Source organism: Symmachiella dynata (genome assembly GCF_007747995.1).
GTDB lineage: Bacteria > Planctomycetota > Planctomycetia > Planctomycetales > Planctomycetaceae > Symmachiella > Symmachiella dynata.
Genome location: NZ_CP036276.1, coordinates 5,081,194 through 5,138,864 on the forward strand (window position 1 = coordinate 5,081,194; position 57,671 = coordinate 5,138,864).

General features: G+C 55.1%; 47 protein-coding genes, 1 tRNA gene and 1 pseudogene (2 of these 49 only partly in view). 26 read left to right on the plus strand and 23 right to left on the minus strand.

The annotated features are described in order from the left end of the window. The 6 genes from Mal52_RS19270 to Mal52_RS19295 form a co-directional block, all read right to left on the minus strand. A protein-coding gene (locus tag Mal52_RS19270; RefSeq protein ID WP_145378070.1) for a 3-keto-disaccharide hydrolase crosses the window boundary here: on the minus strand, positions 1–866 show its 5' portion. Its footprint begins 199 nt before the window's first position; 866 of the gene's 1,065 nt are visible here — the first part of the coding sequence; the start codon lies at positions 864–866; its stop codon lies off the left edge, out of view. Between the two features lie 182 nt (positions 867–1,048). Further along, positions 1,049–1,936: a glycerophosphodiester phosphodiesterase gene (locus tag Mal52_RS19275; protein ID WP_145378071.1), complete on the minus strand. Its 888-nt coding sequence runs from the start codon at positions 1,934–1,936 to the stop codon at positions 1,049–1,051. Between the two features lie 90 nt (positions 1,937–2,026). Continuing rightward, positions 2,027–4,852 carry a VWA domain-containing protein gene (locus Mal52_RS19280; protein WP_145378073.1) on the minus strand — a complete coding sequence of 942 codons (2,826 nt, stop codon included), beginning with the start codon at positions 4,850–4,852 and terminating at the stop codon, positions 2,027–2,029. A 200-nt stretch (positions 4,853–5,052) separates the two neighbouring features. Next, positions 5,053–5,814 (minus strand): hypothetical protein, encoded by a 762-nt coding sequence (locus Mal52_RS19285; RefSeq protein ID WP_145378075.1) that lies wholly within the window; start codon positions 5,812–5,814, stop codon positions 5,053–5,055. After that, a complete protein-coding gene (locus tag Mal52_RS19290; RefSeq protein ID WP_145378077.1) occupies positions 5,811–6,677 on the minus strand; it encodes a hypothetical protein in 867 nt (288 codons plus the stop codon). Before Mal52_RS19290 ends, Mal52_RS19285 begins: the two co-directional genes overlap by 4 nt. A gap of 92 nt (positions 6,678–6,769) precedes the next feature. Beyond that, positions 6,770–7,591 (minus strand): hypothetical protein, encoded by an 822-nt coding sequence (locus tag Mal52_RS19295; RefSeq protein WP_145378078.1) that lies wholly within the window; start codon positions 7,589–7,591, stop codon positions 6,770–6,772. Between the two features lie 264 nt (positions 7,592–7,855). Between Mal52_RS19295 and Mal52_RS19300 the strand changes: the two genes are divergently transcribed. The 3 genes and pseudogenes from Mal52_RS19300 to Mal52_RS19310 all read left to right on the plus strand — a co-directional run bounded on the left by Mal52_RS19300 (position 7,856) and on the right by Mal52_RS19310 (position 11,285). Continuing rightward, positions 7,856–9,466, plus strand: a complete 1,611-nt coding sequence (locus Mal52_RS19300; protein ID WP_145378080.1) for an FAD-dependent monooxygenase — start codon at positions 7,856–7,858, stop codon at positions 9,464–9,466. Between the two features lie 181 nt (positions 9,467–9,647). Continuing rightward, positions 9,648–10,103, plus strand: a pseudogene (locus Mal52_RS19305) (VIT1/CCC1 transporter family protein); the annotation flags it as partial. Between the two features lie 99 nt (positions 10,104–10,202). Beyond that, positions 10,203–11,285, plus strand: a complete 1,083-nt coding sequence (locus tag Mal52_RS19310) for a hypothetical protein (protein WP_145378082.1) — start codon at positions 10,203–10,205, stop codon at positions 11,283–11,285. Here the strand turns inward: Mal52_RS19310 and Mal52_RS19315 are convergent. After that, complete coding sequence (locus tag Mal52_RS19315) at positions 11,282–12,661, minus strand: phenylacetate--CoA ligase family protein (RefSeq protein ID WP_145378085.1); 1,380 nt, start codon at positions 12,659–12,661, stop codon at positions 11,282–11,284. The two genes, Mal52_RS19310 and Mal52_RS19315, sit on opposite strands and share 4 nt — an antisense overlap. A gap of 335 nt (positions 12,662–12,996) precedes the next feature. Between Mal52_RS19315 and Mal52_RS19320 the strand changes: the two genes are divergently transcribed. After that, positions 12,997–14,553, plus strand: coding sequence for a class I adenylate-forming enzyme family protein (locus Mal52_RS19320; RefSeq protein ID WP_145378086.1), 1,557 nt, complete (start codon positions 12,997–12,999; stop codon positions 14,551–14,553). A gap of 51 nt (positions 14,554–14,604) precedes the next feature. Here Mal52_RS19320 and Mal52_RS19325 read toward each other — a convergent pair whose 3' ends face one another. The 3 genes from Mal52_RS19325 to Mal52_RS19335 all read right to left on the minus strand — a co-directional run bounded on the left by Mal52_RS19325 (position 14,605) and on the right by Mal52_RS19335 (position 18,477). Next, positions 14,605–15,819, minus strand: coding sequence for an outer membrane protein assembly factor BamB family protein (locus Mal52_RS19325; protein ID WP_145378088.1), 1,215 nt, complete (start codon positions 15,817–15,819; stop codon positions 14,605–14,607). Further along, entirely contained in the window at positions 15,816–17,000 is a 1,185-nt protein-coding gene (locus tag Mal52_RS19330; protein ID WP_145378090.1) for a hypothetical protein, read from the minus strand. The genes Mal52_RS19325 and Mal52_RS19330 overlap by 4 nt, the downstream gene beginning before the upstream one ends. Positions 17,001–17,484: 484 nt before the next feature. After that, positions 17,485–18,477, minus strand: a complete 993-nt coding sequence (locus Mal52_RS19335) for a zinc-dependent alcohol dehydrogenase (protein WP_231962397.1) — start codon at positions 18,475–18,477, stop codon at positions 17,485–17,487. A 397-nt stretch (positions 18,478–18,874) separates the two neighbouring features. Here Mal52_RS19335 and Mal52_RS19340 point away from each other — a divergent pair, with 397 nt between their 5' ends. Continuing rightward, positions 18,875–19,786: an HDOD domain-containing protein gene (locus Mal52_RS19340; RefSeq protein WP_145378092.1), complete on the plus strand. Its 912-nt coding sequence runs from the start codon at positions 18,875–18,877 to the stop codon at positions 19,784–19,786. Between the two features lie 16 nt (positions 19,787–19,802). Here the strand turns inward: Mal52_RS19340 and Mal52_RS19345 are convergent, their stop codons facing one another. Both Mal52_RS19345 and Mal52_RS19350 read right to left on the minus strand, forming a co-directional pair. Beyond that, positions 19,803–20,324: a class I SAM-dependent methyltransferase gene (locus Mal52_RS19345; RefSeq protein WP_145378094.1), complete on the minus strand. Its 522-nt coding sequence runs from the start codon at positions 20,322–20,324 to the stop codon at positions 19,803–19,805. Positions 20,325–20,836: 512 nt separating this feature from the next. Beyond that, the gene (locus Mal52_RS19350; protein WP_197534330.1) at positions 20,837–21,232 is read right to left on the minus strand and encodes a DUF5684 domain-containing protein; all 396 of its coding nucleotides are present in this window, start codon (positions 21,230–21,232) and stop codon (positions 20,837–20,839) included. A 284-nt stretch (positions 21,233–21,516) separates the two neighbouring features. Between Mal52_RS19350 and Mal52_RS19355 the strand changes: the two genes are divergently transcribed. Then, positions 21,517–22,761 (plus strand): FG-GAP repeat domain-containing protein, encoded by a 1,245-nt coding sequence (locus Mal52_RS19355; protein WP_145378095.1) that lies wholly within the window; start codon positions 21,517–21,519, stop codon positions 22,759–22,761. A gap of 176 nt (positions 22,762–22,937) precedes the next feature. Here Mal52_RS19355 and Mal52_RS19360 read toward each other — a convergent pair whose 3' ends face one another. Continuing rightward, positions 22,938–25,931: a hypothetical protein gene (locus Mal52_RS19360; protein WP_145378097.1), complete on the minus strand. Its 2,994-nt coding sequence runs from the start codon at positions 25,929–25,931 to the stop codon at positions 22,938–22,940. Positions 25,932–26,298: 367 nt separating this feature from the next. Between Mal52_RS19360 and Mal52_RS19365 the strand changes: the two genes are divergently transcribed. Beyond that, positions 26,299–26,580 (plus strand): transcriptional regulator, encoded by a 282-nt coding sequence (locus Mal52_RS19365; RefSeq protein ID WP_145378099.1) that lies wholly within the window; start codon positions 26,299–26,301, stop codon positions 26,578–26,580. Positions 26,581–26,698: 118 nt separating this feature from the next. Here Mal52_RS19365 and Mal52_RS19370 read toward each other — a convergent pair whose 3' ends face one another. From Mal52_RS19370 to rpmB, 4 genes are all read right to left on the minus strand, one after another. After that, complete coding sequence (locus Mal52_RS19370) at positions 26,699–27,670, minus strand: bile acid:sodium symporter family protein (RefSeq protein ID WP_145378101.1); 972 nt, start codon at positions 27,668–27,670, stop codon at positions 26,699–26,701. 177 nt (positions 27,671–27,847) lie between these two features. Then, positions 27,848–29,323: an Asp-tRNA(Asn)/Glu-tRNA(Gln) amidotransferase subunit GatA gene (gene gatA / locus Mal52_RS19375; protein ID WP_145378103.1), complete on the minus strand. Its 1,476-nt coding sequence runs from the start codon at positions 29,321–29,323 to the stop codon at positions 27,848–27,850. A 91-nt stretch (positions 29,324–29,414) separates the two neighbouring features. Beyond that, complete coding sequence (gene gatC / locus Mal52_RS19380; protein ID WP_145378105.1) at positions 29,415–29,714, minus strand: Asp-tRNA(Asn)/Glu-tRNA(Gln) amidotransferase subunit GatC; 300 nt, start codon at positions 29,712–29,714, stop codon at positions 29,415–29,417. A 78-nt stretch (positions 29,715–29,792) separates the two neighbouring features. Beyond that, a complete protein-coding gene (rpmB, locus tag Mal52_RS19385) occupies positions 29,793–30,053 on the minus strand; it encodes a 50S ribosomal protein L28 (protein WP_145378107.1) in 261 nt (86 codons plus the stop codon). Positions 30,054–30,764: 711 nt separating this feature from the next. Here rpmB and csrA point away from each other — a divergent pair. Further along, positions 30,765–30,968 carry a carbon storage regulator CsrA gene (gene csrA / locus Mal52_RS19390; RefSeq protein WP_145378109.1) on the plus strand — a complete coding sequence of 68 codons (204 nt, stop codon included), beginning with the start codon at positions 30,765–30,767 and terminating at the stop codon, positions 30,966–30,968. Positions 30,969–31,281: 313 nt separating this feature from the next. On the opposite strand, the gene Mal52_RS19395 is transcribed toward csrA, so the two are convergent. Next, positions 31,282–31,491, minus strand: coding sequence for a hypothetical protein (locus Mal52_RS19395; protein WP_145378111.1), 210 nt, complete (start codon positions 31,489–31,491; stop codon positions 31,282–31,284). Positions 31,492–32,188: 697 nt separating this feature from the next. Here Mal52_RS19395 and Mal52_RS19400 point away from each other — a divergent pair. Then, entirely contained in the window at positions 32,189–33,211 is a 1,023-nt protein-coding gene (locus Mal52_RS19400; protein WP_231962398.1) for a DUF1573 domain-containing protein, read from the plus strand. Positions 33,212–33,396: 185 nt separating this feature from the next. Here Mal52_RS19400 and Mal52_RS19405 read toward each other — a convergent pair whose 3' ends face one another. Then, positions 33,397–34,146: an RNA polymerase sigma factor gene (locus Mal52_RS19405; RefSeq protein WP_197534331.1), complete on the minus strand. Its 750-nt coding sequence runs from the start codon at positions 34,144–34,146 to the stop codon at positions 33,397–33,399. Positions 34,147–34,316: 170 nt separating this feature from the next. Here Mal52_RS19405 and Mal52_RS19410 point away from each other — a divergent pair, with 170 nt between their 5' ends. Continuing rightward, positions 34,317–35,174 (plus strand): hypothetical protein, encoded by an 858-nt coding sequence (locus tag Mal52_RS19410; RefSeq protein ID WP_145378114.1) that lies wholly within the window; start codon positions 34,317–34,319, stop codon positions 35,172–35,174. 49 nt (positions 35,175–35,223) lie between these two features. On the opposite strand, the gene Mal52_RS19415 is transcribed toward Mal52_RS19410, so the two are convergent. After that, on the minus strand, positions 35,224–36,984 hold the full coding sequence (locus tag Mal52_RS19415; RefSeq protein ID WP_145378116.1) for an ArnT family glycosyltransferase: 1,761 nt from the start codon (positions 36,982–36,984) through the stop codon (positions 35,224–35,226). Between the two features lie 272 nt (positions 36,985–37,256). On the opposite strand from Mal52_RS19415, the gene Mal52_RS19420 reads away from it, so the two are divergent. The 10 genes from Mal52_RS19420 (at position 37,257) to Mal52_RS19465 (ending at position 44,768) form a co-directional block, all read left to right on the plus strand. Continuing rightward, positions 37,257–38,288: a class I SAM-dependent methyltransferase gene (locus Mal52_RS19420; RefSeq protein WP_145378118.1), complete on the plus strand. Its 1,032-nt coding sequence runs from the start codon at positions 37,257–37,259 to the stop codon at positions 38,286–38,288. Positions 38,289–38,575: 287 nt separating this feature from the next. Continuing rightward, a complete protein-coding gene (locus tag Mal52_RS19425; protein WP_145378120.1) occupies positions 38,576–39,466 on the plus strand; it encodes a hypothetical protein in 891 nt (296 codons plus the stop codon). Positions 39,467–39,526: 60 nt separating this feature from the next. Continuing rightward, positions 39,527–39,600 (plus strand) — tRNA-Arg (locus tag Mal52_RS19430). A gap of 407 nt (positions 39,601–40,007) precedes the next feature. After that, complete coding sequence (locus Mal52_RS19435) at positions 40,008–40,436, plus strand: RrF2 family transcriptional regulator (protein WP_145378123.1); 429 nt, start codon at positions 40,008–40,010, stop codon at positions 40,434–40,436. Between the two features lie 79 nt (positions 40,437–40,515). Next, complete coding sequence (locus Mal52_RS19440) at positions 40,516–41,160, plus strand: c-type heme family protein (protein WP_145378124.1); 645 nt, start codon at positions 40,516–40,518, stop codon at positions 41,158–41,160. A gap of 104 nt (positions 41,161–41,264) precedes the next feature. Next, complete coding sequence (locus tag Mal52_RS19445; RefSeq protein WP_197534332.1) at positions 41,265–41,810, plus strand: c-type heme family protein; 546 nt, start codon at positions 41,265–41,267, stop codon at positions 41,808–41,810. Positions 41,811–41,840: 30 nt separating this feature from the next. Further along, on the plus strand, positions 41,841–42,299 hold the full coding sequence (locus Mal52_RS19450; RefSeq protein WP_145378128.1) for a PAS domain-containing protein: 459 nt from the start codon (positions 41,841–41,843) through the stop codon (positions 42,297–42,299). After that, positions 42,296–42,868, plus strand: coding sequence for a c-type heme family protein (locus Mal52_RS19455; protein WP_197534333.1), 573 nt, complete (start codon positions 42,296–42,298; stop codon positions 42,866–42,868). The genes Mal52_RS19450 and Mal52_RS19455 overlap by 4 nt, the downstream gene beginning before the upstream one ends. A 10-nt stretch (positions 42,869–42,878) precedes the next feature. After that, a complete protein-coding gene (locus tag Mal52_RS19460; RefSeq protein ID WP_145378132.1) occupies positions 42,879–43,346 on the plus strand; it encodes a DinB family protein in 468 nt (155 codons plus the stop codon). A gap of 117 nt (positions 43,347–43,463) precedes the next feature. Beyond that, complete coding sequence (locus tag Mal52_RS19465; protein WP_197534334.1) at positions 43,464–44,768, plus strand: hypothetical protein; 1,305 nt, start codon at positions 43,464–43,466, stop codon at positions 44,766–44,768. Between the two features lie 48 nt (positions 44,769–44,816). Here the strand turns inward: Mal52_RS19465 and Mal52_RS19470 are convergent, their stop codons facing one another. From Mal52_RS19470 to Mal52_RS19480, 3 genes are all read right to left on the minus strand, one after another. Beyond that, on the minus strand, positions 44,817–45,035 hold the full coding sequence (locus tag Mal52_RS19470) for a DUF542 domain-containing protein (protein ID WP_145378134.1): 219 nt from the start codon (positions 45,033–45,035) through the stop codon (positions 44,817–44,819). Positions 45,036–45,200: 165 nt separating this feature from the next. Next, a complete protein-coding gene (locus tag Mal52_RS19475) occupies positions 45,201–46,067 on the minus strand; it encodes a hypothetical protein (protein WP_145378136.1) in 867 nt (288 codons plus the stop codon). Next, positions 46,064–47,185 (minus strand): prenyltransferase/squalene oxidase repeat-containing protein, encoded by a 1,122-nt coding sequence (locus Mal52_RS19480; RefSeq protein ID WP_197534335.1) that lies wholly within the window; start codon positions 47,183–47,185, stop codon positions 46,064–46,066. The genes Mal52_RS19475 and Mal52_RS19480 overlap by 4 nt, the downstream gene beginning before the upstream one ends. Before the next feature lie 536 nt (positions 47,186–47,721). On the opposite strand from Mal52_RS19480, the gene lepA reads away from it, so the two are divergent. The 6 genes from lepA to Mal52_RS19510 form a co-directional block, all read left to right on the plus strand. Next, positions 47,722–49,518, plus strand: a complete 1,797-nt coding sequence (gene lepA, locus Mal52_RS19485; protein ID WP_145378138.1) for a translation elongation factor 4 — start codon at positions 47,722–47,724, stop codon at positions 49,516–49,518. A 479-nt stretch (positions 49,519–49,997) separates the two neighbouring features. Beyond that, on the plus strand, positions 49,998–52,493 hold the full coding sequence (locus Mal52_RS19490; protein WP_197534336.1) for a DUF1559 family PulG-like putative transporter: 2,496 nt from the start codon (positions 49,998–50,000) through the stop codon (positions 52,491–52,493). A 53-nt stretch (positions 52,494–52,546) separates the two neighbouring features. Next, positions 52,547–54,037, plus strand: coding sequence for a DUF1570 domain-containing protein (locus tag Mal52_RS19495; protein ID WP_197534337.1), 1,491 nt, complete (start codon positions 52,547–52,549; stop codon positions 54,035–54,037). 238 nt (positions 54,038–54,275) lie between these two features. Next, entirely contained in the window at positions 54,276–54,803 is a 528-nt protein-coding gene (locus Mal52_RS19500; protein ID WP_145378143.1) for a SecDF P1 head subdomain-containing protein, read from the plus strand. Then, positions 54,800–57,064 carry a GH92 family glycosyl hydrolase gene (locus Mal52_RS19505; protein WP_145378144.1) on the plus strand — a complete coding sequence of 755 codons (2,265 nt, stop codon included), beginning with the start codon at positions 54,800–54,802 and terminating at the stop codon, positions 57,062–57,064. Before Mal52_RS19500 ends, Mal52_RS19505 begins: the two co-directional genes overlap by 4 nt. Before the next feature lie 56 nt (positions 57,065–57,120). Next, positions 57,121–57,671, plus strand: the 5' portion of a protein-coding gene (locus tag Mal52_RS19510) for a glycoside hydrolase family protein (RefSeq protein ID WP_145378146.1). The gene runs 1,240 nt beyond the window's last position; only the first 551 of its 1,791 coding nucleotides appear in the window; it begins with the start codon at positions 57,121–57,123; its stop codon lies off the right edge, out of view.

Sequence of the window (57,671 nt, forward strand, 5' to 3'; positions counted from 1 at the left end):
ACATCGTTATGCACCGGCACGCCGTTGAGTCGGACGGTGATCCGCGCGTTTTGAATCTTTTTGCCGTGGGCGTCAAACTTGGGAGCGGCGAAGTCGATGTCATACGTCTGCCACGTCAGTGGCGGCAGGCACATGTTCAAATCAGCCGGACGCTGTTTATATAGCGCGCCGCAATTGTTGTAGACCGGATCGAGTCCAAAGGAGTCGAGAATCTGAACCTCGTAACGACTCTGGAGGTAAAGTCCGCTATTGGCCCGTGCTTGGTCTCGTGCGGAGGGCATATAGGGCAAACGAAACTCCGCATGCAGTTTGAAATTCTTGTAGCGGTCCTTCAGTTGCGTCCCTTCGATCAGCAAGCCGTCATCAGTCATCCGGCCCCCATCGAAATGATCGGTATTTGTGCCGTCAAACAGGACCGTGGCGTTATACGGCGCGGGGGCCCCCATCGTAGGGCTGCAGCGGTAGGTCTTCGCCAATTGCCCTTGCTCAAAGGAGGGATAGCGATCATCAGTGATCACCGCTTGACTACCGTTGACGGCGATCCGCGTGGGATAGGAGGAGAAGACGACCTGATTGCCTTCCAGACCGCCGGTGTATTTGGGATGTTCGCGACGGTCCCAGCCGGCACCCGGCAACCCGCCCGAATACAGCATGGCGGAGAATTGCCCGTCCCCCAAAGCAACGACCTGTAGCCCGACCGACTCCCATTGCGAAGGTCCCGTCGTGATAGTTCCGGTGTACTCCCCTTGAAAGGCGAAGTCCGCATCCACTTGACTGAGGTCGGTCATCGTCGGAAATTTGTCGGCTGCCATCGAAGTCGCCGGAAAAACGATCAAAAACGCCGAGACCCATAGGACAGATCGCACCACAGCAGACTCCTCAATTCGTAACTCAGATAACAGTCAAAGTTTCGCCAATCAATGCGGTTTTACATTGTGGCCGACCTGCGGACCCGACGCAAGCGGAGCGGTGGCCCAATTGCCTGATTTGTGAAATCGAGCAGCCCCTAAGCAGTTCGGACGCGGATATCTACGGCCGGTTGTGGCGATTAAGGCGCATTTCCCGAAGGAACCGGCTGTGGGAGCTTGCTCAACTCCTCGCGCAAGAAGGCCGGGCGATCCGTCGTGATCGAATCGACCCCCAGCTCGCGAAATCGGGCAGCAACGGCCGGATCGTTCACCGTCCAGGTGTGGAACTCCATGCCGGCGTCGCGAAGCATTTTCACAAACTCGGCATCAATGACCTGCTCATTGGCATGCGTGTCCAATCCGTCGGCGCCAATCCGCTTGAGCGTTGCCATGACCTTTGCGGGAGATGGCTTGAACCCGCGTCCCAGCTTCTTCTTTTTAAAACCGGTCAGCCAATACGCCTTGATGCCGGGAATCTGCTGCTTCGTGGCGGCCACCACTTTGTCGTCGAACGCGATCACGATCGTCTGTTCGGGCTTGAGTGGCGAAGCAGCCAGCGCGGCTTTGAGCTGGGGCACGATCTCCGGACCGCATTTCACCTCAATGAGAATCGCCTTGCCCTCCGGGACGATGGACAGGACTTCTTCGATGGTGGGAATCCGCTCACCGGCAAATCGCTCATCCTTCCAACGGCCGACATCCAATTGGCGCAATTCCGCGAGCGTGGACTTTGCAACGTCGAGTTCAACACCCGCGGTCTTTTTAGTCGTGCCATCATGAATACAGACGATGTGCCCGTCGGAGGTGAGGTAAAAATCCCCCTCAATGACATCGGCTCCTTTTTCCCATGCCAGCCGAAATGCAGCTAGTGTGTTTTCCGGTGCATCGTGTGAAGCGCCGCGATGCGCAACGATCAGCGGCCGTGACTGCACACGGTCTTCTGCGTCGGACGGAGGTGCTAGGATCGTGGAGACCACGGCAAGAACCGTTAGTGAAGCGATGTAGCGAAACCGAGGCATCATGGGCATGACCGTTCCTAAGTCAGGAGTGGCAAGTAAGTTTAGCTTGCGATTGTTAATAAATAGTAAAATGCGTCAGAATTTTGGCGTGATTTCGCCTCAATCGTTGTGGCGGCGTTTGGCTCGGTTTTTGGCTTGGCGGAAAATATCATCCGAGGCCGGACTCGAGACCGGTTTTTGTGCTGCCGGGGAGGGCGCAGTCGTTTGCGGCGCTGTTTGTTGTCTTTGTGGAGCCGCAGATTTTCGCTTGGGCTTCGCCGCCCGTGCCGGCAACTTCGGCAACCAGGACCGCCAGCCTCCTGCTCCCCCGGCGGTGGCTTCCTCCGCCCAGGCCAGCTTGGACCACAACGATAACCGCCGACCGGCAATCTCCACAAGCAACAGGACAATTCCGAGCGCCAACAACCAAATCGCCAACGGATGCATGCCGGCCGTGCGGGGGGGATTGTTGAAGATCTCCAGCGCATCAATCCGCTCGGTCCCGCCGGTCATCTCCGCCACGTTGCTCAAAATCCGCTCACCGCTTTCTGACACAGAACGCGGCGCATGTTCGGGCGAATAGGGCAAAGTCACAACCGGGCCCCGCACAAAATTCTGCGGTCCCAATTTAACGATCGTATGATACGTCCCCGTTCGCGTGAGCATGAACCGCGCCTCGAGCGTGTGCGCCCCCCGCCAAACAAAGGGGATCTCCAACGGCTCTTCACGATCATCCCCAGGCAGCACAGCACTGAGCGTGGGCGATTCAAACGTGCGAGTATCCACACGTTCCGGATCGAGTTCGAGCGTCACCACCGCTTCTTGCCCCTGACGATCAACGGTCAAATAGACATCGTCTGGATCCGCCCCACCCAACAGCCACCGCGCGTGGGTGATCAGAAAATCGTTGTATTCCTCCCACGTGCCGAACTGCCCAGAGAATTTGCCATCCACCTCGATCGTAATCGCCGCCGAGCGACCAATGCCGCGATACCAAAACGCCGACCAGGGTGCCACATACTCATCTTGCGAAACCACCGCCGCCGTCGCCTCGGGTCGCAGGTAGCACAGGTTGTATCCCTCGACAGTGGGGAACGCGCCGGCGGTCAGATCCCCCATCAACCGGGCATCGGACAACATCCGCGCGGGAATCCCGGCTGGCTGCGTCTCTGGGTCCTTTTCGATAAAACTGCTCCGCGCCACCGACATGGTGTCCTCGGTGAAGAGCCGCGGCAATTCTTCGGGATCGGTCGTAAACATCACGTTCCCGCTGCCCCGCTTGGCGATGTCCTCCAGCAGTTTCGCGTCAGGATCGCTCTTGTTTCCCAAACCAATCACACTGACCGTGATCCCCGCTGATTCGAATTTCTTCAACAGGTTCTTGTAATCGCCCGGTTGCTCGCTGTCTTGTGCGTCTGAAAACAAAATGATGTGCTTGGTGACCTGTTCGGCCTTCATCAATTCATCCCCGGCGGCGACGAGTGCGTCGTAGACATAAATCCCGCCCCCCATACTCTCGATTTTGCGAATACGGGCCTGGATGGCTTCGGTATTATCCACATCAGTGAGCGGTTGAATCACATGCGGCGAGCTGTCGACGGCGATCACGGCAACACTATCGCCGGCTGAGAGCAGTTTCACGCATTCGGCCGTTCCCAAATTGGCCAAATCCATTTTGGTTTTGCCCCCCTTGACCGGCACCGACATACTGCCGCTGCGATCCAAGGCAATCGCGATCGCAACCCGCGTTTTGCGATGCTCGTCGCGGAGTTCCATCGAGACCGGCAAGGTTTCATCCAACGGACTATTGAAGTAACCGCCGACACCGAAGCTCCGCTGCCCCCCCGTGACGAGCAATCCGCCCCCCAAGTCCTCGACAAACTGCGCCAAGTGCTCCATTTTGAGCCGACCAAGCTGCGAAGCAGGCACGTTTTCCAACACGACAGCGCGGTATTGGTCGAGCGAGTCGAGCGTCAACGGATGCGTTTCGGCAGCCATGACATCAACGTCAATTTTGCCGCTTTGAAAGGCGCGAACCAGATTGTCCGGCATGCCGTCGGCATTGAGCACCAAAAGCTTATGCCCGGCATCGACCCGCACCACGCCGGTCCCCAGATTGTTTTGCGGCAAGGGATCGCCCGGGGTAGCAATTTTGACGTCATAACGATACAGCCCGCCTCCATCCAACAGATCGCGAAACAACAGCCGCGTCATCCCCGACGGAAACTCGCGCTGTTGTGACGATATCAATTGGCCATCGCGATACAGTTCCACCGTTCCAGCTGAATCCCGGTCGGCGAAAACCAATGCGGAGAATTGAAACGGTTCACGCGGCGCGACCACTTCGGGAAGAGAGATACTGTCGACCGCCACATCACCGTCGCGCATCACGGAAAATTCACGATAATCGACTGGAATGCCCAACTCCCGCGCGCGGCGGGCGGCGGAGGTTGGGGAAGGCCCGTTTGCCTCGCCATCAGAAAAAACCAGAATCCGCGCCGGTCGCCGCTGCTGGGCTTGCGGGTCGATCATTTCTAAGGCCGCATCGATCCCCGCATTCAAATCCGAGCCGTCGATGAGCACCTGTTGCGAAAACGATGCGTCGACCTCATTCTGGGTGAGGATCTGCTCGACAGCCGCACGGTTCCCCACCGTCACGATCCCTAACCGGTCGTTGACGCCTCTGCCGCTGTCGAGGTTTCCAATCAATTCGCGGATATTCGCATCCGCGCCGGGCGGCATCGAACGGGAGCGGTCAATCACGACCACCACATCCAACCCCTTGCCCCCCAAATTGAACTCCGGCCCAGCCAATGCCGTGAGCAACAGCACAAGCAATGCGACGCGAAACGCCCCGGTCAGCCCTGGCGCACGGGCCCACCGCCAATAGACGAATCCCACCGGAATGGCCAGCAGGAACAGTTCCGGGAACAGAAAATGGATCATCGGCAAAATCACCAGGCTTGAGGCTTGAGCAGTGAGGAGCAAGTCAACCAGGCACAGTTATCCTTCAGGCCTGTCACCTCGAGCCTCACGCCTAGACCTACAGCCTATCAACCTAACCGGCGGCAATTCAACACCGGAACGTTGCGGCCATCAGCAATCGCACGAGATTTTACACCGAAATATTTCCGGTCAGATTTTAGTCACTCCATGAAATCCGGAGTAATTTCGCGAGCTTTTGTAAAAGGTTCCCATTTGGCATGGGGAACAGAACCATCGCGCGTCCATACGGTGCGCCAATCGCCTCTTGGATTCGGGCGAGGATGCGACGCAGCCTCTGCAGTGTGTCCCCGCTCAAATGCCCAGCGTTTTGAATTGTTCAATTTATCCCTGTAGTAGTAATAGTCCTTGTCCGAATGATCAAACTCGATTGCGGTTAGCACTCCACGCGGTTTTCCTGGAGGGCAATAATACGCGGTGCCGTCCATCCGAGCCAAGTGAAACTGTCCTTGTCTACTGTGATAAACCAACTGCGGGGGGCCCTCTACAGGCACCGGTCTGGAGCGAACTTTCATTACTATTGAAACTGTATGATTGGCTCCGCCAGACAGGTTTTCCAAAACCACTGTTTCCAAACTGGTGTCCACTGGATCGAATCGGACAAAAACTCGGTTGTTCCGCACGGCCTTGTAAGCGTCAATGGGAATCACCGTGAGAAGTCCGTCTTTATTCGTTCTAAACCGTTGATTCTCCATTAGAACGCGTTCGACGTTTCCCGTATCGACGTCACGTACTTCGATTCGACATTCCACGTCTTCAGATCTTCGCCCAATCCCATTGAGGTCTGTAATCGTCACATTCAAAGTTCCTCCCCCGGAGTCAGGGTCGACACAATTACCAATCTGCGGCAGCAAGTGCGTGATCAAGACGGCGATGACGATTGCAGAGATGTGATGTCTACTCATTTGCGAACTCCGATTTCTTTGCTGGGTATAATTTGTTCATTGCCAGGAAACTTCTCGCCTTTTTTGGGTTCCAACCTCAGAAATAGAACGAGGCGATCGCCCGGATTCGGGCAACTCACGATGAAATTTGCTGATTCCTTCGATTGCTGCTCAACATTCAGATACATTTGACGCCAAGCCGGTTTGGACCAGCGCGTCATACTAGACTCCTGCATGACTCCCGGTACTGGATCCATCAGGAAGGCAACTCCTTCAACGATCTGTAAAGTGTGATGCACTTTTACGAATGCGTTGATGTCGGTGTAACGATCTTCAAATGGCTCCGATTCGATAAAATACAAGTCCTGCTTGGCGCTATATGTGTCACCATTTTTATCTGAGACTTGCACTTCACGCTCTGCACCTTCGTACATCCATCGAACCCACGTTGACATTGCATCGAATTCCGCTGCCTGTTGCGTTTTTGATGCGGCACCTGATTCTGGGCCAAACACCCGACGCGCAGTATCAACTTTCGCCAGCGCAATGTGATCATGATTTAGCGTGTACTGTCGGCGGAACATTCGCAGTTCTGCGACTCCCCAAATCCAACAGATCAGTGCTGCAAGCAGACTGATCATCGCGAGGATTAATAACACTCGATTGGCAAGATCGTCCCTGTTGAAATGTGAAGCCAGGCAACGGTACCACCGCCAATTGGGCCGGAATCGACCTTGTCGTAGCGATCGAAATAAAAATGAAAAGAATAGAAACGCGCTGAGGATCAACTGGCCTCCAAGACCGCCAAATCGATCGAATACGAAAAAGAATGCCCCAATCGCGCCTAATAAGACAAAAAACACATCAAAAAAAGCGTTCCACAAACCTGTCTCCGACGGTTCTGACCTAGAATCTCCCACCGGCCACCCCATGTTCATTATCTCCGGATTGCACTATTGCCAATTGGTCCTCAGTTTCATTTCACTGCAAATCGCACCTCAACCACGCCATCGTCGACACCAAACACGCGGACCCCTTTGACCGCCGTCGCATCAAAATTGGGCCAGCGATTGGTCGCCTTGACCTTAGAGACGGCGGACGGTGGGTTGCCGGCTGGAGGCGTGGCGAATAGGTCGTATTCCCAGATTCCATCCGCCGGCGGTTGCACATAGACCCGTCGCGTCAGCTTAGCCTCCGTCCAGCCAGCGGTATTGACCTGTCCGGTGACGGTCACGACCAGTGTCGGGGGATTTGACTTCAGGAGTGCATGCTCGATTTTCAAAATGCGGGGAACGCGCACGTTCGGCGGCGCAGGTTCGGCCATGTCCTCCAAAGAAATCACACGGCGATCCTCCCCCGGCTGATCGATGATCAGGCGATAATCTCCAGTCTTTTTTGAAGGCGAAACCAGGTAATACCGCGCTTTGGCGGGCTGCAACGCGCCGAGAATTTCATAGACCTTGCGTCGCTTACCGGCCGGGTCGGGCATGTCGACATATGCAAACCTTACAGCCACCGGCGGAAAGTAAGTCCCCGTGCTCTTTTGAAAATCGCCAAAACGGTCCGGAGCGGAATACTGGTTTCCATCGAAGACCATTTCGCCCCCCTGCTCGATTGAACCGGACAGCGTGATCTTTTGCACATCTCCCACAGCTGAGGTCAACGGGACCGACTGCAACGACACCGTTCGCCCGCGCGTACTTTGCGCGAAAACCGTTTGGGAAATGCCCAAAACGCCGATTAGCCCCATTGTGAAGAACAACAAATGACGGAAGCGAAACGAGGTGCTGATGGACATCCCCATGAGTTTCTCCAAAGCGTCTGCAAGGTAGTGTACTGGTGTATGCCAACTTGCAGAATCCTACTCCGATCGAGTGACATGCATATGGCACACCAATTCTGGAGACGGAGCGGATTGTGAAATTTTTTCCGGTGGGCACAGCAAGACCAATGTTCAATTCAATCCCTCGCTTCCATCCGCGCGGTTGACGGCTTCTGCAGCAAAGTGAGACGATGCTCTCGTTGTTTTCGTGGTTATTTCGTGTTTGCATGGTGCACTCTGATGAATAAGACGTCGGCCAATTCACCGGTGCTGGTGGTCGGGGGTCGTACGACGGGATTGATGATGGCGGCCGAATTGGCGCGGCATGATGTGGCGGTGCGAATCATCGACAAATCACCCGGCATCGATCCACATTGTCGCGCAACAGTGCTTCATTCGCGTTCTTTAGAAATCTTGCATAGCCTGGGAATCGTGGACGATATCGTCGCCTGCGCACAACCGTTGCACGGAGTCTCCCTGTACGTAAATGGCGAGGCTCGAGGACGGTTCGACGAACTGCCGGTCGACTCCCCCTTTCCGCTGAGTCTCGGTCTCCCACAAGCCACAACCGAGACCATCCTCGAAAAACACCTCAACAGCCTTGGCGTCTTCGTTGAGCGTAGTACGCAACTCACGTCGCTCGAACAGTCTGCCGACACGGTTCGTGCGAGTTTGTTGCATGACGACGGCCGGGAAGAGATCGTCGAGACGCCGTGGGTGATCGGCTGCGACGGGGCACATAGCACGGTGCGGCACCTGACCGAGGAGACATTCCCCGGCGAAGCGGACCCGTATCCCTATCTGCTTGCCGACGTGGTTATTGATGGTGCACTGGAACCGGGGGACGCCTATTTTTTCCTGCATAACGACGGCGAATTGTTTCTATTCATTCTCAACGAGGGACGCCGTTTTGTCGTCGCCAACGTCGCCAAGGAGACCGACATCACCAAGGCTCCCACGCTCGAGCAGGTGCAAGAGTTGGTCACGCACCGGAGCGGGCATGATTTTCATCTTTCGGACCCACGGTGGCTAGCGCACTTTCACATCAATTACCGACTCGCTCCGCACTACCGGCATGGGCGAACTTTTTTGGCAGGAGATGCGGCGCACGTACACAGTTTGTTGGGCGGCCTGGGGATGAATACCGGCATCCAAGATGCACACAATCTTGCCTGGAAACTGGCCTTGGTCATGCGCGGCGACGCTCCGGCCGCTTGGCTGGATACTTATGAAATCGAACGGCGACAGGTCGCCGAAGATGTGATTGCCACGACCAAACTCGCCACGCAGAACGCGGAATTGTTTGCCGAACTTTCCTCCACGGACCGTGAAAAACTAGTTGCTCACATGTTCGTGCCGGAAGGTGAGAAAATGCGGGTCCGGAACCACGAAGAACAAATCGACCTCGACTATCGCTCCAGCCCCCTTTGCATCGAGCCGGAAGAGGGATTTGCACACGGCCCGCATCCCGGCGCGCGGGCAGTCGATTCGCCCATTTTTCTCGACGGCCAGCCCTGTCAGTTCTACGATTTATTGCGCAGCCCCAAACACTGTTTATTCCTCTACGCCCCAGCCTCCTCGCAAGGTTCTGTTTTATCCGAACTCACCACTGTCGCAGAGGCGGTTGCGCGTGACCATGGGCATTGGATTGCTGTCCACATCGTTGACGATTGGAATGGGGAGACCACGGTTCCGTCGAACGTAACTCGTATCGAAGATCCTCAACAAACGCTCCGTCAGCGCTATGGAATCGAATCGACCGGCATGTATCTCATCCGTCCCGACGGCTATGTCGCCTATCGCAGCTGGCGGTTGGACAGCATAGACGAATATCTCGCTCACGTGGTTTAATCCCGAAGAATCCGCTCTGCAGTCAGCGATGACTGTACCCGCCTCACCCGTTACGATACGGGCAGCGGACCCTGCCTCTACTAACACCTAGCGAAACAATATGACCGAAGACCCCGCGCCGCTCGAAACCACATCGCCCATGACACCGAAATCGGAAAACGTCTGGAACGATGAGAAGTCCTTTCTGCTCTCGGTGATTCAACCCGGCTTGGCGGGGTTGATGGATGGCTCGGTTTCGTCGTTGGCCCCGTTGTTCGCCGCTGCACTGGCGACGCAAAGTAGCCGCACCGCTTTTTTGGTCGGGTTGGCGACCGCAGTGGGGGCGGGGATTAGCATGGCCTTTTCCGAGGCGGTTTCGGACGACGGCAAACTCAGCGGCCGCGGGAATCCCATCTTACGCGGTGCCGTTTGTGGCGGTATGACCTTTCTCGGGGCGATCGGTCACACGTTGCCGTTTTTAATCCCCACCTTTACCGTCGCTGCCTACACCGCCGGCGCGGTCGTGGTTGTGGAATTACTGGTCATTGCCTGGATCCGCCATCGCTACATGAAAACCCCGCTTGGGGCGGCCATCGTAACGGTGATCGTTGGCGGACTGATCGTCTTTTTGGCCGGCGTTATCATCGGTAGTTCCTAATCCCCCAATGCGCGCGGATTGTGAATGTCTGTATCGGACACCTATAATGCGCCGCAGCGTGACATCGGAACAGAATCGAAACCAAGGAGTTCGGTTGTAATGAGTGATCGTTGTGGCTTTATCATATTGCTGGCCCTGTTTTGTTGTCCCTACGGGCAACGAATCGCTGTTGCTCAACAGACAGCAACGCCAAAAACCGTAGTCGCTCCCCAAGAGAAACCACTGGCCGGATATCCCATCGCCGCTGCCCGCCGCCGTGCGATTGCTATGGCCCCGTTCCATCGCCCGCTCGATGAAGACGCGATCAAAAAGTGGATGGACATCAGTTCGCAATGCACGATTGCTGAATTTGAATTATTCCTGGCCCCCCTCTCGCCGCAGGAGGCGAAGCTGCTGGCGAAAATTGAAAAAATGCCGCCGCCGATTGTCAATCGTTTGTACTTTGAGCATCTGCGCAGCGTGCTTAAAAACGGCGGGTTGTATTCGCTAACGCTTGAGGAAAAAACGCTGGACAAGCCATTCCAGCATACGACCCCGGCAGTGGAAAACGAATTGTTCGGCGCGTTTGAATGCGTCTTCGCCAGCGTCGGTCCGCCCAACGGCTCGCCCCGTTATGGCGATGTAATCATCCGCATGAAAGATTCGGTCCGCGAAACCGGTTGGGCAACCCCCTTTAGCGGGATGCATTTCATCTATGCGATTCGCCATCAGCCCGCACGAAAAATGCAAGATCTCTTAGCCAGCGGCAAACCACTCCCGACAGCGCGGACCAATCCGCTGAGTCTGGGGTTCGATGACCGTTTGAGTTATTCGCACTATATTGTCACAGAACAATATTGGCACAAGGCGCTCGCGTATCAGGCGATTTTGGTGCTGCGCAATTTAGAAAACACAAAGTCGGGCGATCTCGCGCGACAACGCTTCGAGGCGATGCTGGTCGAACAGGACGCCGAAAAATTCTGGGCGCTCTTCATTCCAGCCCGTGAGAAAGGATTGTCGGCGGATGCGGAAGCAGCCCGGGTCCCATTTGGATATCTGGAAGCCAAGTTTCCCAACAAGTTATCGATGGATTTCGTCACCTCGATCGAAGTCTCGCCCGAGCAACTCGCCGAAGTCCGCACGTGGCCCGAAGCAAAGCCGTATTTATCACGGATCCGTGTGAAGCCCCACGGGGTGGACTAACTCAGCGGAACGAACCGTCGCAGTTTGTTGGTTTCAGGATGCCTGGGCAGGTCGGGAACAACTTCGATGGACACGTCCGCGTTGGTTAACCCTCCCTCGGCGAGTGAACGTATCAACGCCCTCTTCAGAGCATCGTCAGGAATGTCGCCGTGTGTCATCGCCAGGACGCGCGCCCCGGCCGGTGTTTGCTGGACTTGGTATTCACTGATATGCGGCTCTTGCCCGAGAATACTCCGAAAAATCATGGGATGTATTTTGGTGTCGCCTCGATAGACGAACCAATTGTCTGCCCGGCCTTTGACTTCGGTGATCCGCCGGTATCCTGGCGCGTCTGGATTGGGGCCACCGTCAAGAACCACCGTATCGGTCAGTTCATAACGAATCATGGGCATCACCTGTCCATACAATTTGGTCACCAGCAACCGGTCGGCCTGCGCAGCGTCGGACACCGGTTGATCGTGCTCGTCCACCGGCTCAAAGATTAAAAAGTCTTCGGCGATCGTCATGCCTGAATATGAATTCCCCTCGGTGCCGGCCACACCGATTTCGACCGAGCCCCACTGGTTGTGAATATTGATGCCCCATGCCTGAAGCGCCATGTCGCGAGCCTGTTGCGGCAGCGGCTCAGAGTTGGTGGAAATACGGTGCAAATTGATCTGCAACCGCCCATCAAGAGCTTCGGCGCACAATTCCTCAACGATCGAGGAATACCCAATCAGGCGGTCAGGTTGAAACGCATTCAGCCGCTCAACCATCGTGCGCATGGCCGTATTGGCGGGAAGTACGAGCACATCACGCTCAGGATCAACCATGCTGGGAAACAATAACCGGCTGGCATGCACATAGGACCCGGCACAGACAACAGCCGTCCGTTTGGGACCGACCGGGGGATGGGCCAAATCTTGCCGGGCTTCCATTCGTGTTGTGATGTTGGCGGTCACGACAAACGTCTCCCAATCCCACAGAAACAATCCGCGTTTGCCTGACGAACCGCCAGTGGCTGCGGCGTAATATTCATCCAGGTAATATGCATTCGTCTCTTCGCCCGAGAGTAGACGCTTCAAGTGCGCATTCACATCATCCTGTTTCAGCCGCTGGTCCGTGACAACATCGTCCCAGTCTGCCATTACTTCCGCCTTGGTCATGGGCGGAATCTTTGCCAAGTCGCCGACCTCTAACGTACTCGCTTCCAAATGGCCCAAACGCCTCGCGTGAAATGGCGATTTCTGCTGCGCTGCGGCCACAATTTTTCGCAGTCGCAACGTTTGTTCTTCCAAGACCCGATCGCGACTCCATGATAGCCGCTCGATCGCCTCGGCAGAAAAACCCCGCACATCGGCAAGGTGTTTTTTTCGCGATGCTTCAAATCTATCCATTCGCAGCAGTGCTCCCATTCAAAACTTGTGAACTGCATCGCCTAACACTTTGGTGTAATCGTATCGACACAACGCAAAGCATGCGACATTAGACTCTTCGAGTATTCGTTGAAAAACCGTTGCCGCCACGTCGGACTTGGGTTTCCCGTATGTTCTCCCACCCAGCAGCAGGTTCAGCACTCGTATCGAAACGCTTCCCCTGTATAATGCGTCTTCGCTGTCATCGTTGGTAAGATGGCCTATTTGCGGCTCCCCCAATCGCGCTCTCTCAATCCTGTCGGTGTGTGTGGCCACAAGGAACTTTTGAACGTTATTTGAGTACAAAGGACCGACTCATGCCGATCACCGGACCTCCGCTGGAAAAACCCGTTTTACTCGCGGACATTTTGAAAATCGGTCTGGAGTCCAATCCCGATGCGGCGGCGATTGTTTCCTCTGACCGGAGTTGGACGTGGCGTGAACTCGATGCGGCAAGTCGACGGTTGGCCGCCAATCTGCTGGCCCTTGGCTTGAAGCCGGGAGACCGAGCAGCTTCGCTCATGCCCAATCGGACCGACCTGATGATCTATTATCTCGCCTGTTTCAAAGCAGGGTTGGTCGCCACGCCGCTGAACTATCGTTACCAGGCGCCGGAGATTGACCACGCGCTCGAGGTGACCGGTGCTTCGATCTTGTTGGCGCATGCGGAGCGGGATGCTGATCTGGCACTCAGTCAATTGGCAGGACAATTGCCGTTGGGACGAATCACTTATGCGGCAGAAGACGACCGCCGGAATTTCGAAGAACTGCTGATTACAGAACCGACAGTGATGGACCTCCCTAGCCCGGCAGCCGATGCAGCGGCGTTCATCTTCTTTACCTCAGGAAGCACCGGCAAACCCAAAGGGGTCACGCACACGCACGAGACATTCGGTTGGATGCTGGCCAGCGCCATCGCCGGTTTTGAATTTGTTCCCGAGGATATTTTCCTGCCCGCCTCATCCATCTCGCATATCGGCGCTTCACTGTTTTCGCTGGCCGGCTTGGCCGCCGGGATTCGTATCGACGTTGCGCATGCGATCATCGGGGAAGAGGTTTTGGCGCTCCTGGCAAACACGCGACCGACAATGCTCTGCATGCTGCCGGCGGCGCTGTTTGCGTTGGTTCGCGACCATGGCGCGGACCACGAACATTTTCAATCGCTCCGTGTCTGTTTCGCCGGCGGCGACAAAGTCTCAGCCGAGTTGGAACGAGAATTTGTCGAGTTGGCCGGCATCGAAATCGATGAGACCTACGGCATGTCAGAAATCGGTTTGGCGACGATCAATCCGGTGTCGGGAAAAAATAAGGTCGGCTCCATCGGACGGCTCGCCCCTGGGTTTGCCGCATCGATACGGGATGAGCAAGGCCGTGAGGTGCCGGTAGGAACCGATGGGCGGTTGTGGATCCAATCGCGCTCCAACACGATCGGCTATTGGAACCGCCCCGATGCCACAGCAGAAACCATCGTCGATGGCTGGCTCGATACGGGCGACGTGGTCCGTGTTGACGAAGAGGATTACCTGTGGTTCGACGGCCGCCAAAAGCAGATCATTATCCACGACGGTTCCAACATCTGCCCGCAGGAAGTCGAGGACTCTCTGGTTGAGCATCCGGCCGTCGAAAGCGCCGGGGTTGTCGGTATCCACGACACCGTGCATGGCGAAAACGTCCGTGCCTACATCACCCTCACAGCAGGCACCGAGCGGCCGACGGTGGCTGAGTTGATCCAGTTTTCACGGGCGCGCGTCGGTTACAAAGCGCCGGAGGAAATCGTGGTGCTCGACGAAATGCCGCTGAACGCGACGGGAAAAATCGACCGCGCCTCACTGAAACGGATGGCTGAGTCTCGCAGTCTGCAGTCCACGAAATGAGACGCAGTCCGCGCCTGTGTTACTTCTTCTCGGTGTTACTTCTTCTCGGTGTTACTTCTTCTCAGTGATTTTCCACAGATGTTCGTCGCTGCGGACATACAGCGCGCCGTTGGCGGCCGCCGGCGTGCAGAGGATCGTGTCGACGAACTCTGCCGAATGCACGAGTTTTCCTTTTTTGCCCGTTAAATCGACAACTTGCGCCAGTCCTTTTTCGCTGAACAGATACATCTTGCCGTCAGCAATCACCGGTGTCCCGCTGAAGGGTCCTTTGAGCCGCAGTTGCCACAGCATGTCGCCGTTGGTCGCATCCCCGGCACGGAGGACCCCGGCGCGATTTGTCGTGTAAACGCGCCCGTCATACACGATCGGACTCGGCGTCGATGGCCCCAACCGTTGCTCTTGCCAGACAACTTCCGGTGCATCGCTGTCGGGAATGTACCGCAACGCGGTTAAGCCTTGTGAAGGCACGTACAACATATCTCCCACCACCGTGGCTGAAGGAATCGTCGCGCACTCGGCTGCGTGCTTCCAGACTTCCTGGCCGGTTTGGGGATCGTAGCCGATCAAGTTTTCGCCCGATTGCAACACAACGAATTTCTCATCCGGCGTGCGACCAGACAACACGGTCGGCGAGGTCCAGTTGTTCCCCACCGGCCGGTCGATTTTCCATGTTTGCTCTCCCGTTTCGACATCCATCGCCGTGGCAAACGATTCACTCGCGTTTTCGACTTGCACGACGACTTGATTGCCAACCACAACCGGCGATGATGCCATGCCCAGACTGTTACTCGCATTGGGAAAGTCATGCGTCAATCCGCGATACCATTGCAGATTGCCGTCGAGGTCCAGGCAGATGAGATCGTTGGAAGAGAAAAACGCAAAAATCCGCTCGCCATCGCTGGCCGGTTGTGGCGTGGCGTTGCACATCTTGGGATGCGACATGGTCCGCCCCGTCGCCAAAAACTGCCGATGCCAAATCGTGGCGCCGGTCTGCGCATTGATGCACAGCACATGCAGCCGGTCTTGGCGAAATCCGGAACTGGCGGTCAGATAGACTCGATCGCCGATAACAATCGGTCCCGACAGTCCCCGGCCCGGTAGATCGACCGTCCAAGCGATGTTTGTCCCGTCGCTGATGTCGAATTTTACGGGCAGTTTCTCAGCCGAGATTCCGTTGGCGTCACTGCCGCGAAATTGCGTCCAGTCGGCTCCCATTTGCGTGATCGACAACAGGGCCAGACTAACGAATACGAGATGCTGTTTCATGAGTTGTCTCCACTTTCGGCCTTGTCTTTGGCTTCGTCCGGGACGACGCGGGGGGGACGGTTGCCGGAGAGGACCGCCGTACCGACCGAGTCGCAAACCCGCAACTGAAATTCCCATTTTTGTGCCCACGATTCCTTCTGTTCGTTTTGACAGACCTTGATCAAAATATCATTGCGACCTTTGCGCAGCTTTGCCGGGAACTGGTACTGGTCCAATCGCGTTCCATGATGGTATTCTTCGCGACCAAAAACCAATTCGCCATTGACCCACACCTTCCAAGCGTTCGGCGTGCCCAGCCGCAACTCGACCGACCGGTCTTCGTCGCTCACAAAATCGGTATAGGCATACGTCACCGCCCCCTTATGGGCGGAAAGCGCTTTGGTGAGATCGACGATGCCGTAATCATCGGCGGTGGCATAATCAATCCAGCTGACCTCGGTTGAATCCTTCCCTTGGTATTTGCCGTCGGGATCGATTTTCGTTTCCGGAGGATAGGAGACATCAAAGCCTGCTTCGTCCGAATTGTCGAACGGTCCAATCAGTTTCCAGGAAAGTAATAACCCAAAATGTTCGGGCAAGTCGACCTCCTGCCCCAGTTCACGGAGTTTTTCGACGATGCTCTTAATCTGATCATCATCCCGCGCACCAGTCAGTGCCATTTCATAGATCGGCTGCGACTCTGATTTTTTGCCGTCCTCAAAGAGCGTGTCCGCCTGCTTCAGCAATCGCGCGACGGCGTCGCGGCGGAATTCGACGCTGGGGTCGTTGAGCATCCCGGGAATAATGCGGCTGGTCGCCGTGTCGTCGACTTTGACTAACCACTCATAAGCCACGCGCCGTGCCCGCGGATCGTGACGGGTATCCAGCACAAACGCCTCCAATTGCTTTTTCGGCAGCGTCTTTGTCGTCTTCAACCGTTGATCGGCGAGCGATTCGAATGCGCCGCGGAGCCAATTGACCGCCAGCGGATTGGCCCCCGAAAAGGCCTCCAACACGGTCGTCAGCGAGACATCGTCATTTTTCAGCAATTCCCGAATCGCCTGTTGAGCTTGGCGATTCCCCTGAGCCTGCTGATCAACCGACTTAATATCGTTCAGCAACGTCTCCACATCCGCAGCAAACGTTGCGGAGGGTAATCCCCCCCACAGACAAACAACGAGTAGACAGCAATGGATCTTCATATGCGATAGGCCTTGATGGAAGTGACTTGCAGCATAAGTCCGTAGTAACAATTCAAAACCAAGTGACGCTTGTTCTAAAAACTTTCAGATCCGCATTCGAGGAACGAGTCAGAGGGTTTTGAAACGAACTGCAGGACAATCGCGAGACGTCAACCGTTGGCCCGACCGGCAGAGATCCCTGCAGCAATCCTACAAACTCCCAGCGAAAGTCTAAAGTCTTCTTTGCAAGCAGAGACCAGTCTGAGCAAACCAGCTTGAGAAACAATAGCCATTTCAAGCCAGGAGTGAGGCCTGAGGAGACAGGCATGAGGGTGCAAAAAGGATCATCATCCGCAACAGGTAAACAACCTGAGGACCAAAATCCCAACCGATCTCACCCCCATAAATTCTGGCCACCGGCCACTAACCACCGGCCACTATTTTCCTGCCTACTGCCTACTGCCTGCTGCCTACTGCCTACTGCCTACTGCCTACTGCCTACTGCCTACTGCCCCGCCGCCGGGAATTCAACCATCACCTTCAGCGCCCCATCGGTGCGATTCAAAAACACCTCGTAGGCTTCTTGGATTTTCTCCAGCGGATAGCGGTGTGTGATAATTGGCGAAACATTGATGCGGCCTTCAGCAATCCACCGCATGGCGAGCGGAAAATCTCGTTCGAAACCAGGTTCGACGCTCGTGACGACTTTCAGATTGTTGCGCCACAATTTGAGCATGTTGACATTGTGGATCTGTTCGGGAGGGACCCCAAAGAACAGAATCGTGCCGAACTTGCGCGTGAGGTCGATGCACAGATTCAGCGTCTGGTCCTTATGCCCCACCGCTTCGATCACCAGATCGGGCAATTTGCCGCCCAGGATTTTTTGCACTGCGGAGACGGGGTCTTCGGTCGCATTACAAATCGTAGCGGTTGCTCCCATCTTGGGACTGGTCTCCAGACGCGACTGAAGTTTATCGATGCCGATAATTTCCCGCGCCCCCAGATTGCGTAATGTCGCATTGAACAACTGGCCGATGGGGCCTTGTCCGACGACCACCACATCAAGATCCATCACGCTGGGCAGCTTGGCCAACGCATACATCACCGTTCCCAGCGGTTGGGCCATCAAGGCGTTTTCGACGTGCGGACGGTCGTCGACGTGGATCGTGCGGTTTTCGCTGTTACAAAAGCGTTCGAAAAAGCCGACCTGATAGACCGGCACGGTGAGTACCCGTTCCCCTTTTTGGAATTTTTCGCCATTGGTATCGACAACCCGCCCAATCATCTCGTGCAGCGAATGTCCGACCTGCTGCGGAAACTCGGTTGGTTCGCCGTTGAAGTCGCCATCGAAAAAGGGCAGGTCCGATCCGCACAGACAGGTGTAGTGCGGCTCGAAAATAATCTGCGGTTCCCCGTCAGGCCCGGGCCCGTTCAATTCCGGTTCGGGGACATCAATGAGTTCGATCTGTCGATGAGCAACAATATGGCCGGCTAACACGGTAGGAACGTCCTCGGTTCGATATGGGGGGATTCAACAATCTGCTACGGCATGCGTTCTGTCCGTTACTGCGCAACGCCTGTGGAGGTAAGCGAAACACAATATCCCTGACGCATGAACACGGACGGCTGAATAGGATATTGCACAATTCGGTTTTTAGCAACAATCTGCGGACAAGGGCGTTGAATCAGAACCACACCAACAGCTCGCACGAACATCGAAATCCGCACGAACCACACGATTGCACTAAAGGATGTAATACGTTTCCAGGACAGAACACTTTTCGTGGGGCGATTTCCTGAAAGTCAGCATCACCGGGCACATGACCTATGTTTGAGCGACCAATAACCGGCTCTGTACCACTTCTGCTCTGATCCCCTACTGAAAGCGTCTGAACATGGTCGACTGGACCGAACTGCGAAAATCGCTCATTGGTGAACCCGAAAAGTCGGCGATCCCCACACGCGTTAAGGTACCGATCCTGCCGTTGGCAGTGATGAAGTTCAATCGTCGTGCGGAAGACCCGCAGGTAACGGCGGTTGAGCTGGGAAAAATCATTGAAACCGACTCGGGATTAACCGCGGCGCTGTTGCGGCACATCAATTCGGCCGCGGTGGGACTGAGCCAAAAAGCGACCTCAGCGCAGCAAGCGGTCGGCCTGTTGGGGTTTCGCGAAACCTCGTTGTATTTAGTCGCCAAGGCCATGGAACGCTCGATGCAAGGCCGCGAGTCGAAGCTGATCAATCTTCGCAACTTCTGGGCGGGAAATCTCGAACGGGCAATTTTTGCGAGGGAAGTCGCGCGGCTGTTAGGAGCCGATCAAGACCTAGCTTTTTCCGCCGGCATGCTGCAGGATTTCTTATTGCCCGCGCTGACCAACGACATGTTCACCAGTTACTACGGGTTTACGGAAACACAACGGGAGCGGCCGCGCGAGTTGGTTGCATTTGAGGAAAAATCATTCGGCTGGAATCATGCCCTGGCCGCCGGCCAAATCATGTATGGCTGGGAATTCCCCGACGACTTAATCTGTTGCGTCGTATTGCATCACCGCGGACTGAAATTGTTCAACGATCCGCAACTCCGCACCACAGCTGCGGCAGCCGTAGCCGCATCGTCCCTGATGCCTGACCCGCTGAAGCAAATTCCCAGCGGGTTGGACCAACTGGTAAAGCTCGGCAAAAAGTGGAAGGCCTTTGACCTGGTCAAGATCGCCGATCTCGTTGATCGGGAATTTGCCGAGTTGTCCCCGGTGGACAACAGCCAATTCTCATTTCGCCGCTACTGTCAAAAAGCGCTGGCTGTGTGAAAGCGGACTGCGAGCCTCACTCTGCAACGCGGGTCGTCCACCAAACATGTCCCAATTTGGTGACATGAAATTTGTCCGCTTTGCCGCGTCCCATTTTCTTGGCCCAACGCTGCACCGCTTCGATCACGCCGGGTTGGTCCGACTTGCCATAATCGCACCCGCAAAATAGGCCGCCCAGTTTGACCTTATCAAACCAGTCCTGCATGCTGCGGAAATAGCTGTTTTTTAAATGGCCGGCATCGATAATCACAAAATCCAGCCCAGCCGTGGGCGCCAATTCCAGCGCCTTGGGATGACAGGTGGGGCAACTGAAGATTTGTCGCCGCGATGAAAAACGGGATGTGTTTTGAATCGCTGGTCGGCAATCTTTTTGATCGCTCCATTTGTCGATCATCAACAGCTCTAATCGGCCGAAACTTCCCAACAACGCTTCCGAGGTTTTGCCATCGCAGACACCGATCTGGGCCCCCTTTTGAGGTTGGCCAAAATGGTCACGAATCAGTTCGATGAGCGCCCCGCGCTGGGCCACCTTACTCATGTCAGACTTCCTTCACTGCAACAGTTGGCCATTCGGCGTGATTCCGAAAAAAAGCGTGCCTGCCAACGTAAAACACCCTCGCCCTGAGAACGACTTCGAGGATATGAGCTGTCAGAACCCGTTTTCAATAGGCCTTGCGAGCGATTTCAGCCAATCAAGGTGAATCCCCTAATAAACGTAGATCATAAGCGGCGAGAGTCGCTGAAATGCGAGGCGGTGTAATGGATAACCCTTGGAAAATACGCGATGCCTTTGCTGTGGTTTCTCAACAAAAGTGAACAAGCGGACCAATATTGCGAAGGGGCTGGGCGGTACGCTAAAAACCGCCGGCACTCGCGCGCCGGCGGTTCGGAAATTTTTGCCCTGAAAAAAAGTTCGCGCAGTTTGCAATCACTGGCGTTCTCAGCGTTTTCTGATTTGGCCCATCGTATTTTTTAGCCGAGAACAGATGCCCGACCGAATAGATGCTAACGGTCACATCTCTCCGTCTGACCTCTGAGTAAATCAGCCTGTTAATTGGCTGTAACCGGCTGATACTGAGCATCGCCGAAACCTAGGATGGGATAGAAAATGAAGGGTAGAAACGCCAATCCCAAACCGAAACCTAACCCCTTGCCAAAGTTTTTCCCCACATCAATGACGACGAGAATCGCAATGACAATGCTCACAAAGGGGATAAATAACAGAATGAGCCACCAAATTGGTTTGCCCGCAATTTCCAACAACAAGATCATATTATAAATAGGGATGATCGATCCCCAGCCAGGCTTGCCCGCTTTTATAAACACATTCCACATCCCCGCAATCGCAACGATGATGAGAGCAAAGTACACGATCAAAAAGACCACCCCAATAGCTTCGTCGCCACCCTCTTGAGCAAATGTCACTGCGTAGCTGAAATCATTCATAATCTGTTCTCCTTCCAGGATAATTGAAGTGATCCGGTATCAACTCACGCCTCAGGTCACATGCGAAACGGTCAAACTCAATGCGTTGTAAACAGCCTCAAGCAGAGGCTCAACACCAAAGTGCCCCATTCAACTCCGGATTGCAATGAAATTCTGGCAAAGATTGCTGGACAACCTCAAACGATTCGCACTGGCAACCCAGGTTTTCGATCATAGGTGTCAATCAACACAACTGGTGCTAGTATGGGTGGCATCCCCCCGAAACCCACAACTGGAGCGACACCATGCGACACCCCGCCGCCTTTCTTCTCCTCCTGGTTTGCAGTGCCTTGCCGAACGGTTTTGATTGTTGCCGCGCCGACGAGCCCGTGCCATCGATTCAGTTTTCCGAACATCTGATCGCCGACAAATACGCCTATGCTTACGGCATTGCCGCTGCGGACTTTGATGGTGACGGCGACCTCGATTTGACCAGCGCCGATTACACGCCGCACAACATGCTGTACTTGTTTGAGAACGACGGCCAAGCTGCATTTAAACGGCACATTATCCAAAAGGACGATCCCGAACGACTCGAACGGCATCTGGTCGGCGATGTTGATGGCGATGGTGATCTAGATGTGGTGATTGTCAAAAACCTCCGCGGCGATTTGCTGTGGTTCGAGAACAATGGCAAGCCGACCGACGAGACATTGTGGTCGCGGCACGTGATCACCACCGATTTGCCGGGTGCCTACGACGTTGCGTTGGCCGATTTTGATCGCGACGGCGATTTGGACGTGGCGGCTTCGAGTTGGGTGCTGGGAAATCAATTCGCCTGGTTCGAAAACGACGGCTCGCCTGCGGAAGGAGAATGGAAAAAACGGATCATCGAACAGGACATCCTCGAAACCCGCACAATGCGTGCCGCCGATTTCGACGGTGATGGCGATATGGATCTGCTCGGCACCGCACGACAAGCCCCCGCTGTGCTTTGGTATGAAAACCATAAAGAAGCCGGCGAAGTCCATTGGACTAAACATGTGATCGACGACCAATCCCCCTGCCCTGCTCATGGCAATCCGGCAGATATGGATGGCGATGGCGACATGGACGTGGTGATGGCGTTGGGGTTTTATTACCGCCCCGAAAGCGATGACGGCAAAGCTTCGACAAAACGGCAGGACAACAAAATCCTCTGGTACGAGAACAATCCAGCAGTCCACGGACCGTGGAAGCAGCACGTGATTGGCGCCGAATTCGATGATGCCTTTGAAGCCATTGCCGGTGATTTAGATGGCGATGGCGACATCGACGTCGCCGCCACATCCTGGCGCAATCCCGGCAGCGTTGCTTGGTTTGAGAATCTCGGCGACTCCAAGAAACCCTGGAAGCGGCACATGCTCAAAGAGAATTGGCGCAGCGCGAATCAAGTCATCCTCGCCGACATCAACGGCGACGGCCGCCTCGACATCGCCGCCTGCGCCGAACACGGCAGCTACGAATTCCGCTGGTGGCGAAACGAAGGCCGAAAACCAAAAGCAGACTAAAAACACCAACTGTAGGGGACGTCGCGACGCACCTTTCGATGCAGTGCGAAAGATTGCCTCAACGAATAGCGGCGATGCCTGACAACTGTTGTGCAAAAACCCTCACCCCGGCCATCTCCCAGAGGGAGAGGGGGAAGTGATTGAGGGACGGCGGATTCACTGAATGGATCGGAGCACTAACGTTGTCGCGCGTCGTTGCGGCGGGAATCGTATCGTTCGTTCATGCGCTCGCGTCCCTGTGGCTTGGCCATGCCTTGCACTCTTCTGCGGTTGACCGGGACGGTAAGGATGTGCCGGGGGTCGTAATGTTTTTCACCGCGGAACCCTCCGATCGACCGGGAGGGCGTCACGGCAATCACCTGCAGTTGATCAATCAGCACATCTCCCATGCCAGTCAAACTCAATGTCAGCGTCATCGAGCCGCTGTGGGTTGCTTCGCGAAACATTTCAAAGCGTTGCCAACCATTGGTCGATTTCCAACGCAATCCTTGGGCCGGGCCGGCCAGACTGTCGTAGAACATTACCCCATCGGCGCTGCCCGTGATGTCTCTGCGGATACGTATTTGGCCGCGGATGTGAATCAGTTGTCCGCTTTGCACCGTCAGCGGCGGTGTCGTCACGGTGACAGGTGGTTCGGGAACCAGCAGTGGAATTCTTTCCGCATCCAGCGGCAGCGCAGCCAACCGCAAACTATATTGCCCGCCGCCGGGGGAAGGACGCGGCGCGAGTTCTGCATTCGCTTGAATGCCGGACGACTCCCGCTGTTTGTGTTGCCACCCCTCGGCGATCATCGTATCGAGATCTTCAAAGTCCCCTGAACGCAGCAAATTGTCACCCACGGAAATCTTACTGCCAAAGCGGGCCATCATGTCCCAATGATCGGGCAATGTTTGAAAGCACAAGGTGTGCAGACTGGAGGTCGGGCTGGAGAGATTGCGTACGGCATCGTTCCAATGCCCCCGTTGCAAAATCCTCAGCGCTTGCATCGCCTCGCCGCTCAAAATCCGTGCCCCATTGAAGTCCTTGAGTCGCAGCGCTTCCCGGGCGCTACGCAGACTGGATTCGCATTTACGAATGTTGCCCAATCCGTCTCCCTGTGGATATCCCAATTCGACAAGCTCTCGGTCAATCGCGCGGACCCGCTCTAATTTTGTTTCTGCTAACCGGAGTGAAATCGCAGCGCTTTCCGGCGCCATTGCATAGACTTTGCGATCCAGTTCCATTTTCAATCGCGGGTTGGACGTCAGCAGGACCATGGCGGTCTGGTCGAACTTTTGCAACGTGATTTCTAATCCACCGGCGACGCGTCGAGTACGTCCGTCCAGACTGTGCACACCGGTGGTCGTGATTTCAAAGGCAACCGCTGTGGCCGAGACGCCGGGAACAGTCATCCGCACATTTTCGCCCCCCAACCGTCCAGGAACGAATTGTGCCCCCTCCTCAAGCCAAGCGGGTAAAATCAACAGATTCCCGTCGACCGTTTCCAGCACGGCCGCTTCGAGTTCTTTTTTGAGTCGCGGCTTCTGCCGCAAATCATCCGTCCGTGCTCGTAACAATTCGTCTTTCCGCCGCCGCGCTTCTGCACTGCCGCCGAACAGGTTGCCCTGGCGAAGCTGCTGCTTGCGTTGCGAAATCTTGACAGGAACCGTTGATCGCAATGTCGCCGTCGCCAGCCACGGTTCGATCAAATCCAATTCCATGTTCAACAACTGAACGACCAACTTGCGCTCCAATCCTCCAGGACGCTCCTCGTTCAAATCGCTCGACTTCATGAAACCAACCCCACGATTGCCTGCCTGCAGCGCCGCATAAAGCTGTAGGCGAATTTGCTCCGGCTCGACAACCACCGGATGCCACCCCGCAGCCACGCGCCAGCCGTCGAGTTCAGGCGCCGGTTCGGTTTCGATCCAGGTCCAGCAAAACGAACCAGGACGAGCCGCATGGCGTTTCGCCATCAATGCCTCACGGTACTCGCGGAAATTCAAGCTGGTGTGCAACACGTTTCGCGAAACCCCGAGCATCTTGAACAGTCGTGAGTACGACAACTCCAACCCCGCCACATCCCCCATGAATGGACGGTTGTATTTTCGGTCCGCGCCGCGCAGGGTTTCGATCCAATTGGTAATCAAGGATTTGTCAGCAGCAGGAATGCCCGTACCCAGATACCACGCCAAGATGCCTTCGGTGTCTTTTGAAAACGGGGCCAAGTTGGCCGTCCGTGCATCATACATCTCGCCGTCCGGTCCGATCGCTTGCGGTGGAATGGCGATCATCCACAGTCCCTGTGCCCGCAGTTTTTTCAGCACCGCTACATTCGCGAAATCCGGTATCCACGCGGTATTGAAGCGCAATCGCGCCAACTCGGCCGGATCCTCGTTATGATAAGGGAGGATGCGCAAAAAGGTCGGCTTGCCTTCGATTGTCAGTTGATCCAGATGAAATTTGGCGGGGGTTGCTGTTGCGGACGCGTCCTCGCGGTGGTCAACTGGAATAATAGTCGGGGGTCGCACGCGCGGTCCCAAACGCATGTCATCTATCAAAAACTTAACCGGCCCGGCCAACGATTTGGCTGTCAAATACGCACGGTCGACATACATACCCTCGGTATCGATTTCCGTCTTTTCGTAATAGTTTCGCGCCCAACCGATTGTCTTGAGCACCGCACGTTTGGTCGTACGGCAAGTCAGCTGTTGCCAGCGGCCTTCCTCGTCGGTGTAGGTGTCGCCCTCGAGAGGAATCATGAGCGCCGTTTTACCGGTTGTGGGGTCAATCTCGTTGGGTAACACCAATCGGAGCGATAATTGGCAACCCGGCTGTTGGCAGCGAACCCATACCGAAAGATGCGTTTCACCCAATAGAACCTGAGTCGCCGGCAATGAGTGCCGCAACTCCACCAAAGTCCCTTCGTCAGCCGCTTCGAAATTTAGAAATTCCGCACCTTGTCCCTTGTGGGCTTGATCCACACGGCGGTGCTCAATCAGTCGACATTTTTGTTTGTCGAACTGCCAATACCAGGAAGTTTCGCCGGAAGAGACGTCTTCGAAATCTTCAACGAATTCCGCAGCGGCGCAGACGCCCCCCAACCACAACAGCAGGCCCAACAGGAACCCGCAGACGTGTAGCCCAAACCTGAGACCTATATGCGGTTGAGAACGACTCTTCTCATCCATGAGAAGTGGTGTCTATTAGAAGGGGTGGTATGGAGGAAAATCAGAAAAGTGAGAGAACAGCCGATGGCCCGCGATACAGCCCGATTTTGTTTCTGTGCCGCAGCGAGGTGCCAAAGCACCAGACATGTTGCCATTTCGCATCATGTGTCCAAAGCGGCAATCGGACGTAACTGCGAGATATTATAGCAACTTGCGATTTAGGCCAACCCGAAGGCGTTGTCATAAAACCACATGGCCCGATCTGTGTCGAAAAACATCATTTGACGCAAACACCTACAGTAATGCCACTTGCGTAAATCCATCTTGAAACACTGCCCATCGGCGCGGAAAATGCATAAAATAGCAACAACAGGAGAACAACAATAAGATGACTGGACATCCAAGATTGAACGATAAAGACACCGAGGAGCTGCCTCGAGAACTACTGGAGCTGGGACGGCAAATTGCCAACCTGCCTAGCGAATACCAAGCCGATATGGGGCGGGTCTACGATCAGGTCGTCGACTCCGCACGCCGTCGCCGACGTATCTTATCGCTGGTTCAGGAAGCCCTTTCGCAATTGCGCTTGGACATCAAATATCTGATGTTCGACCTGCAGGTCACTCGCGACGAGCGCGATGCGCTGCGCCAGGATTCTTCCGAAGACTAGGACATCCTCAAATTCTCTAACGTTGGGTGCCACTGGCTTTGCCAGTGTTCCGCAAGGATCACGCCCACCCGAATACATGAATCGTGACGCACCAGTCATGCCAGCGTCTGGGTGACGCTTAGTCGTCGTCAACCATTATCGGCGACGATTTCACGCTTGGGGCCTCCACGGGTCGCAGTCGCCAGAACTGCGCCAAGATTGTGCCGGTGAGCATACAACCAAACGTATACAAAGCCGGCGGAACCATCGTGCTCGGTTCGTCCGGATAGAGTTGGCTCGCCAATACGGTTCCCAATCCGGCGTTCTGCATGCCGATTTCCAATGTCAGCGCCCGCCGCATCGGCTCGCTGAATCGCAAGGCCTTGCCGCCCAGGAACCCCGCGGCATAACCGGCCACGTTGATCAACAGCAGCGCGCCTCCCAACGTCGAAGCGTGTCCGGTGATGGCATCTCGCTTATTCGCGAACACGGCGGCCACGATCCACAGGATCGTCAGATTGGCAATCACCGGCCCCAGCCATTGCATCGCGGACTGAAACTTCGGCAACCGCCGACTGAGCAAATGCCCGATCACCACCGGCCCCACCACTTGATACAGTAACTTGATCGAGACATCGACTGGGGAAACGGTGAGCGATTTGCCCAGAAACAACCAAAAGGCGGCCGGCACGAATAGCGGCGACAACAACGTCGCGCTCGTGGTCAAGCTGACCGAATAGCTAACATTGCCTCCCGCCGCCAGGGTGAGCACGTTGGACGCCATCGCCCCCGGCACGCACCCCACAATGATCACGCCCACCATCAACTCCGGACCAAACCCGAACAACCGGCCAACGCCATAGGCGAACAGCGGCATGGTGGTGTATTGCAGCAGCGTCCCCTGCAAAACGGTCGGCCAATGTGCCGCAACGTTCCGCACTTCGTCACTGGGCAACAGCGCCCCAATAGCAAACATGGTGACGATGATCAGGTAGGACAAATACGGCGTGCTTTCCACAAACGGATCAAACGACGTCAGCCCCCACTGCGGCCAAAAATAGGCCACCAAACAAAGCAGACTCAACCAGGCCAAGAGATACCGTTGCAGCATAAGACGTCCAATACGATGAACAACAATGTAGGGTGCGTCGCGACGCACCTTTCTAGGTAGGACGTTTGACTGGAAAGCAAACAAATCTCACGCAACAGCGAACAACGTTTTACGTTGGATTCACGACTGCTTCAAAAACGCTTCAGCTTGGTGATGATGCAACCCGCATCCGCTGCGCTACGATGGTTGCCCGGACAGCGGAGCGCGTTGCGTGTGCCAGTTGGTTTCGCGTTCAAACATGCGTGCGGCGCGCAGGACGCGGTCTTCTTGCAGCGGTGGAGCTAAGACTTGCAACCCGATCGGCAATCCCTCTGAACTCATGCCTGCGGGAATTGAAATGCCCGGCAATCCGGCTAGGTTGGCGCTCAGCGTATAGATGTCCGACAAATACATCCCCAACGGATCATCATCGTGCGCACCCAACTTGAATGCGGGTGTGGGCGACACTGGTGAGACAATCACATCGACATCCTGAAACGCCGTATCAAAGTCCTCGCGAATCAACCGCCGCACTTTGAGCGCCTTGAGATAATACGCGTCGTAGTAGCCTGCCGAGAGGGCATAGGTCCCCAACATCACCCGTCGTTTGACTTCATGCCCAAAGCCCTCGCCCCGGCTGGCGGAAAACATGTCGATCATGTTTTCAAAGGATTCGGCCCGATGCCCATAGTGTACGCCGTCGTATCGCGCCAAATTGCTCGATGCCTCCGACGGAGCAATCAGATAGTAGACCGAGACGGCATATTTTGAGTGCGGCAAACTGATCTCGCGCAGCTCTGCTCCCTGCGATTCGTAGACCCCCAACGCGGCGTTGATTGCCGCTTCGACTTCAGGATCCAGACCATCGACAAAGTGTTCTTTGGCGACGCCGATCTTCAAACCGGCCAACGGTTCCTCGACTGTTTTGCTATACGGGTGAACCGGCGTGTCGATGCAGGTCGAGTCGCGATTGTCATACCCGGACATCGCTTCGAGCAACAACGCTGCTCCGGCCGTATCGTTGGCGAACGGGCCGATTTGATCCAGCGAACTGGCGAAGGCGACCAATCCGTAACGCGAAATCCGGCCGTAGGTTGGTTTCATACCGACCACGCCGCAGAAACCCGCCGGTTGACGAATCGATCCACCCGTATCGGTCCCGACCGCTAGCGGCGCCATCTGAGCCGCGACCGCCGCTGCCGAACCACCGCTCGATCCTCCTGGGGCTCGCTCAAGATCCCAGGGATTGCGCGTTGCACCGAAATACGAATGCTCGGTCGACGATCCCATGGCGAATTCATCCATGTTCGTCTTCCCGATCAGGACCGCACCGGCGTTACGCAACAACGTCACCGCATGCGCATCGTAAGGAGGAACATAGTTCGCCAACATTTTGCTGCAGCACGTCGTCGGCACACCCCGCGTGCACATGATGTCTTTGACCGCTACAGGCAATCCAGCCAGCAGCCCCAGTTTCTCCCCAGCTTGCCGCTGACGATCGACCTCTCGCGCCGCATCGAGTGCTGCATCGCGGTCGACATGCACAAACGCCTTCACGTCTTCGTCGTGTGCGGCGATCACGTCCAAATAGGCGGTCGTGACTTCTTCGCTGCAGGTATCTCCCCGCTCCATCCGTGCAAGAAGTTCCGCGGCGGTCGCACCGACAATCGACATGGCTGTAGGTCTCGAATGGGGAGTGATGATTTGACCGGCGACGTTTTCCGCAGTTTTCTAGCGCAAGCCCACGGCAAAAATCCGACCGCGGCTAGGACCCTTCCAGAATCTGCGGAACCTGGAAGTAACGGCCGTCCGACTTCGGGGCGTTGGCCAAGGCTTCGTCCCGCGGTAGGGACTCATGGACTTCGTCCGCGCGGAACACGTTCTTCAATTCGATCGCATGAACCATCGGCTCGACATCTTCGGTGTCCAACTCGTTCAATTGATCCATGTGCCCGAGGATTTGCGCCAACTCGGAAGTGAGGCTATCCAGTTCCGCGTCGCTCAATTTCAGCCGCGCGAGAACTGCCACCCGTTGGATTTCATCGCGTGTCAATTCAGTCGTCATGATCGTGCCAGAGCGTTCTCAGAAGACGCGCAGCGACAAGCCGGCGGTGTCTCCACCAGCATCTCACGCCGCTCGGGTTTATTTTTCAGGAAGCGTGAACAACTTCCGCACGACCGCTTTTTGCACGCGTCCGCCACGGATGCACTGCACGCAGACCCGCTTGGAGACTGTTCCGCCGCCCTCTTGCACGCGAATTTTCTGCAGGTTCGGTTTAAACATCCGCCGCGAAATCCCCGTGGTTTGGCGTCCGTTTCCGCCCAGATACTTCGCCTTACCCCGTTGCGTGACCGAATTGCCCTTCTGGGCGGTCTTTCCGCAAACTTCACAACTCGCACTCATGACGATAATCCTTACGTTTGTTTACATTTATGTCGTACCGGGCACGGGACAAGTATAATCAGCCTCACCTTGATTGCAAGCGGTCGCTGACACACTTTTAGGGGCTAATTTTGACCACTTCGCCCCGTCTCAATCGCCCCTCTGCTGGAATCCGACAAACCTCTCGCTACAGGTTGTCTTGCTGGATACCACCTATGTTGCTGGATACCACCTACGCCTCATCTCAGGCAATTCGGCCTGGAACGGGAATTCCCCGCCCCTTTCGCCTCGGACAGCCTCTTCGCTGTACCACCTAGCTTCCAATTGAGGCTCAAAATTTTTCCAAAATTGGTCTTGTCTCAATTCGCCGCAGGGTATATATACACCCGTTCAGTGACGTAAGTGTGATCCACTCGGAAAGAACTGGTTTTAGGATAAGTTTTTCTTTGCGGATTGCAAGATTTGCGATGCGAATTGCAAGACCTCCCAGAACGTGGGTTGAGTGGCTGCGGGCGGGTATGAAATTCTTGAGAATTTCATATTCCGTAAACTGTCCCTTAACATACGGTTGTAGTATCTCAAAAAGATGGGAGGACGAGGGATGAACTCCTCTGGCACACAGTTCGCTGATGCAAAGGATTGCCTGAAGCATTCGGCCGATTGGGGCCATTGCATTCAATTAGTTGTCCCGCGTTTGACCAAACGCGATCCACCAAAAACAGGAGGGGAGCGATGCTAGTACTTGCCAGAAAACGGAACGAATCGATACAGATTGGAGATGACATTGTCGTCAAAGTGATCCAATGCGGCCGCGGAGTCGTGCGTCTGGGGATCGAAGCCCCGGGCCACATTCGCGTACTCCGTTCGGAACTCGCTGAGACGTTTCTCGAAGAAGCCTACACCGGGAAATCGGTAGCCGGCGCCTTCACAGCTTAAGCGGTCCCGTTCCCGTTACATTCCGAAAGCCGGAATTCGCTAGCGGCAACGGACCACCATTTCGAGTTGCCGTGTCATACGGCGGCGGCAACGTCCTCGGGGAATCCTGACCGAGACCTACCTCAAAGACGATTTCCTTCTCCACGACGTTGTCAGCCGCCTTGGCTTCTCCACAAGCCACATGCACCGACCGAGCCGTCCTTAAAACCCCTAGGTATGCCTACAGCGTCGGTATGCCTACAGTATAGTGGCGCGTCTATAAGTAGTGACCGCTAGCGGACGGTAATCCCCCGCAGGGATCACACCGCTTCAGCTAATAGCAGTTGCCAAACGGCACACACTCTCGACAACCACACTCCCGGCAATACCAGTAGTAAACATTGTCGAAATGAATGTTTTCGTTGACACAGTCATTGAAGTCGTCGACTTCCTGGTAATAGGCATTGCTCAACGGGCCGCTACTACAGCCCGGAACTGCCACCAGAAATAATGCTGCGAATGCCAGCGCCAATATGTGACGCATGCTGCCGTCTCCCCCCAGAGTACCGAATATGCAAGTTCTGCTGGGGATATCGACTATCTGGGACGCACAGCTTGACGCAGTCTTGCAATGATTTGGCTGCATCGACTGATTTGCAAAACCTACAACCTGCGGTCCGGCTCCAAGGCCGCTGTCTACTTCACGCGAGTAATTGCCCAACCTACCAGAATCAGCGCAAGCACAACGTGTCCGTAGTCCTGCAGAGTCATTGTCTGCAGGAGATCCAACATTTGAGTTACGTAATGGTCGGCGAAACGTTTCATAAGTGCTTTTGGGGCGATTCAGGCTCCGGTTCGAGAAAACGAACGCTCTCAAGGATTCTGTCAAACATAGCCCCAAACCCCCAGCACGGCCAATTTCGCAGTTGGCAATTCGCGCAACGTCGACAATTCGGCCTGTGGAGCGACGGCATGTTCCCATTGAGCGGGTTGTACGCGAGATTCAGGCAAATGACGAAGCGAACGACAGCACATTGACATTTTGAGAGGGAGCCATTAACCTCATCGACGACTGATGTCGATGACAACAAATACCTTATGAGATGATCCAGCGGCGGCAACGCCGGCAGTTGAGTGCCGCCTTTAAACACCCCGGTCAACGAACGGAGACTATTCTGGACCGGTCCTCCAACTTCCTCGACGGCGTGCCATTTTTGAGCTCGCCAAAGTGAGATTTAGTTATGCGTCTTATGATCATTCAGCGTTCGTTTTTTTTGATGGTTGGCGTATTGGCATACACAGCCACGGCCACAGCTCAAAGCCCCGGGTGGGCTGAAGCGATGTTCGAAGAAAAAAACCACGACTTTGGAGTGATCGCTCGCGGCGCGGAGGCGACCTACCGGTTCAAAATCACCAACAACACCAACCAGCAAGTGCATATCGCCAACACGCGAACGACTTGCGGATGCACAGCCGCACGCCCCAGTCGCGACCTGTTGGAAAGCGGCGACTCCGCCTACATCGAAGTCTCGATGAATACGCGGAAATTCACCCGTAAAAAAGACTCGAACCTGATCGTCACATTCGACGCGCCAGCTTATGCAGAAGTCCGCTTGCCGATCTCTGCTTACATTCGGACAGATGTCGTCCTGACTCCGGGTATGGTGAACTTTGGCGCCGTTGCGAAAGGAACATCCGCACAAAAAGTAATCGACATTGCCTACGCCGGACGTGACGACTGGAAAATCCTGAAAGTCGAAACCAAAAACCCATACATCACAGCCAAAGCCGTTGAAAAAGAACGCAATGCCGGACGCGTGAAATACGATCTGGTTGTGGACCTTAAAGGTGATGCCCCGGTCGGTGACCTGCGAAATCAACTTTTCCTGATTACGGACGATACCAACAGCCCCCGCGTTCCCGTGTTGATCGAAGGCCGGGTTGAAGCAGAAATTACAATCACGCCCCGAGCCGTTTCCTTCGGCGTCTTGACTGCCGGCGGAAACAAGAAAACCGTGAACGTTGTTTTACGCGGACGCAAACCGTTTACGATCGAGAAAATCGAAAGCGAATCGGGCAACGCTGCCTATCAAGTTCAACTTCCCAAAACGACTAAGCCGGTGCATGTGTTGCCGTTGTCATTCGTCCCTTCAAACAAACCCGGCAAGTTCGCCGAGACGTTCACCGTGACGATCAAAGGCATGGCTGAACCGATCCAATTCACTGCCCGCGGCGAAATTGCCGCGGCGACGGCTGAAAAATAAGCCGCTACCGATACTACTTTTTCGCTGCCTTGATTCCTGCAAAGGACGCCAGAGAAGGATTCTCCGGGTGGTCCGTCCCTTGCGGTTCTCAATAAGATACCAATGCCCCGCCGAAACGTTTCGGCGGGGCATTGGGCGTTTACGGACATCGCGAAATGGCGTTGTGCGAGCTTTCGGTGCTGTCGTTATTCCCCGCGTCGTCGCCGCAGCGCTGAGCGGCAATAGGGATCGAGTTCCAATTCGACCAACTCGTTCTCCAACTCATCCAGACGCGGATCTTGCAGCGATTTCGAGACTTCATCGAGCAGCATTTCAGCGAATTTGTCGCGTGCACGTTGCAGTGTCTTCCGCATGCCTGCCGCAGTGAATGCGGGACGTTTTCCCTGCATTCGCACATTGAGTTGCTCAGCGGCGGCGGTTGAGGTGAGCTGAGGATGCTCGGTCTGGAATTTCAACACCACGTAATAAGAACGCCCCTTGCGGCGATCCACCTCTTCAAGTTGCTGCCACGTCCGCGACAACAATTCGTTCCGCCAGGTCCGGGTGAATTCTGCCTCAAGTTCAGCTGCGGGATTTTTGAATTCGCTCGGCTCGATTTGAATGCTGCCTGGCTTCTTGCTGACCTTGCGGCGGTACTCAATCACGAGATTGATCAATGCCGATTTCAGATACGCCCGGAAGCGCCCCCGCGATTGATCCGCATTGCGAAATGACCCTTTGGAAATCCGCAGCGCGAATTCTTGAAACAATTCATCCGCAGCGTCGGGATCGCGGACCGCGCCGAGCAAATAGCGATAGACGGCCCGCGAATACTGATCGAAAAACGTTTGAATCGCCCGCTTGTGTCCAATTTCGGCGCCGCGACTGGCGTCCAAAATCATCTTCCAATCGGTTTCGATCTGACTCAATCGAGCGTCGAATTCGTCCGGTTTCATGCGTAGCAACCGATCGTGTTGGCCCATAGTCTTCGCAGAGAACGCATCAGCGGTTATTGTAAGAGGCGCAAGGAACGCGAACAAGCACAGCTAAGGTTCCTGCAAGGAATGCAACGGGGACGACCACTGTCCCCCTGCATCTTGTTTCTCCTGTCCATAGAGGGTTTGCCATGAGGTTCTTGAATCGATGCCTGGGCGGAGTGTTATTGGTTGCAGCGCTGACCCCCACGGCCCTGGCCGCTGACGAACCCGCACCGCTTTCATTGTCGTGGCAAAAGAACATGCTCACCATTTCGGGCGAGCATTTGCCGGGAGGCCCGCCCAAAATTCATTATATCGAGGCGTATTGCAGGCCCGGTTCGACCGATCGTGATTGGCGAGAAACCACTATCCCACATGAAACCAAGCTGATCGACACCGCCCAAGACGGCAGCCGCTTGCAACTGCAATGCACATTGGCCGATGGCGTGATTGTGCAGCACGATATTCGCGCTCTGGCGGACAACATCGATTTTCAGATCACGGCGACCAACCCCACCAAACGGCCGTCGCTAGCCTATTGGGCGCAACCTTGCCTGCGGGTCGATCGATTTACCGGTCGCAATCAGAAGACCTACCTCGACAAAGGCTTTGTCTTCTACAACGGCAAACTGACCCGCATGCCAACTCCCGATTGGGCGACCAAGGCTCGCTACGTGCCTGGACAAGTTTGGGCGCCTCGGCATGTCGATCGCAACGACGTCAATCCCCGCCCGCTGAACGACACTGTCCCCAGCAACGGCCTGATCGGTTGTTTTTCCGCCGACGAGTCAATGATTCTGGCCACCGCCTTTGAGCCCTACCAGGAACTCTTCCAGGGGGTGATCGTCTGCCTGCATTCCGACTTCCGCATCGGCGGACTCAAGCCGGGAGAATCGAAACAGATTCGCGGTAAGATTTACATCCTCAAGAATGATGTCGCAGAATTGTTGCGAAGATATCGCAAGGATTTCCCCGAACACCACGTGGCCAGCGGTGGCAAAAACTAATCCGGACCATCATCAGCCGACTGGTGGAACGGGATGGTCGTTCAGGCGGCTATTCGATAATCCGATAGACGGAAAAAGCATCCACCGGAATTTCGGGATCGATGTTGTAAGGCACGGTGCCCCAAACACTGCTGTAAAATCCAGCGTTTGCTTCACCACACATGGAGTGCACACCGAAGCGAGGCAGCGAAGAATTGACTTCTTCGATCAGAGCGATGTTGTACATCCTGGGATTCAGCCGCGCGTTGTTGAGCGGATAAATCATGATCCCCGATTTATTCAAATAGTATCCCCGCTGCTCGTTGAGCGTTAAATCGGCATCAAAATCTATCGGCTGAGCGCCTTCTTTTTCCATGTAATATTGAAACCCCCAGTGCCCGGCAAAAGTGACTTGCTCTCCACTTTGAATCAACTCCCGCACGGCGGTCTGGGCGAATTCTCTTCCCACACTGGCAAAGTCGTAGTCGGCAATGGCTACGATCAACGAAACCAACAACGTGGGCCCCACGGCAATTTTGGTCCAGAGAAGCCAGGATTGGCTCTTCTTGAGCGACTCCCCCCAGCGAACGACCAGCACACACAAGGGGAAGATTGCCAGCAGGATGACGCGGACATTGACGGACCAATTGATGAAACTACAAAAGAATAACGTACCGAAAAACCACAGCCCCAAGAGCAACGAATCCCCATCCTTGCGGGCAATGCAACTTGAGATCGCGATCACCACAGCAATGGATCCGGCAAATGCCATCGCGTCGGTGATTTCCACATAGCTGAAATCGATCTGCCTTCCATCGGGAAAGGAGATCGCATACCACCCAGCAATGATGGTGAAGAGCAGCAATGCGACCAGCCCCATTTTCAGCCACCCGGAAAGGAATCGACAAGCGGGCAACAAGAACAGCGGCCAGACCAAGGAACCGCCTAGAAACGATAACGCAACGCGCACGCCATCCACCATTTCGTTTCCCGCATCCTCGGACAATGCAAATTGCTCGGACATGGAATGTTGTTCGGACGTTGAGAATCGAGCGGCTGCTAACGGGTGAAAGAGACCGCATTCAGGCTGGGCCTTCGCATAAAACCCCCAAGCCGAAACCACCATGACCGGCAGGCAGGAGACCGCTAGCCACCCGGCAATCCAAGCGGGAGAAATGGCCAGCTTACCTTCTCTGCGCGACATCCAAATCGTCGCCGCCAACCAGACCGAAAGGAGAGGCACCAGGGCAATCCCAAAATACTTTGTCATGGCCGCAGCCGCGGAACAAACGGCAGCTAGCCAAAGGAAGCCGGGGCGATTGGTATTCCGGGCGAGAATCGCAAAGTAAACGGCCAGTAGCCAAAAGAACAGCAACGAGATGTCGGCCATTAACGTGGTCGCGCTGACGAAAAATCCGGGGCACAGAACAGCCAACAACGTCGCCATGACGGGATGGGTGCATAATTGCCGCGCGATTTGAAACATCAAATAGGTACACCCGGCAGCCAATAAGGCCCAGACCACATGCAGCGGAATTTCATTTTCTCCGACAAACAACAGAGCGCCGGCCATCAAGTAACTATGCAGCGGCGGGTGCAAGCTGATCTTCCAGAGCGACTCCTCTTTGCCGTCCCAATTCAGGGTGCTGTTGTAGGGATGGAGCGGATCGCGTAGAAAGTCTGCCCCGACTCGCACGTAAAACGTATCGTCGATGTGGAAGGCTTTGCCGGCGAACAGCAACAGCAAAACGAACAGCAAAGCGGCGAGGCCGAGCCCATACACCCAAGGACTCGCTGGTGATTTTTGTGGTCGCGTGTCTGGCTGGTTCATGCGAAAACCATTTTTTTGATATGGTGATTACCGACCATGCGCAACTCAACATCTCCGGCACGATTTTTTCGTTTTTTTAACAGCGACAGTGCGATGCGTGCGGAGTCGAAGTATTGCAGAATCGACCATTCCGAACAAGTATTGCCGATGCTGGCCAAACACCATTTTGCCCGCTCCGAGTTCTTGTTAGATTGAATCGACATCCATCAACCAGCAGACTTGGCGATCGCTATTTTCAATCAACAAATCCCCCATCCGCATAATCGTTCATAATGCAGCCAAGTCTCTATTCCCTGAAAGTCACGCAGGTCGATCCCCAGGCGGCAGGCGTCGTTGAGACTCCGGCTTGCCCTGTTTGCGAAAACACATCTGCGGTTCCGACCTTCTCGATTGAGGGCTTCTCGCAGAAGGTCGTCAATTGCAGTCGCTGCGGCCTGGGGAGCCAATCCCCCCTCCCCAGTGAAGAGGAGATTCGCACGTTCTATCCACATGAATACTATGGCGATTCGGGCGAGAAATTTCGCACTTTTGTGGAAACCATGATCAGGTTGGTCGCAGCCCGCCAAGCCCGTGCCATTGCGAGCGGACTTCCCCCAGGCGCTCGGATTCTTGATGTGGGATGCGGCCGGGGAATGCTACTTCGCGCGATGGCCATCCGGGGACATGAAGCGCATGGTGTCGAAAACAACAGCGAGGCCACGAAAGGCATCGACCCGCGGATCCACGTGCGCATTGAGAACCAGTTGGCGGATGTCGAATATCCGTCAGACTATTTCGATCGCGTTATCATTTGGCACGTACTTGAGCATCTGCCGAACCCTAAAGAGACGTTGCAGGAAGCACATCGCATTCTCAAGCCGGGGGGAGACATCATTGTTGCAGTGCCGAATTACTCCAGCATCCAAGCACGCTGGGCCGGGCCGGCTTGGTTCCATCTCGATCTTCCGCGCCATCTGTACCATTTTCCCGTCTCGGCATTGAAAACAATATTAGAAAATTGTGGTTTCACCTGCCGGGCCGAACATCATTTCTCTCTCCGGCAAAATCCATTCGGTTGGTTGCAAAGCATACTCAACCAGTACGATACGCTGCCCAAAAACTCGTTGTATGAACTGCTGCATCGCCGGGGTGCCGGGACGGGGGAACTACTGGGTTTCTGGGGCCGATTCCGTTTGAAAACGATGTTCCTATTGGGCATGCCATTCGCAACCATCATGGCCGTCGTCGCAGCTCTCTGCCGTAAAGGTGCCACGGTTCATGTGGTAGCAACGGCCTTGCCACCGGTCGAGGAAACACAAAGCTAACTTAAGCTTGCTAAGACAGTATCGGCCAAGCTGGATATTCGCACAGGTTGAGGGGACAACTCCGCAGCAAGAATCATGGTCTTTCCTGGCAAGGTCCCAATTCGGCCCTGATAGGAAAGCGATTTCTAAATCAATCTCCGAGAATATGAATCTGTTCGAGTTGCAACACCAAATGCAAAACAAGAGCTTGGAAACGACGAAGAGATATACTGGAACTGCAAATCAGCGTGCGATCGCGACTGATAAGTTGTTTATTCCGGCCGTCCCTAGAAAGAAAGCGTAACCAAATGATTCACACGAAAGGCCAGTGGCGGTATTCGCAAATACACGATACATCTATAGAATCTCTGCAAGAGACCATTGGAAAGCTCATTCAAGGTCCAACATGGCTGGTAACGAGCGAGGAAAACGCATCAGAGATTCCATTCGGTTTGGTTGCAGTGGTTCCGACACCATCATCCGGGGAAGGCCGGGAGGCGGAGTATACCGCGAACGCCCGCCTAATCGCATCCGCTCCGTTTCTCCTTGAGACATGCAAGGGTGTAATCAAAGCGCTGGAAAACGAAGAAATTCCGAGGCTCGAAATAGCCTATTTGCTTCGCGAAGCTCTGGAATCGATTACCAGCACGGAAGAGAGTGCCAGGCAGGCAGTGTATTTGATGAACGTGGGGGACGATGACGATTCCCCCCTCTTTCAAAAAGAAAACGGCATGTCAGTCGAAGTCCATACCCCCATAAAACTTCGCAACAAGTTAATCAGCCTACTCGACGGTTTCGACGAAGCCGAAACTATAGACAGCATGCCAAACGGTATTGGGTTCGCTCTTTCGTTCGTCATTGAGCAAGCCATGCCCAATGGGGAATGTCACCTCGAAACCCAGAATGTCTTTGGCCCCATTGAATATGCCGACACGGTCCCCGTGACGTTGTTCTTTCGGCTTTCACAATTCCGAACCCTGGAAGAGAAAGCGTTGTCCAATAGCATGACTGTCGCTGACTTATGCCGAAGTATGCTACACGACTTAACCACCCTCGAAGGCGAAAGGAAATCACAGTTGCTGAGAGACGGCAAAGCTGGATATGATGACCGCAGTAAGAGGGGTGTACCATTTGTGATGTCTTGGGATTCCTGCGACGACGACGGCAATTTCGACGACGATGAATTAGAATTTACGTAGAACGGACTCTCCCCCCCCCCAAGATACCATGCAACGTGAGTCTTTTTGCCAATTGCGTTTGCGCCCGTAGCTCAGCTGGATAGAGCAACGGACTTCTAATCCGTAGGTCGGTGGTTCGAATCCACCCGGGCGTGCTTTGTAAGCCACTGCTAGACAGTGGCTTATGGCGTTCTTTGGGAGTGGGGTTTTGAGTTGGTTTAACTGTTTCGCCCTGATGCCACGGGTCTGAATTGTACGGGGCATTGGCGATTGCTCTCAGGCGGGGTGGGCAGCGGGCTGGTCTCCTGCTGACTTGCCCTTCGGATATCTAGTGCTTGCGGGATGATTGTGATCTTGCATTTCGGGAAACTGCACGTGTCGTCATGGAGCGACAGGGATTTGTTAATTTAGCCGTTTTTCGGGCAGAACCTGTTCTGCTGATCGCTGAGATTGAACGGAAAAACAAACTCGCCGAAGAATGACTTGACGTTGCTGGAAATGCAGGCTACAAAATATGCATAAGCGGTGCATATTTAGCTTGTTTCTCGAATTTGAGCTCCTCATGCGACTGACAACCCAGACGGACTTCGCCTTGAGAACGCTGATGTATCTCGCGTCGACCAGAAAACGGACGACGGCGGCGGAGGTGGCGCAGCTCTATAAAATCTCCACCCACCATATGTCCAAAGTGGTGAACCAACTCGCGCGGTTGGGATATGTTCGCAGCATCCGGGGCATCGGCGGGGGCATCGAACTCGCTCAGCAACCCGAGGACGTCCGTCTGGGCGATGTGGTTGAAGCTTTTGAGGGAAACATGCATCTCCTGGATTGCGTTGCCACCGAAGACGTGTGCGCGATTCAATCGTTTTGCAAACTGAAAGGCGTGCTGGCCGAAGCGGAGCGGATCCAGTTGGAGTATTTGAACAGCCTCACACTGGCGGACGTCATTCCGACAAAACGGCAATTCAGTCGCGTTGAATCTACCGGATAGTCATTCATCTGTTTGTTCCTTCCTTCGCCCCCCTACCCTGACCTCCCCCGACATTCACTATTATCCCCAGGAAGTTGAAATGAAGCACCTTCCCGAATTGGCCGTTATTGCCATGATTGCCTCTGTAGCAATCGCAATGGCAACAATGGGACACTCGCGCGCCGCTGTGGCCGACGAAGCGGCCACCACTGAGCAAGCGACAGCGCCGGACAAAACCGCCCAGCCACGACCGGCCGGGAGTGCCGCGAAGAGGGGGGTGTCACTGGAGATTGCTCGCGATCGTGCGGAGGTCATGCACGATGTCTATGCAGCCACACTGGAAGTGCTGCATGAACGCTATTTTCACGGAGCGCGAGCCGCAGTTCCCGCCCGGGCTCTGCAGGATGTTTTCTCGACGATTCAGCACAAATCGAAGGTCGAAGCACGCTGGATATCGGTGAATATGGAGCCGATGAGCATCGACCACGAACCCAAAAGCGACTTTGAAAAGCGGGCGGCCCAAGCGATTTCTGCCGGCAAGGGACACCTGGATGTTGTCGAAGAGGGTTTCTATCGCCGCGCCGGCGCCATCCCGCTCGACGATGGATGTATTGGGTGCCATGCGGGCTTTGCCAAGAAACCAAATGGTGACCCAAAATTTGCCGGATTGGTCATCAGCGTCCCGCTCAGCAAACAGAAACCGGAACACCCCAAGACACAGAGCGACTCGCCGCGTCAGCAATAATCGACCAAGCTTCGACGATAAATGCAGGTGGGCTCACTGCTCTTCATGGCCATTGGTTGTCACTCTTAACCTTTTACCTCCAGAATTTGATGATCGGAAAAAACATGCAAAAAACGTACGCCATCCTATTTGGTGGGGCTATGCTGCTTGCCGTAGCCGCAATCGCTCTGACCGGAAACCGCAGTGCGGTGAACGGCGCGGAACAAAAAGGGCCGGACAAAGCGGCTGTGGAGCGGTCCAAAAAGACGGTGCAGATGTTGGACAACATCTATAAGCAAACGATTGTGTTGATCACCGACAAGTACGTTCACGACGAGGACGATTTCGCCGCGGGAAGCGCGGCAGTGCTGTTGTTTAAAAACATCTCGGATTCAGGTTCCCACAAGGTGCGACTGATCGACGCCACAGGCGAGCCGTACGAAGAAAAGAATGTCGCGAATGACGATTTCGAGCGTGAAGGTATCAAGCGGCTGAAAGCCGGCGCTAAGATTCATGAGCAAGTGGTCACCGTCGACGGCAAACATCAATTACGGACTCTGACACCGGTGCCGGTGGTGATGGAGCGGTGTGTGATGTGCCATGGACATTATGCGGATGTGAAAAAAGGCGAACCGATCGGCGCGATTAGTTATACCCTGCCAATCGAGTAACCCCGAATTGTTGAGCGACAAAGCGGAACCATGAATCGAACGATCGAATTCAAGACATTTGTTCATGCGGCGGGCGATGCGATGATTGCCGCCGACCCGGATGGTGTGATCGCCTTATGGAATCCCGCCGCTGAACGAATTTTCGGTTTTACGGCAGGCGAGGCGCTGGGGGAAACATTGGACCTTATCATCCCCGAGCGCTTTCGCCACCGGCATGGGGAGGGTTACCGGCAGGTTATGTCGAGTGGAACGACACGATATGGGCACGACGTCTTGCGTGTCCCGGCTCTGCATAAGCAGGGACACGTTCTTTCCGTAGCGTTTACCGTGACGCTACTCTTTTCGGCGGAGAAGGATGTTGACATGATCGTGGCTGTCGTGCGTGATGAAACCGAATCATGGAACCAAACGCGGGCACTTCGCGAACAGCTCAAGGATTGCGAAACGCGTCTGGCCAAAACCCTAGGAAGCAGCTCAAACGTACCGTGAATAGAAAACTAAATATCATACTGTTGTTGGCAGCGGTCCTGCCAGGCGCCGTGGTGCTATCGCCGGGTCGATTTGGATCGCCGACAAGTCGCATCATTGCAGCGGATGAAGCGGGCGACAACAAACAAGCCCAGGACGATTTACCGACGACCGTCCTTGAGGCCCGCGGTCGCGCGCGGCTGTTACATGAAACGATTCATGGAGCATTGCAGGTGGTGCATCGCGATTTTTTCCTGGAAGATGATAGTGTGATGATCCCCTCCCAGTCGCTGGAGGATGTCTTCTTGGAGTTGGCACGCGGTCATCACGTTACGCTGAAATGGCTGGTGGTCAACGGAGGCGTAATGAACGTCGATCACAAACCGGCCGACGCATTCGAAAGAAACGCGGTCGCCGCTCTGGCCGATGGTAAAAAAGAGTTCGAAGCCACTGAGGGGAATACGTTTCGATATGCCGGCACGATTCGCTTGGCGTCGCGGTGCCTGAAGTGTCACGTCCCGAACCGAACCGACACCAAAGACCGCACGGCCGGACTGGTCATTAGCATGCCGTTGAAAAAACCAGAATGAGGAGTTGGAAATGCTCTACACCAATCTACTCAATGAATACGCCTCAGCTCCGGAGATATTGCGGGAGACCGTGGCGGGAATGACGACCGAGCAACTCGATGCGGTGCCGATTCCTGGAAAATGGTCGACACGGCAAGTCATCTGCCACATTGCCGACTTCGAAACCGTTTATGCCGACCGAATGAAACGGGTCATCGCCGAGAGCGAGCCGACGTTTTTCGGCGGAGATCCTGACACGTTTGCAGCCCATTTGGCCTATGGCCAGCGCGAAGTCGGTGATGAAATCCAGCTGATTGAATCCGTGCGGGGCCAGATGGCGCGGATCTTGCGGACATTAAGTTCCAAAGATTTTCGCCGCGAGGGAATTCATTCCGAAAACGGTCAGGTTTCACTAGGCTTATTATTGGAAGGCATCACCGAACACATTCCGCATCATCTTCACTTTATCAAAGAAAAGCAAAAGGCGCTGAAATTGTAACCTGCAATCGCGGCGCCGATGCAACCAGGCATCGGCGGTAACGATTCGCCTTGCTCTCTGTAAAGCCATTGCATCATGAACTGCCTCATTAGAAACAATGTGAACGTCCCCACCCCTGTGCCTCGATATCTCGGGCAAACAGTTGTCGTGTGGGGCATCGCAACGGCGATTTTGTTCGGCCTCAATGCGAATGCGTTGGCGCAGTTGGAATTCGAGAAAGCGCCGATCAATTATGGCGACGCTCCCACCGAGAACCCTATCAGCGAATTGCAGTCCAAACTCGATGCGGGACAAGTCCGGCTTGAATTCGATGAACAGCGGGGCTATTTGCCAGCTGTGTTGAAGTTGTTGGACATTTCGCCTGCGTCGCAGGTGTTGGTGAAATCAAAAACCAGCTTTCAGTTGCGGCGCATCTCGCCGAGACACCCCCGCGCGCTGTATTTCAACGACGAATCGTATATCGGCTGGGTGCAAGGTGGCGATGTCTTAGAAGTGATGACGACTGATCCACAACTAGGAGAAGTGTTTTATACACTCTCCCAGGACCTGGACGAGCCGCCGCAATTCGTACGTGATCAAGGCCAATGCATTATCTGTCATGCGTCGTCGCGCACTCAGGGCGTGCCGGGCGGCCTGGTTCGATCGGCCTTTGTGGATGCGGGCGGACAACCCCATTTTGGTTCTGGAACGTTCAACATCGACCATCGCAGCCCGTTTGAAAAACGTTGGGGCGGTTGGTACGTCACCGGTACGCATGGGACGATGCGACATATGGGAAATGTCGTCTCGGAGAATAAGCGAAAACCGGAAGAACTGGATCGAGAAGCGGGAGCAAACGTCACGGATCTTTCCGGACGATTTAATGTCTCCCCTTATCTAACGCCGCATAGCGATATTGTCGCTTTGATGGTTTTAGAACACCAAACCCAAATGCAGAACTTTCTCACACTCGCGAATTTTGAAAGCCGCTACACGGCACATTCCGACAGCATTATGAATGCCGCTCTGGATCGACCGCCGGAATACGAGAGTGGTGCCACCAAACGTCGCACCGCGGCGGCGGGCGAAAAGCTGCTGCGGTATTTGTTGTTCGCTGACGAATTCCAGCTCACAGCGCCCGTGAAAGGAACGACGGAATTTGCGGCTGAGTTTTCCCAGCAGGGTCCGCGGGATAGTCGCGGACGTTCGTTGCGTGACTTTGATCTGCAAACCCGGATGTTTAAGTATCCCTGCAGCTATTTGATTTACTCAGCTTCATTTGACCAACTCCCGGATCCCGTAAAACGATACGTCGTCCGACGGCTTAAGGAAGTGCTCACTGCTCAAGACACGAATGACGATTTCTCAAACCTCACAGCCGAAGATCGTCAAGCAATCCTCGAAATTTTGACTGAGACCAAACCTGATTTGTGGCAGCCCTAACCCGAGCCCGGCGATCATGCGATTCTACTGACCAATGAACGTCCCGAATCAGGACGATGATGCGCCGGTTTCGTCATCACGGTCCGCCATGATGACTTGGCGCAGTTGCTGCAAAACCGAATTGGGTTCCTGTCCCGCTTGTTGGCAGGCATAGTCCAACGAGATTCCGCCGCAGGAATAGTCGATTCCCAATTTCTGAAAGACTGCCAACGACTGCGGGTACTCGATCACCCAATCGGGGACGCTGGTTTCCAGGTCACATTGCATCGAAAAATCGCGCCTCTCGCTGATATGAATTCCCCTACTCGAACGAGGCGTACGTTTGCACTGGCCCCGCCAGCGATGAATTTTACCATACGCATCGCCATCAGCCCAATGCTTTAGTTCTAATCGGTAAGCGTGACCGTATAGCAGTTACACTTTAGCCGGCGGCTATTTGGTAGAACCGCGTTCTCCACTTGTTGCGCCTTCAGGGCCAGTGATTGCGTATCTGACAACGTAGGTCTTCGCAGCAATTTCCAAATCGGCTGTGGGGGTGTGCATCTGCTGGAGTCCACCTAGAAAGGCAGTCGGAGAAGTCTCCGCAGTGCGCCACTCGAACCAAACATCGGGGGTGTCGCCGGTCAGTTGAAAGCGGATTGCCTGACCGGGTGTCCGTTCAACGGCCGCCACACGCAGCGTGGTATTCGGAATGCGGGCATCACCGAGCATCAGGAGGGTCCGAGGTTCGCCATAAGGATAAGCGAGAAACGCGCCGAAACCGGCGATCTCTCCCCCTTGGTCGGGCCACGCATCATTGAGTTGCTGTGCAAACTCGCTGACCGACTCAGCATACTGTGCCAGTTCGGCCGATTGTCCGCGGAGTCGGATGACGTCCCAGTTCGTGCCCAGCAACCCCCATCCCATTGCCAGCAACAATCCGAAGACTGGAAGGGCAAAACGCTCACGGCCGCGCCCCCAATAGGCAGCGGCCGCTGCGAGGACGAGCGTGAGACTCGCCAACAGGTTTCCAAACTGTGCGGCCCCTTGCGACGCAGCCGAGTCTGCCTTACTCACGACGATCGGCACATACTCCCCCCACGGCTGCGACCACCATCGGAGTTTGCCCAAGAGGGGCGACGTGTCGGCTGGAGCATTTCTGTCAAAGTAGAACAAGCCAATCAGAGTCACCAATGCGATCGCGTTGATCATGATCAATGACCAGATGATACGGCGCCCGGTGGATCTGTATTCCCCTCCACGGGGCCAATCCTCACTGATGGCGATGTTACCAACCGGACTTTTGCCGGCTGCCGTCATTTCGATTCTCCCTTCGCATGCGCGAGCGAAAGCAATGCGAACGCCGTGCACAGCCTTGGATCGTTCTCAAACCACTGCCGGTTCTCGTTCACCCAAGACCCGTCGGGACGCTGCGACTTGGCGAGTTGCTGCACTAGGTCGGTTCGCCAAGTCTGCTCGCCATCGGGCGTGGTAATGACATCCAATCCCGAGGCTTCGAGAGCGGAACCCAGCGTGTTGTAGTAGTAGAACAGCCCGGCGCGTCCTTGGCCCGGATTCTTACTGACCGAGTAATGTTGCGAAATCCATTTGAGGGCGGCCTTGGCCCGCGGGTCATCCTTGGTCAGGCCGGAGTAAACCAAGCTTTTGAACCCGGCATAGGTCATCGAACCGTAACTCCGCAGCCCCCCGTTGGGTGTGTACCGCTCCGACGTCGAGGGATCGACCTTTTCAGTGGGGATCACATAGTAGAAGCCCCCGTCGTTGACTTTGTCGGCAAACTGCGTGTCGTTCCCCTCTCCTTCGAGGTTTTGGCAACGGGAGACGAAGAGCAGTGCTCGCTGCAAGGCCACATCATTGGAGGGTGTGTCTACCGCGTGCAACGCCTCGATCAAAAATGCGGTGTTGGACAAATCCGGCCGTTCCTTGCCGCTGTAACCGACGCCGCCGAAATGCGGGTCGGCCTTGTCGATTCCATCGCCGGCGCCGATCTGCAGTCCGCGAACAAACCGCTCCGCGTTCTTCAAGGCCGTGTCGTACCGCCCGTCACCGGCAACACGATTCGCCTCTGCGAGCGCCATGATTGCTACGCACGTCTCATAGTTGCGTAACCGGTCGCTGGCATAGATCCCGCCATCGGTCTGGATTTTACTTTCGAGGTATTTAAGCCCCCGCGTAACGAGTGGGTCGTTCAGCTTGAGCCCGTTACGCAGACCAGCGGTAATGGCGAGCGATGTGACTCCCGAGCCAACTCGCGGCGAGATCGCCCCATCTGCATCCTGCCCTTTATCACGGAGAAAAGTCAGCCCTTTCTTGACGATGTCGGCTCGTTGCGCTTCGACGGAGCTTGGAGACGAAAGCGTTTCCGCCTCAGGCGGCGCGGCCAATAGTGCGGTCGTCAATAGGATGTTCATGATCATGGTCGATCTCTCTTGGAAAAGCAGCTTGGTTCGGGGGGGAGAACAGCACAAACGACCGTTTAGCGTTTCGTTGCCGCAATCCGGTTTAAAGTGACTCCGCTTCTCATGTGAAAAACGTAGGGAGAAGTAAATCATTCATCGCAAGATTCGATGCAAATAGTGTTCCAGTCGCGTGTTGTTGAATTCACCGCGGGATTGTCCACTTGACGCCGAAACCTGGCGAATTTTTCGCCACCGGTGGCCAATTATTCGCCGGGGTGCCTCTCGGTGAAATGATTCCTGGGTTGGGTGCCCAAGCTTGGCCCGTGCAAAACCAAATCTCGTAAGTCCTTAGAAAACAGTGGCAAAGCCAGTGGTACCCCAAATCTTAAGTTTCACAGAGCACTAGCCACTCTGAGCATCCGGCACCGCTTTTGGCCGGATGTCGAACCATTTTGGACCTGTAGCCACGGTTCTGCCGCCAATCTCCTGAATCTGCGATTCCGGAGGTCTCGTGACGTTGGTCGTAACCGTCGCTTTCTGATAAAACTACGCCCATGAAACACATTCGAAATTTCTGCATCATTGCACATATTGACCACGGCAAGTCAACATTGGCCGACCGGCTGATTCAGACCTGTGGGGGCGTTACGCAACGTGAGCTGCACGAACAGATGCTCGACTCGATGGAAATCGAGCGCGAACGGGGCATCACCATTAAAAGCAATACGATTACGCTCGATTACCGGGCCCCGGATGGAAATGATTATCAGTTAAATCTGATCGATACGCCGGGCCACGTCGACTTTTCGCACGAAGTCCGACGGTCATTGATGGCCTGCGAAGGAGCATTGATCATTGTCGATGCGTCGCAGGGAGTGGAAGCGCAGACGGTTGCGAACCTCTACTTGGCGCTGGAGCACGATCTGACCTTGCTACCGGTGATCAACAAAATCGACCTTCCCTCGGCGGACACCGATCGTGCGCGCGAAGCGATTGATGCGGAATTGGGACTCGATCCGTTCGAGGCGATCCCGATATCTGCCAAAAATGGCCTCGGCATTGAAGATGTGATGATTGGGATCGTCGAGAAGTTACCGCCTCCCCAAGGCGATCCGGAGGCGCCACTCAAGGCACTCGTATTCGACGCGCAGTTCGATAAATTTCGCGGGGTGATTCTGCAGGTCCGCGTGCTGGAAGGCACCCTCAAGCCGCGGGATACGATCCTCTTCATGCACGCCGGTCGCAATTTCACGGTCGACGAGGTGGGCTACAACCAGTTCAAGCTCAACCCCAAACCACAGCTCAGCGCCGGCGAAGTCGGTTATGTCGTCGCCGGTGTCAAAAGCGTTCAGGACATCGAGATCGGCGATACAATCACCCTGCAGGACCGGCCGACTGCAGAAGCCATTCCCGGCTACCAAAAAGCGCGACAGGTTGTCTTTTCGTCCATCTATCCCATGGACACGGGTGATTACGTGGAGCTGACCAAAGCTCTGGATAAACTCGTGATCAACGACGCGGCACTCACCTATGAAAAGGACAGCTCCGCGGCTCTGGGCTTCGGGTTTCGTTGCGGGTTTCTCGGATTGCTGCATCTGGATGTGATTCAAGAGCGTTTGCGGCGAGAATTTGACATCGGCCTGATCATCACAGCTCCTTCGGTGAAGTACAACCTGACATTGGTGGACGGTACAACGCTCGAAGTCGACAACCCGAGTAACTGGCCCCATCCGACAAAGATCCAATCCGCCAGCGAACCCTACATCAAAGCTTCGATTCTGACTCCCGAGACGTACGTCGGTCCTGTCATGGAACTGTGCAGGGAACATCGCTCGGAAAGCCAGACGATGAACTATCTGTCCGCCAGCCGCATCGAAGTCACCAGCGTGATGCCGCTCGGCGAGGTCCTGTTCGATTTCTACGGCAAGCTGAAAATGATCACGCGCGGATACGGATCATTTGACTACGAGCCGATCGAGTATCGAACCACCGATGTGGTGAAAGTCGATATTTTAATCAACAAGGAACCGGTCGACACGCTTTCCTATCTGGTGCATCGCGAAAAAGCACGGCCGCGAGCACTCCACTACTGCGAACGACTTGCCAAAGAAATTCCCCGTCACCAATTCAAGATTCCGGTCCAGGGGGCCATTGGCGGTGAAATCATTGCACGAACAACAATCGCGCCGTTTCGCAAGGACGTGACCGAGAAGCTATATGGTGGCGACGTGACGCGCAAGAAGAAGCTGCTCGAAAAGCAGAAGAAGGGGAAGGCAAAGATGAAGCAGTTCGGCAGCGTCAATATTCCCCAAAAAGCGTTCGTCTCCGTTCTTCGCGCCGAGAACGACTAGGGCACAAGGCGGTCCGGCACGCAAACAAGGGGAACAACTCGCACGGTCGGGGCACGCCCGCAACCGGGTAACATTGGTTGAACGGGTCGCCACGGCATTGGATCCCTGGTTTCTCTTGCCGGTGCTGGCTCACGGCGGGAGCTCTCTGGGTGAATCACTGTGCGACACATAGCCATTTCCCCCGAAAAACAAGGGGAAGCAACTGCGGCGCACGTTAAGAAGGGCGGGGAAATTCTTGACTTCCCGTATTAACTATGGGACACTCGACAATTGCGTTCGACCTGTCTATTTAGTCGAAAAACAACAGCGTTGATCGCGTTTCGGATTGCTGATTGATTACAATAAGGCTCGCAGATGATTCGTGTCGGCGCTCGTGCTTTCCGCTTGGTGACCGCCTGATCATCGCATTGATAAGAAACGGCACGGATGTTATGCGCTCAATTCAAGCCGAAACCAAATTCACGAACGCGGAGAAAGTAATGACCAAGCGACTCTGGCTGGTGTATTTTGTTTCGCTGTGCGTCTTGCTCCCTGGCTGTGCAAAAGAAGAAGAGGCGGCGCCGCCAGCGCAACAAGCACCGGTCGCCGTTGCCAAACCGAAGCCAAAACCCAAACCGGCCCCCCCAGCCCCCCCGCGTGAGCCGGTGGAGGTGACGTCGCTCATCCCCCCCTCGCTGACAGCTGCTATGGGCGCGAAGGTCGATGCGTTGCCGGGAATTTCCGAAAAAATGGGTGTTGATTTTGCCGCTGAATTTCGGCCAGCCACAATGATTTTGGCGTTGTCCGGTTTTCAACTTGCGGATGTTGAAGAATTTTGGGTCGGCTCGAACCCCGCAACCAGAGAGGGGGCTCTCTGTGCGAAAATGGTCAAACAGTACGACCGTGCCCAGTTAAGGGGCTTGCTGCAAATCGGAGAACCGTTGGGCAAGATCGACGGGATTGAACTCCATGCGTTACCGTCGCCGGACGGTGCTGAAAGTGCGGTAGCGTTTGTCGATGAAAAAGTCCTCATGCTGGGAAGCCGCAAAACGGTGGAGTCCGCTTTGAAAAAGCCAGTCGACGGGCCGGTGACTTTAGGACTCGCTGCCGCGAATACCGAATCGCCTGCCTACTGGGTGGCCGGTGGTGCTGACGCCTATTTGCAACAATTAGCGTTCCATGGCTTTGGCGGATTCTCGGCGAACTCCGACGCGAATGTCCCCCCTGTTGGTTTTGCACTGGTCTTTCCATCCAAATCGCTCCCGGGATCCAGGAATGGTGCGGGTGGGCGGGCCCCCAAGAAAGGGGTCAATGTGCGTCTTCGCAGTCGTGGGGAGCAGGAGGAGGAAGAAGAGGAAGAGAGACGACGCGGCAAGGGAAAGGGAAAAGAACGAAGACTGGAGCGAGGCCTGGAGAGAGGTTTGGCAAAAGACAAAGATAAAGACAATGAGAATGATCGGGGCAATAAGAACGCGGTGGAAAACAAAGGATTTGCCGGGGGACTCCGACCGCGCACTACCGCCACCACCAAACCATCAAACGGCACGATCGCTGTTACGCTTGGATTTGCTTTTCAGGACGACCAACAGGCTGTACGAATGGAACGCCGTGTGCGAAGCGTGATGGACTCTCTGCCGGACAAATTAAAAACGGCCGCGACCTACAACGTCGCATGGATCGATTCCGGAAAAGATGGGAGCCATCGGGGAGCCGACGCCAATGCCACCCCCCTGGGAATATTGGGTAAGCAACTCGGCAAACAACTCGGTAATACCCCGCGCCAACTTCCTCACGAATTCGGTCCTGCGGAACACCCCACTGCGGTGCCCTCCCCGGCTCTTCCGCAAGTACGCCCCCTTTGGGCTAAAGATAAAGACAAAGGGGATGGTAGAAGTGGGCGTCGACGCAAAGGGCCTCAACCAAGAAATAACAATGCTGGACGAGATGGCGCCAACGAGCGTAATAAACGGGATGATGGGGACGGCAGAAGTCGCTTTGGAATTCGTCCGCCGTCGAATCGTCAGAACAGTGATCCTGGAATTCAATTCCAGACTGTCAATGTTGCGTTTGAATATGAATTGACGCGTGAAAACAATTTTCTGCGTGTAGATGCCACGATGGATCTGCCCCCCTCAATGATTTCCGTCGCCGCAGCGTCTCAACAAGCGGTCGGTGGGTCACTGCATGGTGGCGGACTGCATCCTGGAACCCTCGCAATGGTTTCCGCATCGATGAATTTCTGGAGCAATCAAGCAGGCGGCAATCGTCGCGGAGTCCGGATGGTCAAAGATATGCCCATTGTCGGTGGGTACAGCTGGATGACCGAACTGCTCCCCTATATGGGGTATGCGGAACTGTATGGGGGATTGGACTTCGAAAAGAGTTGGATTACGAATCCGGAGAATCATCGCATCGCCCGCACGGTGATTCCGGAATTCCTCAACCCCGGCGCCGACACCGCCAAATGGCAAGGCTATCCCTACAATGGACTGGGACTGACGCATTTTGTCGGGATGTCGGGAGTGGAAGACGGACCGAATGTTGTGGCAGCGGCGTTGAGTCGAAACGATCCCCGCGCGGGATTCTTTGGCTATAACGATATCGCAAAACCGCGTGAGATCACCGACGGCGCGAGCAAGACCATCATGCTGATTGGTTCGGGCCGCTTGGCCGGTCCTTGGATACAGGGTGGGGGCGCCACAATTCGCGGAGCGCGAGAACCTTACTTTGACGAACTGAGCGGATTCCAATCCCCTGGTTTGAAAACTCCCGGCAGCGTTGTTCTCTTCGCTGACGGCTCCAGCCGCGAAATCTCGGCCAACATCGACCCGGCAGTGTTTCGCGCCATGTGTACGATTCATGGTGCCGAGACGGTGGATATTCCCAGCGGACAGCCGTTGCAAACCGGGATTCCCGCACCCACGCCAACTCCAGCACCGGCTGCTGAAAACCGCTTGCAAGGCGTGATCGATTTCTTCAAATCTGGTGGTCAATAATCCGTTAGCGCAACCAACAAACTTGAGCCTCCACAACAGAAATGAAAAACTGCATGTTCCGGCGACATCAACTGATTTTGATTGCGACTGCATTGTTGTTGCTGTCATGGCCACAGCCGTCTGTGCGAGCCGACTTTCTGGAGGTTCGCGTTCCTGGTTCGAACCTCACCATCGTCCTGGAAGGCCGCGTGCAAAAGGGCCGCACCGTCCGTTTGTCGCACAAGTTCGGGACGCTGTACTTTGACAACAACGATGTCACGGAAGTTTATGAGGTCCCCACAAACACCACCCTCTTTGGACGCATGGCAGCCAAAGCCCGTGCGAACAAAGATGCCGACGCGCTGTTTGAAGCAGCCAAATGGGCTTTGAAACACGCGTTGCTGCATCAATTCTACCAGGGGATCGAGCAGACATTGGACATCGACCCCGACCATCCCGCCGCCCTGCGTGCCAAAGCACTCAAGGAACAAATCGACGTTCCCTTGCCCGAATCGGATGAGGAAGAAGAGCGACTGCGACGCATTTTGAATCGGCCGAATTTCAATGTCGAACGCAGCAATCATTTCATCCTGCTGCATGACACGAATCCTGCCGGCGAAATGCTCAAAATCGCCGGCGCGCGCCGCCGCCCCCCCCGCGCCAAAGAACGTCTTCGCTTGCTGGAAGATGTTTACGAAACATTCCTCTTCATGTTCATCGTCGAAGGGGTTGAAATCGACATCCCTCAGGAACGTTTGCAGGTACTGCTGTTTAAGGAAAACCAGGATTATCTGGACTTCTCCAAGTCACTGAACCCCGCACTAGCCAGCGCGGTTGGATTCTGGGACCCCACGCGGAACGTCAGCGTGTTCTACGACAATGCCACCGACGAGTTATACCAAGCGGTGCAAGAATCGATGGAGAAGCTCCAAGAGCAAAAAGAACAGGCCGTGAGAACTCGCAGCCGGGCCGCCAAAACCATCGTCCGCAATACGAACACCTTGCAGGTGATGTTTTCCGCTGCTCAGGAGCGTTCCGACATCAAAGTCGTCACCCATGAGGCAACGCATCAACTCGCAGGGAACACCGGTTTGCTGCCGCGACACGTCCGCATTCCCAATTGGGCGCACGAAGGTTTGGCCACCTATTTTGAAGCCCCTGCCGAAGCGACCTGGAGCGGCGTGGGGGCTGTGAATAAAGACCGCTTGGACAAGTACCGTGCGCTCGCCGAGGATGTGGATCACTCCAACATCGATTTTATCGTCACCGACCAAATCTTTATGCTGGCCGGTTCGCACAATGCTCGACTGCACGCCTATGGTCAAGCGTGGGCGTTGACACATTTTTTGATGGAAAACCACTTTCCAGAATTTGTCAAATACTATGCTCTGCTCGCGCAGATGCCACCGGACATCACACTCAACCCCGAAGTCCTGTTAGAGATTTTTGACCGAGCTTTTGGCGAGGACCGCAAGACGATGACGATGGAATGGCGGGCCTACATGCGCGGCCTGAAAACCGACTTCGAAATCGCCACCGAGAAGGAAAAAGAAGACGACGAATAGCCCGCGCGGTCCTAACCAACCAACCTTGGGATCATGCTGTGGTGTCGACAGAGATTGCATTGCAAAAGCGGCTGTCAAACGTCTCCTCAATGTTGAGCAAAGCCGTCCGTTGCGGTTTCTCTCCGTGAGCGACTGGAACCAAATTATGATTCTCAGCCGCAACGCCCTCTTGGCCATGACATTTTTTCTGCTCTGCGGGTGCAGTCGACCGGCCCCCTTGACGCCCGGCACGTTTGCGATGTGCATTGCCGCCAATGAAGCAGACCATCTGGAGCTCATTGCCCTGGCCCAGGAGACGCCTGGCGAGATTGTCCTCAAAGACGGCGAAATTGTCGGCGAATGGCTTCAGGTGGCGACGAACAGTCTGGCCAGCCAGCAAATCGATGAAACCGATGATTTCATTGTTCGCGAAGTAAACGGCGGCAAAGAAGTATTGGTCGTACATAGCCAGTTTGATCTGACAGAAAAATATATCCGCACAGCCACGCTTTCTGGTGGACCCGATGGGGACGGTCTTCCGCAGGTCGAAATCAAAATCAGTGCCGCAGGGGCACAAATGGCACATGAATTGTTGAGTTCGAATGCCCCAGACTATCTGAATGAACTCTTTCGCAATGTTGCTATAGTCGTTCGTGGCCAGGTGTTTTCATTACCTATCTTGGAAACCGAAATTGGCTCCCGATTTATCATCAGCACAACATCTCAGGAACATGCCGCATATATCGTCGCCATCTTAAACGGAAAGGTTCAGCAACTCCCGCAATGAACATATTGACAAAACGACTCGCCTTCGGGGCACTGTTGCTCTGCTTGATTCCCCCCGTATGTGCCGACGATTCCGATCCAGCGAGTCCTGTTCAGTTGGTGGACCCGTTTATTAGTACCGGCGGCAATCGCTACGTTTGCGGCAATAATTCTCCCGGGGCCAACATGCCGTTTGGCGTCGTCCGGTTGAGCCCCGATACGGTCTCGGCGTTTGGGGCGACGGCGACGAATATGTCGGGCTATTTTTATCACGATCCCGCAATATTGGGATTCAGCCACACGCGACTATGCGGCACCGGAGCCGTCGATGGGGGGCACTTTCGCGTGATGCCGGGTGTGGTCGCCCAGTCAGAAAAGAACCTGTTGCGCAATCCGCAACTTCCTTTCGATCACGATCAAGAATCAGCGTCGCCGGGGTATTACTCGGTGAAGTTCCCGACCATCGATGTCACAGCAGAATTGACAGCGACGCAGCGGGTGGGCTTGCATCGCTACACATTTCCCGCCGGAACCGTTCCGCGAATTTCTCTAGATGTTGGCAGCGCATTGGGGCGTGGACGCAGCGAGGCGTGCGAACTGCATCTGCTCCCTGCTGCCCATGAGATCACCGGCACTGCGCGGACATTCGGCTCCTTCTCGGGACGCTATGGCGGGCTGCAGGTATATTTCGTGGCGCGGTTTCGCCGCAGCTGGGAAAGCGTCGAGACTTGGTCCGGCGAGAAACTTGCGACCGACCAGACCGAGGTCGTCGGCGATGATATCGGCGCGGGATTCACCTTTGCCGCAGCGAAAGAGCAACAAACCATCGAACTAGCGGTCGCGCTCTCGCACGTCAGCATCGAAAACGCCCGCGAGAACCTAGACCAGGAATTGGCACAGCAACGTTTCGACGACATCCGCACCGCCGCCGCCAACAAGTGGAACACCCTGCTCTCCAAAGTTCAAATTGAAGGAGGCAGCCCGGCGGATCGCGAGATATTTTACACAGCGCTGTACCACACGATGATCATGCCGACGGTTTTCAACGACGTGAACGGGCAGTATCTCGGTTTTGATAAAAAGGTTCACCAAACCGACGGGTTCGAATATTACACCGACATGTCGCTGTGGGATACGTTCCGCACGACGCACCCGCTATATACATTGCTCACACCTGAGCAGCACCGGGATATGCTGGTTTCACTGGTCAAAATGGCCGAACAGGGGGGCAATCTCCCCCGCTGGCCGTCGGGTGCCGGATACACGAACTCCATGTTCGGCGCGCCGGCGGAAGTCGCAATTGCGGAGGCCTACCTCAAAGGCATTCGCGATTTTGATGTAGAGACCGCCTACCGTGTGATGCGCAAAGCTGCGTTACAGCCTGCTCCGAAAGGAGCTGCGTATTCCGGGCGGCGGGGGATCGCTGACTATGTGAAATATGGCTATTGCCCCTCGGACACGATGAGCAAAGCGGTCGCTAAGACATTGGAATACGCCAGCACCGACGCCGCCATCGGGCGGTTGGCGGCAGAGTTGGGACATGACGAAGACGCCGCTCTATTTGCCAAGCGCGGACAAAACTATCGCAACTTGTGGAATCCAGAAACCGAATATTTCCAGCCACGCGATACCCAAGGTGAGTTTTCGACGCCGCTGCGACCGTTGTTGCTCACCTATGTCGACATCGGCGGGAAATTCACCGATGACTATGCTGAAGGCAGCGCGCTGCAATGGCGGTGGGCCGTCTCGCACGATGCCGCCGGGTTGGCGTCGCTTTTCTCCAGTAAAGAAAAGTTCGTTCAAGAGCTGGAAGCCTTCTTTGCCGGATCGGTCCCACAGGTCGGCGCGCTGCCCAATGGATATTATTGGCAAGGCAATCAGCCCGACATCCATGCGGTCTACTTATTCAATGCCGCTGGGCGACCCGATCTGACGCAAAAATGGGTGCGGTGGATCCTGAAACACAAACACGGGAACGGACCCAATGGCCTTGATGGCAACGACGATGGCGGGACGCTGTCCGCTTGGTATGTATTGAGTTCGCTCGGTTTTTATCCTGTTGTCGGCACCGACCGTTATGAACTGGGCAGCCCGCTTTGGAAACGGGCGGTTTTGCAGATCGGCGATCAACCATTGGAGATTATCGCCGAAAATTACGCGCCGGATCGTGTCTACGTCAAACGTGTGGAACTCAACGGCAAGCCTCTGGACCGATGGTGGATCGCGCATCATGAGATCGGGGACGGGGGGACGTTGAAATTCGTGATGAGCGACAAACCGTAAGGACAACGCAGCGGCTGTATATTAAGCAAGAATAATTGAGCACCATGGAGAGCACTGTGAGTATTCGGATTTTTTCTGTAGGACTGCTGGCAATTTTTCTAAGCTGTTGTCCCTCCGCTCAGCTAATAGCGGCCGAGGGTGATGAAGCGATCTTTCTCACCGATATGTCTCGCTGCGAACCGGCGGCGGCCTTGGCGAGTCAGCCGGAGCCGGGAAAATGGCGTTTAATCCCCTATGCGACCGCTGAACGTAAAGGCATCATGCTAGGCGCCGGGTCGTTTGTCGAGGCCCCTGAAGTGCGATTGCCCATCGAGGTCGACGGCTGGTTCGATGTCGTGCTGGGTATCTGGAATCCCAAAGTCATGTATGACGGTCAACCGATCATCAAAGCGCGGCTTGGAAGTCGACCGATCTTTCAACAGATTCATCCGGGAAAAAGTCCGGGATTGCAAAACGCGACGTTTCTCGAAGAAGTTTCGCTCTGCCGGGCGGATCTATCCGATGAAACCTCTATCGCTTTTGCCAAGTCCAACGGATTGCAGCCGCACAGTGCATATATCGCGTACGTAAAACTCGTACCGTTAAGTCCAGCGCAGGTGCAGGCGGA

Coding starts and splice junctions, on each gene's coding strand:
- Mal52_RS19275 (WP_145378071.1), bottom strand. CDS start 1,936: ATGCCCATGATGCCTCGGTTTCGCTACATCGCTTCACTAACGGTTCTT.
- Mal52_RS19280 (WP_145378073.1), bottom strand. CDS start 4,852: ATGATCCATTTTCTGTTCCCGGAACTGTTCCTGCTGGCCATTCCGGTG.
- Mal52_RS19285 (WP_145378075.1), bottom strand. CDS start 5,814: ATGAGTAGACATCACATCTCTGCAATCGTCATCGCCGTCTTGATCACG.
- Mal52_RS19295 (WP_145378078.1), bottom strand. CDS start 7,591: ATGTCCATCAGCACCTCGTTTCGCTTCCGTCATTTGTTGTTCTTCACA.
- Mal52_RS19300 (WP_145378080.1), top strand. CDS start 7,856: ATGAATAAGACGTCGGCCAATTCACCGGTGCTGGTGGTCGGGGGTCGT.
- Mal52_RS19310 (WP_145378082.1), top strand. CDS start 10,203: ATGAGTGATCGTTGTGGCTTTATCATATTGCTGGCCCTGTTTTGTTGT.
- Mal52_RS19315 (WP_145378085.1), bottom strand. CDS start 12,661: ATGGATAGATTTGAAGCATCGCGAAAAAAACACCTTGCCGATGTGCGG.
- Mal52_RS19320 (WP_145378086.1), top strand. CDS start 12,997: ATGCCGATCACCGGACCTCCGCTGGAAAAACCCGTTTTACTCGCGGAC.
- Mal52_RS19325 (WP_145378088.1), bottom strand. CDS start 15,819: ATGAAACAGCATCTCGTATTCGTTAGTCTGGCCCTGTTGTCGATCACG.
- Mal52_RS19330 (WP_145378090.1), bottom strand. CDS start 17,000: ATGAAGATCCATTGCTGTCTACTCGTTGTTTGTCTGTGGGGGGGATTA.
- Mal52_RS19340 (WP_145378092.1), top strand. CDS start 18,875: ATGGTCGACTGGACCGAACTGCGAAAATCGCTCATTGGTGAACCCGAA.
- Mal52_RS19345 (WP_145378094.1), bottom strand. CDS start 20,324: ATGAGTAAGGTGGCCCAGCGCGGGGCGCTCATCGAACTGATTCGTGAC.
- Mal52_RS19350 (WP_197534330.1), bottom strand. CDS start 21,232: ATGAATGATTTCAGCTACGCAGTGACATTTGCTCAAGAGGGTGGCGAC.
- Mal52_RS19355 (WP_145378095.1), top strand. CDS start 21,517: ATGCGACACCCCGCCGCCTTTCTTCTCCTCCTGGTTTGCAGTGCCTTG.
- Mal52_RS19360 (WP_145378097.1), bottom strand. CDS start 25,931: ATGGATGAGAAGAGTCGTTCTCAACCGCATATAGGTCTCAGGTTTGGG.
- Mal52_RS19365 (WP_145378099.1), top strand. CDS start 26,299: ATGACTGGACATCCAAGATTGAACGATAAAGACACCGAGGAGCTGCCT.
- Mal52_RS19370 (WP_145378101.1), bottom strand. CDS start 27,670: ATGCTGCAACGGTATCTCTTGGCCTGGTTGAGTCTGCTTTGTTTGGTG.
- gatA (WP_145378103.1), bottom strand. CDS start 29,323: ATGTCGATTGTCGGTGCGACCGCCGCGGAACTTCTTGCACGGATGGAG.
- gatC (WP_145378105.1), bottom strand. CDS start 29,714: ATGACGACTGAATTGACACGCGATGAAATCCAACGGGTGGCAGTTCTC.
- rpmB (WP_145378107.1), bottom strand. CDS start 30,053: ATGAGTGCGAGTTGTGAAGTTTGCGGAAAGACCGCCCAGAAGGGCAAT.
- csrA (WP_145378109.1), top strand. CDS start 30,765: ATGCTAGTACTTGCCAGAAAACGGAACGAATCGATACAGATTGGAGAT.
- Mal52_RS19395 (WP_145378111.1), bottom strand. CDS start 31,491: ATGCGTCACATATTGGCGCTGGCATTCGCAGCATTATTTCTGGTGGCA.
- Mal52_RS19400 (WP_231962398.1), top strand. CDS start 32,189: ATGCGTCTTATGATCATTCAGCGTTCGTTTTTTTTGATGGTTGGCGTA.
- Mal52_RS19405 (WP_197534331.1), bottom strand. CDS start 34,146: ATGAAACCGGACGAATTCGACGCTCGATTGAGTCAGATCGAAACCGAT.
- Mal52_RS19410 (WP_145378114.1), top strand. CDS start 34,317: ATGAGGTTCTTGAATCGATGCCTGGGCGGAGTGTTATTGGTTGCAGCG.
- Mal52_RS19415 (WP_145378116.1), bottom strand. CDS start 36,984: ATGAACCAGCCAGACACGCGACCACAAAAATCACCAGCGAGTCCTTGG.
- Mal52_RS19420 (WP_145378118.1), top strand. CDS start 37,257: ATGCAGCCAAGTCTCTATTCCCTGAAAGTCACGCAGGTCGATCCCCAG.
- Mal52_RS19425 (WP_145378120.1), top strand. CDS start 38,576: ATGATTCACACGAAAGGCCAGTGGCGGTATTCGCAAATACACGATACA.
- Mal52_RS19435 (WP_145378123.1), top strand. CDS start 40,008: ATGCGACTGACAACCCAGACGGACTTCGCCTTGAGAACGCTGATGTAT.
- Mal52_RS19440 (WP_145378124.1), top strand. CDS start 40,516: ATGAAGCACCTTCCCGAATTGGCCGTTATTGCCATGATTGCCTCTGTA.
- Mal52_RS19445 (WP_197534332.1), top strand. CDS start 41,265: ATGCAAAAAACGTACGCCATCCTATTTGGTGGGGCTATGCTGCTTGCC.
- Mal52_RS19450 (WP_145378128.1), top strand. CDS start 41,841: ATGAATCGAACGATCGAATTCAAGACATTTGTTCATGCGGCGGGCGAT.
- Mal52_RS19460 (WP_145378132.1), top strand. CDS start 42,879: ATGCTCTACACCAATCTACTCAATGAATACGCCTCAGCTCCGGAGATA.
- Mal52_RS19470 (WP_145378134.1), bottom strand. CDS start 45,035: ATGCAATGTGACCTGGAAACCAGCGTCCCCGATTGGGTGATCGAGTAC.
- Mal52_RS19475 (WP_145378136.1), bottom strand. CDS start 46,067: ATGACGGCAGCCGGCAAAAGTCCGGTTGGTAACATCGCCATCAGTGAG.
- Mal52_RS19480 (WP_197534335.1), bottom strand. CDS start 47,185: ATGATCATGAACATCCTATTGACGACCGCACTATTGGCCGCGCCGCCT.
- lepA (WP_145378138.1), top strand. CDS start 47,722: ATGAAACACATTCGAAATTTCTGCATCATTGCACATATTGACCACGGC.
- Mal52_RS19490 (WP_197534336.1), top strand. CDS start 49,998: ATGACCAAGCGACTCTGGCTGGTGTATTTTGTTTCGCTGTGCGTCTTG.
- Mal52_RS19495 (WP_197534337.1), top strand. CDS start 52,547: ATGTTCCGGCGACATCAACTGATTTTGATTGCGACTGCATTGTTGTTG.
- Mal52_RS19500 (WP_145378143.1), top strand. CDS start 54,276: ATGTGCATTGCCGCCAATGAAGCAGACCATCTGGAGCTCATTGCCCTG.
- Mal52_RS19505 (WP_145378144.1), top strand. CDS start 54,800: ATGAACATATTGACAAAACGACTCGCCTTCGGGGCACTGTTGCTCTGC.